This window comes from Acinetobacter sp. 1424608, from assembly GCF_000588255.1.
Taxonomy (GTDB): domain Bacteria; phylum Pseudomonadota; class Gammaproteobacteria; order Pseudomonadales; family Moraxellaceae; genus Acinetobacter; species Acinetobacter nosocomialis.
This window is the reverse complement of record NZ_JFXL01000005.1, coordinates 1-57,671: the sequence shown is the minus strand read 5'-3', so window position 1 is coordinate 57,671 and position 57,671 is coordinate 1. Positions and strand designations below refer to the sequence as shown.

Sequence of the window (57,671 nt, the reverse complement as noted above, 5' to 3'; positions counted from 1 at the left end):
CGGCGTTAGGCCATGTATAAACCACCATTTACATGTAATACCGTACCGGTAATGTAACCTGCTTTATCACTTGCAAGGAAACTCACCGCATTTGCGATATCTTGTGGCTCGCCTAAGCGATTTAAAGCCACTTGATCACTCATTTTTTTGCGAATGTCTTCACTAAGTGCATCTGTCATTTCTGTTGCAATAAAACCTGGTGCCACACTGTTTACAGTGATTTGGCGGCTACCCATCTCTTTTGCAAGACTACGGCTAAATGCTTCAATACCTGCTTTAGCAGCAGAATAGTTCGCTTGGCCTGGGTTTGCAAAGTGAGCTACAACAGAACTGATATTAATAATGCGACCAAAACGTGCTTTCGTCATACCCTTAAGCACACGTTTAGATAAACGATAAACGGCTTTAAGGTGAATATTGAGAATGTCATCCCAATCATCTTCCGACATACGAAGCAACAAATTGTCTTTCGTAATACCTGCATTGTTAACGAGAACAAGTACAGGACCATAGTTCTGTTCAATATGAGACACGACTGCTTCAATCTCATCGAGATTACGCACATCGAGAGCCAAACCTGCACCTTGTTCACCAAAGCTATCAGTTAGCTTTTGTGCACCAGATTCAGAAGTCGCAGTACCTACGACAAAATAACCGTCTTGAATAAGTTGCTGGGCAATTGCAGCGCCAATGCCCCGACTCGCGCCCGTTACTAATGCAACTTTGCGTTCTTGTGTCATGCAATTTTTCCTTCTGCCACTAAAACAGCATTTAGGGCATCTTCCATTTTGCTCTTACTATCAATAGAAAAAGCTTTTTCAATATTTGGTAAACGCTTTGCGAGATTACTCAATACTGTACCTGGACCACACTCAACAATGTACTGAATACCTTGGTCTTGTAGAGACTGCATGGTACGTGTCCATTGTACAGACTGGTACAATTGTGCTGTTAAAGCCTGACGTAATTGAGCAACATCGGTAGCAATTCCCGCGTTGACATTTTGTATTACAGGAATGGTAGGTAGCTCAATGGCAGTTTGTTCCAAAGCTTCTGCAAATTTTTCTGCTGCCGGCTTCATCAATGAACAATGTGATGGAACAGAAACCGGTAAAGCAATTGCTTTAGCAGATTGTTCTTTTGCAAGTGCCATAACTTGCTGTACAGATGCAGTACTACCAGCAATCACAACTTGACCTTGTGAATTATAGTTTGCTGCTTCAACTGAACCTTGACCTGATGCACTCACGCTCTGGCACAATTCAACTACTTTATCATCAGCTAAACCAAGAATAGCAGCCATAGCGCCTTCCCCTTGAGGAACAGCATTTTGCATGAGTTTTCCACGCAAATTAACTAATTTAACTGCATCCGCCAAACTCATTGAACCTGCTGCAACTAAAGCGCTGTATTCACCTAAAGAGTGACCTGCAAGGTATTTAGGGGCTAAACCACCTAAATCTAACCATAAACGCCATAAAGCAATACTGGCAGTTAATAATACAGGTTGGGTATTTTCTGTTTGGTCTAAACCTTCACCACTTTGTGCAATGTGCCAAAGATCAAATCCTAGCGCGTCTGAAGCTTCGGCAAAAGTTTGCCCAACTCCACTAAACTGTTCTGCGAGTTCAGCGAGCATACCAACTTTTTGTGAACCTTGACCTGGAAACACAAATGCAGTTTTTGTGGCTAAAGCTACTTGTTCAAGACGTTTAGCAGACATAAGAAATCCTTTTTGGGTTTTCACTCATTTCTCTGGAGCGGAAATTTAACATTTAATTTGTATATTTATAATTGCGAAAAACAACAAAAAAAGGGAGCTTTCGCTCCCATTTTTTCTATACTTAAGCATCACGCTTAATGCATATCATGCAATTATTCAGCATCAGCTGCTTTAGCGAATAATTGGCGACCACGGTAGAAACCATCTTTAGTCACGTGGTGACGACGATGAGTTTCACCAGTTGCTTGGTCTACTGTTAATGCATTCTCGGTTAAAGCGTCATGTGAACGGCGCATGTCACGGCGAGAGCGACTTTTACGGTTTTGCTGAACGGCCATGATGGCTCCTTACAAAGATCGAAAAAATGGATCAGAACAAATTCAGTTGTCTTATCTCATAATCATAACACAAATTATGAGTTAAGTTTACCCTTCAAACCTGCCAAAACATCAAACGGGTTATCCCGTTTCTCTTCGACAACGTTCTGAATGGTAGGTTGATGTTTATGTTCACAAGCATCATGCTTGGGAGATAAAGGCATCAACAATAACAGTTCATCTTCTAGTAATGCGAGCAAGTTGATCGAAGCAGGTGTATCAAAATCACCTTTTGTCGAAGACTCACTTTCACCTAAAACGATGAAATCAGCATCCTCATCCAAGCGCTCTATCAGTGACTCATCATCTACAAGTGCAATATGAAAGTCAGAAACAATTGGCATTTCAACAGGTTCCAAACAACGTTGGCACTCCATTGGAACTTTTGTTTCCATGTGACCATCTAACCACACAATGCGATGATAGGCATCCATTGATAGCTTACAGTCTATGTTGATCAATTGGTTATCAATTGACCCAACAGCTTCACGAGCAATACGAGCAAGACGAGACAATGGTAGTTGACCTGACCATGTAAAGCCTTGTTCAGCCCATTTAAACGGCTCAATCTGTGCCGGAAAGGTATTTGCTGACATAATTAAGGCGGCAATTCTACAAATTCATCGGTACTCTGTCAAAGATTAAGATACAATTTTGTACTTCTTTAGACAGAACTCGGGGTAAATTAAGCAATGCACCTGTTGCAGCCGCAACCTGAAGTTAACACTTCATTACTCGTTTGCACCCATTCAACTCACCAAAACACTCTTTTACCTGACGTGGTGCAACTCTCACCATGGCCAAGCTCAAAATTAGAGTCTGAGCAAGTTGATTGGCTTATTTTACACTTTAATCACTGGTTTTCCCACCATAATGTGACATTAGTTCGTGGAGAATTTGAACCAGAATATTTCCCAGCAAATGAACATGAGCCAGCTAAAATCCAATTTGCTCATGGTTTTTTCAATAGCGCTTTACATGAAATTAGCCATTGGACAATTGCAGGTGCAAAACGACGTCTGTTGCCCGATTTAGGTTATTGGTATGCGCCAGATGGCCGAACTAAAGAACAGCAGGATTTATTTGAACAAGTAGAAATTAAACCTCAAGCCATTGAATGGTTATTTGCCCAATCTTTTGGCAGAAAATTTAGAGTATCTCTAGATAACCTGACAGGTGATGGCGGAGATGGCAAAAAGTTTAAAGATAATGTTTATATCCAAGTTCAACGTTACTTTTCTGGTGAAGCTAAACTACCTGTTGATGCAGCAAGATTCATTGAATGTATTTGCCAATGTACACGGGCAGGTACAGCGTTACAATTAGATGAATTTAAACGTGAACTCCTTGATTAAATGACAAAAAAACTACGTAAGTTACTTGCTTCCGAAGTTTGAAAAGTCTAATACTATTTTTAATACTGGCGTGATGGAGTCTCTAAAATATGCTGCATTTACATGTACATCCTGAAAATCCACAGCAACGCCTCATTGATCAAGCAGTTGAGCGTATTCGTGCAGGCGATGTTGTGGTCTACCCGACCGATGCTGCCTATGCAATCGGATGTCAGATTGGTAATAAAAATGCGATGGAACGTATTGCCCAGATTCGTGATTTAGGCCCTAAGCATCAATACGCAATTATGTGTTGTGATTTATCAGATATCGCGACTTATGCAAAAGTTGATAATGCGACGTATCGGTTATTAAAAGCAAATACACCTGCCATTACGACTTTCATTTTACCTGCAACAAGTGAAGTTCCACGCAGGTTAATGCATCCTAAAAAGAAAACGATTGGTTTACGCATTCCAAGTAACCCGATTTGTCAGGCTTTATTAAAAGAACTTGGTGAGCCTTTACTTACAAGTACATTAATTTTACCCGGACAAGAAGACCCACTTGATGATCCTTACGATATTGAAAGTCAGTTGTCTAAACGTATTGATGTCTTTATCGATGGTGGTTTTGGTACTTTAACAACAACTAGTATTGTTGATTTATCGGGTGAACATCCGGAAATTATACGTCACGGTGCTGGAGATGTAAGTGCTTTCGAATAAGCACTTATTCTCCTTTTTACCAATAGTTAAAAAAAAAGTATTATCAAGAAAAAAAATACTCTTTATTTAGTTTGGATTTTTTTTACACTTTAGTCGTTAAGCAATTTATTAAAAGCCACAATTCCTTTAGAATGTTTTTCACTATCTGCTGTTCTTCTGCTACAGCTCTTATTGACTTGAAAACAAGTCTCATGCTTTTGAAAATTCGCGTGGCTTATAATCGTAATGAACCAATCACTTCATCAATCCATGGAAGACGTTCCACACATCCGTGTTTTAGATGAGTGGCACGACACAATTCCTGAAGATCTTTATATTCCTCCGGCTGCTTTTGAGATTTTACTCGAACAGTTTGAAGGACCACTCGACTTTTTAATTTATCTGATTCAGAAAAACGGTTTTGATTTAATTCAGCTCGATATTGCACCTATTGCAACTCAATATTTAGCTTATATGGATAGCATGAAATCCTTAAATATTGAGTTGACTGCCGACTATATGGTTATGGCTGCTCTATTGGCTGATTTGAAATCTCGCTTACTCTTACCTAAACCTACAGTAGTGAGTATCGAAAAAGATCCTAAACAGGATCTTATTGATCGACTTGAAACTTATTTACGTATTAAACAAGCTGCTGAGCGTTTAGGTCAAATGCCAGTTCTTGACCGTGATACATTTAGTGCCAATGTAAGCTTAGGTCATATCGCGCCTGTTTATGAAGGTTATGATGTTTCAGCATTACATGACGCTTTGTTTTGCGTATTTAATCGTCCTGAACCCGTAACACACACAATTGCGCAAGAGCCTGTACTGTTAGAAGAACGTATTGCTTATATTGAAGAGAAATTAGAGTCAGGCGACGTGTTAAGTTTTAAAGAATTACTTAATCCCCAACAAGGCCGTATGGGAATGGTTGTAACTTTTATGGCTGTTTTAGAATTGACCCGACAACAAAAGATTAAAATTATTGCTACAGGTATTGAAGCTCCATTGGCTATTCAAGGGTCTGCGGCATGAGTTTTGAACAAAATAATAATGATTTGTCATTAGCTGACATTCATCACGAAGTTTTATTGCAACTTGAAGCGATTATTTTTGCCAGTGAAGCACCTGTTTCGATTGCTCGTTTAAAAGAAGCTTTTAATAATCAATATAACAAACAACAGCTTCGTCAGCTTTTACAACAACTTGCCCTCTTACAACATGGCCGCTCTATTGAGTTGATTGAAACCGCGCAAGGCTTTCGTTTTCAGGTAAGATCCAAATATCGCAATATTATTGCGCAGATTTGGCCAGAGCGACCAACAAAACTGTCGCCATCTTTACTAGAAACCTTGGCTGTCATTGCGTATCATCAACCAGTCACGCGTGCTGATATTGAACAAATTCGTGGTGTATCTAATAATAGTCAGATTCTCAGAACGCTATTTGACTGGAACTGGATTAAAGAAGCCGGTTTTAGAGATTTACCCGGAAGACCTGCGTTGCTAATTACAACGCCTCAATTTCTGAATGCTTTTGGTCTAGCCTCTTTAGGCCAATTGCCTCCCCTACAGAACGCCAAGGAAGCATTTATGGCTCTCGATGCGAATGCACCGAAATCATAAAGAGGTGGACTGTTGATCATTATGTCTAAGGTTGTGCTGTCATGAGTGAAAAATTGCAAAAAGTATTAGCGCGAATCGGATTAGGTTCTCGCCGATATATGGAAGAGGTTATTGCCGCAGGACGCGTGAGTGTAAACGGCCGCGTTGCCCAAGTGGGTGAGCGCATTGAACCAGGCGATGAATTACGCATTGATGGCCGTAAAGTTCAGTTCCAGATCGAAGATGAAATTCGTCGTCGTGTACTGATTTATTATAAACCAGAGGGTGAAATCTGTTCACGTAATGACCCTGAAAAGCGTCCAACCGTATTTGATCATTTGCCACAAATTGCAAATGACCGTTGGGTAATGGTAGGTCGTCTGGATATTAACAGTACAGGTTTATTACTATTTACAAACGATGGTGAGCTTGCTAACCGCTTAATGCATCCATCTAATGAAATTGAACGTGAATACGCTGTACGTGTAATGGGTGAAGTAACACCACAATTACGCCAAAACATGGTCAATGGTGTAGAGCTTGAAGATGGCCCAGCCAAGTTCGAATCTTTCTCTGAAATTGGTGGTGAAGGTATTAACCGCTGGTATCAAGTTGTAGTGAAAGAAGGCCGTAACCGTGAGGTTCGCCGTATTTTCGAATCGCAAGGTCTTAAAGTAAGCCGCTTATTACGTACTCGCTACGGTACTGTTATTTTACCACGCGAATTACGTACTGGTCGTTGGATGGAACTCGATAAAACTGATATCGACAACTTAGCTAAATCTGTTGAGTTGAAACCACGTCAAGGTACAGGTTTATTTGGTATGGCAAAACGTCGTACTGATCGTATGACCGAAAAACCAATGGCAGCACGTCGTGGTGGTTATTTACGTCAACAACGTCGTGATGATGAAAAAGAAGCACCAGCTAACACAGGTAATCAGCGTAAATCGACTGGTTTTAACCGTGGATTTAAAAAGTTCTAAGTAAAATTTTTAAATCAAAAAAACCGCTCACTTTAGAGCGGTTTTTTATTATTTAATTTCAATTAATTCATTTTTGCTAGTTCAATCCATTCAGCTTCTGGAAAATGAATAGCTAAGTAGTTCTTTAAATAATTTGAAGTATCCTGCGAAATTAATGGATCTTTTGATTCATCTTTTAAGTTATAAACCAAAGCTTTTAATTTCAGACCGCGTGACTTAAGTGCTTCGAGACTAAGCAAAGTATGGTTAATACTTCCTAGACGACCAGATGTCACCAAAATAACAGGAAACTGATGCTGAGCAACATAATCAATGGTGAGTAAACTGGTGGTTAAGGGCACCATTAAGCCCCCCGCCCCTTCTAATAATACAATTTCAAAACGCTCAGCTAATGTTTGAGTCGCATTTTCAATTTTTTGAAAATCGATTTCTCGGTTATCAAGTCGCGTTGCTAAATGAGGTGAAGCAGGATAACTAAAAATTTCGGGCATAGTCAGCTTATCGTGATCTTCTTGAAACCAACCTTGCCCCATAATTTCACGATGCTTTTCAATATCTTCAGAAATATCAGCATTACCTGTTTGAATGAGTTTTTGGGTAATTACTTTTTTACCCTGCTCAGTCCATAATTTTGCTAAAAAACCTGTCGCGTAGGTTTTACCAATTTCGGTATCAATCCCACTGACAAAATAGATCTGACCACTCATTTACTTCATTCTCCGGGCAATACAATAAATTGGGTGATATGTTAGGGCATATCCCTCGGCGTGCTTATACCGATCATAATCTTGATAAAACTGCTGTAAAGTTTGCTTGGTCCAACGGTGCTGCGCTGTCGCTGTTACACCAGTCGCTTTTAAATGTTGTAATACAGCTTTAGGCGAATCGAAATAAAGCTGAGTTTCTGACTCAGATAGATACAGAACTTCAAAACCAGCCTGAGTTAAGGCACTGTTCCAACTTTCAAGATTCCAATAACTTAAGCCCTGTCCGGTTAGCTCTTTAATTTCAATTAGGTTCTTAGGGCCAAATGTTGAAAAGCATAGCCAACCACTGTCAGTTAAAACATCATTACAACGCTTAAGCAAGAGCGGCAAATCCTGCATCCATTGCAAGGCAGAACCTGAAACAATCATATCGAGCTGCTGAGGAAGTTCTAAGGTTTCAACATCTCCAATTAACCATTTTAAATGCTCTTCGTGATTGAAGTGCTCCTGCACCTCTGAGTACAGATCATTCAAAATTAAATCTTCAATTTGAAAAGCTTCAACAAGCAGACGAGTTAAATTGCCAGAACCACAACCAATTTCAAAAACACGTCGTATCTTACTTGGGCAAAACTGCTTGAGTAAGCTTGTTAAATTTTGACAAATTTGTTTTTGAACAACCGCATGCTCTGAATAGCTTTGACCTGCTTTAGCAAAACGCTCGGCAACTAAATTTTTATTCAGACTCACAGAAAACTCACCAGTGCTTCAAGCTCGTATTGCTCGACCATTGACGTTAAAGAAATACGTAAACGCGAACTATTTTTAGGTACTGTTGGTGGGCGTACAGGCATGGCATAAAAACCACTTTCCTGAACCTGCTTCGCCTTATCGATAGCAGCCTGACTTTCTCCCACAATCACTGGAATAATATGACTGGTCGATGGGCTCAGATAACCCTTTTGTACCACTGCTTGTTGAAGATATTGGCTAATATTTTTTAAGTGTTCACGCTGAGGTTGAGCCACTAATACTTTTTGAAAAATAAAATTTGCCCAAGCCATAACAATCGGAGGTTGAGCGGTACTAAAAATAAGCGGGCGCATTTTATTAATGAGATAATCTTTAATAATTGGATGGCAAATAATATAACCACCGACTGCTGCTAATGCTTTACCTAAGGTACCAACTAGAAAATCAATTTCCTGAATTACATTATATTGTTCAGCACACCCTAAACCTTGCTGTCCACGTACGCCAATTGAATGTGCCTCATCGACATAAAGCATGGTTTTACCAAAACGTTTTTTAAGCTGGACTAAAGCGGTTAAATCCGTTTCATCACCATCCATACTAAAAATACTTTCTGTGACCACAATGATTCGTTCAATCTGGTCATCATCATGATACTTTTGTAGAAGCTGTTTTAAGTGCTGTAAATCATTATGTCGATACCGCACATACTGGCCACCGGATAAACGGATCCCATCAATCATACTGGCATGAACTAACTTATCTGCCAAAATTAAAGTTTTACTATCAGTAACAGCGGGCAAAATACCAATATTCATATGGTAGCCACTATTGAATAATAGAGCTGCCCGTCCACCAAATGCTTGGCTTAGGCTATTTTCCAACTGTTCATATTCATCAAAATTACCTGTCAATAAACGTGAAGATGAAGAACTAAAATAGCTGCGTTCTAATGGTAAGCTATCTAAAAACTCTTGGCGAAGATTAAGATCAGCCGCCAGTCCAAGATAGTCATTTGAAGCTAAGTTGAGCATTGTTTTATTTTTAATTGTAATAAAACGACCATGCTGCACATTTTGGGTAAATTGTCTGAAATTACCTTGTTGTTTTAACTCATCTAACTCGGTAGCAAAATGATCGAGCAATGACATTTTAATGTGCCCCCTGCATCGTTTTAACTACTTCAACTAACTGTTCAAGCAAGTCACTTAACTCTTGTTGAGTAATAACATAAGGTGGCATCACATAAACCAGTTTGCCAAAAGGACGAATCCAGATTCCACGCTCTACAAATTGTTGCTGTAAAGTTTTCATATCGACATTAAAGGTGAGTTCTACCACACCAATTGCACCGAGCACTCTTACATCAGCAACATAATCAAGCTGGCTTAAAGGTGCTAGATATTGGCTAAGCTGTTGCTCAATTCGCTTAATATTGACCTGCCAATCTTGCTCAATTAATAATTGCGTACTTTTTAAAGCAACGGCACAAGCGAGTGGATTGGCCATAAAAGTTGGGCCGTGCATAAATACCCCAGCCTCACCGCGACTAATGGTTTCAGCAACATGCTTTGTCGTTAAAGTCGCAGACAAAGTCATATAACCGCCCGTTAGCCCTTTACCTAGACACATAATATCTGGCTCGACTTGAGCATGTTCCCAAGCAAAAAGCTTACCTGTACGACCAAAACCGGTAGCAATTTCATCGAAAATTAACAACAGATGATATTTTTCACAAAGCGCTTTAGCCTGACGTAAATATTCAGGATGATAAAAGCGCATGCCCCCTGCACCTTGAACAATCGGCTCAATAATGAGTGCAGCAAGGTTTTCATGATTTTGCTGAATAGCTTGCTCTAGCTCGGCAATATCTTCTTGGTTCCATTCTTCATTAAATTTAGTTTGTGGTGCTGCTACAAAAAGACGATTCGGTAAGCTGGTACCAAAAATCTGATGCATACCTGTCACAGGATCACACACAGACATCGCATTCCATGTATCGCCGTGGTAACCGGACCGTGTGGTAATAAAGTTTGTTTTTTGTGGTTTTCCCTGTGCTGTCCAGAATTGCACAGCCATTTTTAAAGCAACCTCAACAGTGACCGAACCTGAATCTGTATAGAAAATTTTATCGAGACTTGGTGGGGTAATTTTTAAAAGAATTTTACCAAGCTCAATAGCAGGATCGTGAGTCAAACCACCGAACATGATATGTGACATGTTTTGTAGTTGATCGGTCACTGCTTGATTAAGTTCAGGGTGGTTATAACCATGTATTGCACACCACCAAGACGACATACCATCAATTAAAGTTCTACCATCATCAAGTTCAATCGTTGCCCCATAGGCACGCTTCACTTTAAATGTGGGTAAAGGTTGGGTCATTGAAGTATATGGATGCCAAATATGTTCCAAATCAAAATTATCGGTCATCCTCTATACCCTTTTACAGCAATCAAATCTTTCATTTAACACATGTTAAACCTGTTAAGAATGAAAGAAAATTGCGAGATCAACCAAAGCTTATGAACTTTGCTGATGAATTGTTAAAAATTGGCAGATTTCTTCAATTGTTCTTTCAGCCTGCAAGTAAGGAAAAGCGTGCGTAGCGTCTTTTAGCAACTTATAAGTCATGTTTTCTGTAGCGAAATCCTTAAAATTATCGATAATTTTGCAAGGAATGACATTATCTTGTTCAGCAAACAGGTGAAGCTGTAGACCTGGATAATTTTTCAAGTTATCTACCAAGTTTAACTGTTCTAGCATTTTTAAACCGTCTACCAGTATTTCCTGTGCGGGTGGATTTGCAATGTTTTGTACGCTCATCCAATCTTGTTTCGCTTGAGATGAGCCAAGTGTAATCAAATAATAAAAACGCTTTAAAGTGGCTTGTGGGTTCTGTAAAAAAGACCCTTTAAATTGACTAAATACATCAGCAGGCATTGCAGTTTGCCAATTATCATGAGCAACAAAACAAGGATTCGACGCGAGCGTAATTAATATTTTTGTTTGCCCTGTTTGCTTGTAAAAAATATCAACCAGTTGAGTTGCTAACTGCCCACCTAAGGACCAGCCTATTACCACATCAACTTCAGCCACTAAATCAAGCTGTGCTTGAAAGCTACTATCTAAAACATTAAAAATATTAATCAGTTGTGTGTCATAGCCAAATTTATTCAAACCCAATTTTAACGATTGCAGAGGTTCTATACCTACTCCCCACCCTGTAATCAATAAAATTTTATTTTGTAACTTCATGTGCCTATCCACAGTCAACTTTAGGAAGATTATATATGAAGTTCAATTCTAAATATCTTTTAAAATCAACAGAACGCTTGAATTTCAAAAAGTAAAATCAGTCATTTATAGTCAATAAATATTCTGAAATATATTGATATACAAGAGCTAAAATATTTATATGAAATATACAAAACTTTAATTATCTAAACATTGAAGCAAATCAAAAAACAACATAATCCACACTTCCCCCATAAATCCATTGTGCAATGTAATTAATGTTAATACTTATGTTTTTTTATTAAAAAAAATGACTCATCAATTCATTTTAATGTTAGAAGATTAATTAATGATCAAAATAATGGGCGGATTATTATGAATACTCAAAGTGAAATATCTGACGGGAGAGAAAAAGATACATATTTTGTTACACCCAACGATATTATAAATACCTTACCTATAGATAAAAATTATTGTTTATTTCTGGATATTGATGGAACATTAGCTCCATTTCAAATTCATCCTGAGCATAGTTTTATACCTAATACTACATTAGAAGTTATAAAAAAAATTATTGAATTAAATATACCAGTGATTGCTGTAACAGGACGTGATGTTGAAACAGCTAGTAAGCTATTTCAGTCAATTGAAATTCCTATAGCTGGCTTACATGGTTTAGATATTTATTTTGATTCCGACAATTATATTCGTCCAGATTTAAGCAATATTAATTTCAAAAAATTAAAAGAAGATATTATAAAATCTTGTGAAAAATATCCCGATTTATTAATTGAGGATAAAGGACATTCTATTGCTTTACATTATCGAAAAAAACCAGAATTAGAAGATAATGCAATTTATATTATGCAACAAATTAAATATTTCTATCCTCAATTAAAATTAAACAGAGGTAAATTTGTTATTGAGTTATTACCTAAACAGGCAGATAAAGGTAAAGCAATTCAAACAATATTAGACCATCTTAATTTACCATTAATTCACCCAATATTTATTGGAGATGATTTAACGGATGAATCGGGTTTCACTTTTATTAATCAACAACTTGGTACTTCAATTAAAGTAGGTTCTGGTGAAACAGAAGCTCAATATAGATTAAAAGATATTAACAGCGTTTCTAATTTTCTTTTTTTCTTTCTAGAAAAAATAAAAAAGTTATACGTCAAAAATAGTCAAGATCAGAATGGAGAACAAATATGTCTAAATTAATCGTGTTATCGAATCGAATAAGTATGCCATCAGGTAAGGCCTCAGCAGGTGGCCTTGCAGTAGCTGTACAAGACGCATTAAATGACAGTAACGGCATTTGGTTAGGCTGGAACGGTCAGCAAATTACCGATACTGAAGCGCCTGAATTCGATCAGGCATATTCTCATGGAATTGACTACATTACCTGCCCTCTTACACATCAGCAATATGCACAGTACTACTGCGGTTTTGCTAACAAAGTTTTATGGCCTGCCATGCATGATCGAGATGAACTGATCGAATATGGTGCTGAAGAATATAATACTTACCAAAGGGTTAACCGTTTATTTGCTGAAAAATTAAAAGAGATTGCTCAGCCTGATGATCTGATTTGGGTACATGACTATCACTTTTTTAGTGTAGCTCGTCATTGCCGCGAATTAGGAATGCAAAATAAAATCGGTTTCTTTTTGCATATTCCTTTCGCAAGCTTAAACATTTGGCGCAAAATTCCAGTTGCACTGCAGTTGGTACAAGACCTTTGCCAATATGATGTAGTTGGCCTACAAACCCAAGCCGATCAAAACACCTGTATGCAAACGTGTATGGGCTTACTTGAAGCTCAAAAAATACTAAGTGACCGAATCAGCTATAAAAAACGTCAGGTACTCATAAAGTCCTACCCTATTGGCGTGCAACCAGAACTTATTCAGCGCCAAGCACAACAGGCATTTCATACTCCCTATGTATTTAACTTTGAAGATATACCACGTCAAAAAACCATTATTGGCGTTGACCGGATTGATTATTCAAAAGGTCTGCTTGAGCGCTTCAATGCATTTGCGACCTTCTTGGAAACTAACCCTGAATATCATGGACTGGTACGCCACCTTCAAGTTGCAACACCTTCACGTACAGATATTCCGGCTTATCAACGCTTATACCAACGATTTAAAACTAAGTTAGAACTGATTAATGAAGAGTTTGCACACGAAGACTGGCGTCCAATTGATTGTTGCTACGACACTGTTCAACATGACAGTCTCATGCATATTTATCGTCGCTCTGATATTTGCTGGATTAGCTCATTACGGGATGGTATGAACTTGGTCGCAAAAGAGTATATTGCGGCTCAAGATCCAGAGAACCCAGGTGTGCTGATTTTATCTAAATATGCCGGTGCTGCTGAGCAAATGACTCAGGCCTTAATTGTTGACCCATTAGATCGGGCAGCGATGATGGATACTCTAAAAACCGCTCTAGAGATGCCTAAAGCTGAACGTATTAATCGTTATGAACAGTTAATAGAAGGTCTGGCAGCTACTGACCTTAGCGATTGGAGAAATAATTTCTTGAAGGATTTAGAAAATGCTCCGACATTTACGAAGACTAAGTTGTCATTACAAGACAAGTATCAACCCACTTATCATGTTTTGTAATGATTTAAGCTTATAGAACATCGAGAAGTTTTTCTCGATGTTCTATCGGTTGGTAAATTGACTTAAGTTATTTTGCCTTTACAAGAGTAAAGCGATTGAGTATGGCAATCATAGTTAATAAAACCGCTACCCCAGATAACACTGTGGTTAGACTGGTCCACTGGCCAATCAAGCCAATTAAGGCGGGACCACTTAATGAACCTGTATAAGCAATCGTTGACACTAAAGATAGTGCCGCAGCCTTCGGCATATCATTTTGGCGTCCAACACGAGAGAACATGACTGGTACAATATTAGAACAGCCTAAACCCAAAAGTGCATAACCCAATACGACAACTTGCCAAACAGGTGCCATCACAATAGTAACCATAGCAAGGGCTGCAACAATTGCACTATAAGTCACAATGGTTTTCTCACCCCATTGTTTTAACAAGAGATGCCCTGCAAAACGACCACTTGTCATACTAAGCGCAAAGAAAGTATAGGCCAGCCCAGCAAAAGCAGGGTTAAGATGATATTTACTGGTCAAATAAATACCACCCCAGTCCATTGCTGCACCTTCTGACAAGAAAGCAATAAAACACATCATTCCAATCAACAGGATCGCACCATTCAGGCGCGAAGTTTTTTTAGGTGCGTCAGTTATTTCAGCTGCACCTTGTTCATCTTGCTCAAATGTTGTTAAAGCAGATGGAATAGCAACAAAGCTCACGACCATTAAAATCATGACCACAGACAGCGTACTCATGAGTGGTGAAAGGCCAATTGCTAATAGTGCAGTGACAAGCATGGCACCTATTAAACCGCCAAGGCTACACATACCATGAAAACTAGACATGAGCGCACGTAAGCTGTGCTTTTCCACCACAACTGCCTGCAAATTGATAGCAACGCCAAGACTACCTGCTGCCGTACCAAAAATGAATAACGCTACAGCCATCGATACAAGACTATGCCAGATCGTTAAACTTGGTAGTAATACCATCAAGAGTATGGTCGCCACAGCAATTAATGGACGACATCCCCAACGCTTAACTAAAGCCCCTGTCGCAGGCATAGCAATCATTGAACCGATTCCCATACAAAGCAGCAATAAACCAAAATTTGCATGATTTAGGTTTAAACGTTGCTGTGCATACGGAATAAGTGGTGCCCATGCAGATATCGCAAAACCCAAGCTAAAAAAGCTAAGACGAGTTGCTAATCGTTGTGTGCTTAAGAGAGTAGCTGTATCTAAAACAGCAGGTTTGGAAAATAACATATACGCGAAGCTCACCATAAAACCATTGGCGATCCATACCAACCGATTCCCCATAGAAAAACCCTTGCCTCATTAAATTTCTAGGCAAGGGTTTTTGTTGGCGAAATTATATCCAATTCCACAAAAAAAACATGGGGTCTGATACAAATTTTCTGACTTTTTTGTAACTGCCAAAGCCTTATGTATTAAGGCTTTGAATATATTCAATTTGGCAGAATTAACATTTAAACGGTGACTTCATTTTATTAAAATGAGCCAATAAAAAACCCAGCTTAAGCTGGGTTTTTCAAGTCATTAAATTTGAGACTGGATATAATTTTGTAGGCCAATCAGTTCAATTAAACGCAACTGTTTTTAAAGCCAATAAGTATGGTCTTCTTCAGTATCTGATAATTGTTGACGTAACATGTCACGACTGATGTAGTCGCCTTTTTCTTCACAAAGTTTAATACCTGTCGCTAATTTTTCACGCACATGATATTCAAGTGCTAAATCAGCTTTTAAGCAAGATACAACGTCTGTACCAACATTGATATCTTCACGATGCATGTTTGGTTTGGCACCTAAAAATAATACACGACGAATAATCGCATCGGCGTGAGACGCTTCTTCTTGCATCTCATGGTCAATACGTTCATAAATCTTGTTTAAGCCCCAATCTTCATACATACGAGAATGGATTAAATATTGATCACGGGCAGCCAACTCTCCGCCAATGAGCATATTTAAATAGTCTATGACTTCTGGATTGCCACGCATAATAAATCTCCTATCGTATGAGTCTATTATGGGCAAACTTAAAAATGATTGCAAAACAAAAAATAGTTAAGTTTATGATTTTTATCAAATTAAAATGAGAAACATACGCATTTGCAGTTTAAGTTATTTAAATTTCCTTTGCAAAAAGAAATGCTTGTCCGATTTATAAGCTCAGACAAGCGTTCAAATATGGCAGAATCCATCAATTTATAAATTTGTAACTAAAATCAATGGTTCTTATTTCGCTAACCTTTTAGCTCAAAGTTTGCCCATAGCCTGCCATGAGTGACAAGAAATCTGTTTCATTCATGACAGGAATACCTAATTTCGCTGCTTTTTCTAGTTTTGAACCGGCCTTTTCACCCGCAACCACACATTTAGTTTTACTCGATACACTACCACTTACACGCGCACCTAATGCTTGTAGCATTTGAGTCGCCTGATCACGTGTCATTTGCTCTAATGTACCTGTAAGTACCCAACTCTCACCATTTAAGGGCTGGCGTGTTGGTGCAGTTGGCGCATCCCAATGAATACCCGCGGCAATTAAACGATCAAGTACTTCAATGTTATGCGGTGCCAAGAAGAAATCAGCAATCCATTCAGCTGTAATATCACCAACATCTGGAGTTTTCTTCAAAGCTTCAATATCAGCAGCTTTAAGGGCCTCAAGCGTTTGGAAGGTATTTGCTAACATTCTAGCCGTTGTTTCACCTACTCCACGAATACCTAAGGCATAAATAAAACGTGCTAGAGTTGTTTTCTTACTTGCTTCGATCGCATCTATTAAGTTCTGTACTGACTTTTCTCCCATTTTTTCAATGCCCAACAGTGTTTCTCTGTGTTCATGCAAATGGTAAATATCAGCCACATCTTTAAGTAAATCGAGACGTAATAAAGATTCTACCCAACGATCTCCCAAACCTTCGATATCCATCGCTTTACGCGATACAAAGTGGCGAATGGCTTCAATACGCTGTGCAGCACAATATAAACCGCCTGAACAACGTGCGAGAGCCTCACCTTCAGGCATCACTACAGGAGATGCACATACTGGGCAGGACTCTGGTAAATGAACAACTTCTGCTTCAGCAGGACGGAATTCTGGCCAAACTTTTTCTACTTTAGGAATTACGTCACCCGTACGGTAAACACTTACAGTATCTCCAACGCGTACATCTAGACGGTGAATTTCTCCAATATTATGCAAAGTCACGTTAGAGACAGTCACACCACCCACAAAAACAGGGTTCAAGCGTGCTACAGGTGTTAAAGTCCCAGTACGGCCTACTTGCCAGTCAATTTGCTCAACAGTCGTAAGAGCGGCTTGTGCTGGGAATTTATAAGCAGTTGCCCAGCGTGGTTCGCGGCTTAAGAAACCAAGCTGCTGTTGCTGTTTTAGGTCATCGACCTTTACGACCATACCATCAATTTCAACTTGTAGGTTTGGACGTTCTTGCTGAATTTGCTCATAGCGCTGCTGTACTTCTTGAATTGAATTACACAAGTACTGACGCTCAGCAATTTGAAACCCAAGTTCCGTTAACCATTGCAAGCTATCATGCATAGTGGTGAGGCCATGATTTGGTTCACACTGTGCAATCCCATACGCATAAAATGCCAAAGGTCGGCCAGCAGCAATATTTGGATCAAGTTGTCTTAAACTTCCTGCGGCTGCGTTTCGAGGGTTAGCGAAGGTTTTTTCCCCTTTTGCTTCCTGATCGGCATTCAGTTTTTCAAAACCAGACTTAGGCATGAGTACTTCGCCCCGTACTTCAAGTAGACGAGGTATTTCATATTTTTCTGAATGCAGAACTTTAGGTAAGTTACGAATGGTTTTAACGTTTTGAGTAATATCTTCGCCAGTTTCACCATCCCCACGAGTTACACCACGAACCAGTACGCCATTTTCATACCATAGTGAAATCGCAAGGCCATCGAGTTTTAACTCAACTTCATATTGTACTTTCTGGTTTGGTAGTCGCTCTTCTACACGGCGTGCAAATGCAAATAAATCTTCTTGATTAAATACGTTACCTAATGAAAGCATTGGCACCACATGTGTCACACTCTCAAATTTTGAAAGCGCTTGACCACCTACTTTTGTTGTTGGTGAGTCGGCTTGTACAAGTTCCGGATATTGTTCTTCTAAAGCTTTTAACTGATGAAATAAATGATCGTATTCACTGTCCGAGATTGTCGGCTGATCCATGACATAGTAGGCATGGTTATGCTTTGCAATCAGTTGAATAAGCTGACGCATCTGTTCGATCACGGAAGTTATTGCCATTATTTTATTCACCATAAAAAAGGGTGGAAATTTCTCCACCCTGAGCTGCGACTAGATATTTTGCAATTATCGCAACCTATACCAAAAATTTAAACTAGGCTGTTGCCTGTGCTGGACGATAATCAATCACATGATGGCGCCAATGTTCTTTTAACTGTGGCGTAAACTCAAGGTTATTTTCATCATAAACCTTACCATCAATTTCACGAGCAATCAGCCCTGCAATACTGGTCATCATGTCAAAACCTGTCACGGCTTTACTGTTTGGAAGTGCAAGGAAAAATGCCAAGCCTTGAACTTGTTCAGCAGATAAAGTTTCTAAATCGAAACCAGCAGGACCATTATCGGTCATACGAAGTACAGAGAACATGAGTGCACTTGGTTCATCTGTATTTTCATAGCGATGGAAACAAGACATTTCACCGTAACGTAAACCATATTTTAAAAGTACTTTCAGTGCTTTATCGCCCGATAATGCACGGCGCGGATTTGGATAAACATTTAATGCAATAATCTGTTCAGCCATTGCCAACGCACTTTCGTCGTCAAAACGTTGTTGCTCATGTAGATGTACATCCAGAATATTACTTTCACCTTCAAACTCGGCAATTTCAGCCGTTTCAATATTTGGGTTTAAACTTAATTCTGGCTCAGTTTTCGGTTGCTCTTCTGCAACTTTTTGTTCTGATGAGCTAACAACTTCTGGTTCAGTAGAAACGGTATCAACTAACTCAACTGAACTATTTTCACTTACAGTTGGGCTAACAGTATTTTCTTCAGCTTTAACTTCTTCTACTTCTACTGGCGTATTTTCAACGGGTACTTGTGTCTGGACTGTTTGAGCTTGGGAAGCCTGTTCTAGTTCTTTTGTTTCCTTTTCTTTTGGCTGTTCCTGCTCGCTTAAAGTTGGTTCTACGCGTTCAGCAACGGCTGCTGACGTAACAGCAACTTCTGGCTGTTCAAGTTGATCTCGTACATGACGAGGGATAACTGGTTGATTACTTTCAGGATTAATATGTAAATCACTGTCTAGCGAGGGTTCAGCATGGTTCGGCTTTTTTAAAATCATTCTTAAGCCAATTAGCATGATAATAATGGCAACAACGATGCCAATAATCGTATTGATTTCCATTCTATGACTCCGAAACTAACCCGTATTCTTTTGCCTGTTCTAAATTGACAGTGACTAATTTTGATGTACCTGGTTCAGGCATGGTTACACCTAACAAGTCAGTTGCCATGGTCATCGCCAGCTTATTATGTGTAATGTAAATGAATTGTACATGTTCAGAAAGCTCTTTTACCAAATTACAATATCTCTGTACATTCGCATCGTCGAGTGGAGCGTCCACTTCATCGAGTACACAAAACGGTGCCGGATTTAACCTGAAAATAGCAAATACTAATGCTAACGCTGTTAACGCTTTTTCTCCACCGGAAAGTAATGCTAGAGAACTGTTTTTCTTACCCGGTGGTCTCGCCATGAGCTTAACCCCAGATTGCCAATCATCCTCAAGACTTAAGCTGGCTTCACCACCATTAAAAACTTTTGGAAATAGATTTTGTAACTCTTGATTAATCTGATCAAAAGTCGACATAAACAACTTACGGGTTTCTTGGTCAATGCTCTTCATTGCATCTTTTAACTGAGTTACCGTATTTTCCAAGTCTTGAATCTGGTGGCTCAACTCATCAAAACGCTGAGAAACTTCTTCAAACTCTTGTGAAGCAGCTAAGTTAACTGCACCGATTTTTTCAAACTGTTTCTGTACTTTTTCCAGTTTTTGCTGGTGTTCAGTTAAATCTATTTTCAAGCCCGTTTGAAGCTCGGCATTTAACTCTTTGAGCTGTTCTTGATAGTGCTCACGATCAGACTTAGCTGCTTGCCATGCTAAACGCTTGGCTTCAAGCTGCTCTCTAAGCTTTTCATCTTGTTGTTGATATTGATGACGTTGGTCTGTAAGCGTTTGTTGCTTCTCTTGAACACTATTAAGTTCAATCTGCCATTCATTCCATGTCTTTTGCAACTTCTCGGTTTGAGCAAATTGTTGTTGAAACTCCGACTCAAGATTTGGCAACTCTAACTGAATAGGGTCAACAAACTTTTTCGCCTGTTCCATTTGCGCTGCAATTTGTTGATATTGGCTCTGCAAGAACGAAATATCTTTTTCAAGTAGTTCAATCTGTTGAGTTGTCTGCGTACTATTACGGCGTAAAATCTCACGTTCTTGTTGTTGCTGTTGCAAGACTTGTTGCTGTTCTTCAAGCTGCTCTGTTAATTCTTCTACCTGAAATTGCAAAGTTTTATAGTCAGGTAAAATGGTTTCAAGCTTCATTGCTAATGCATGCAAATCAATTTCAAGATCGTCTTTTTGCATTGCATCTTCTTCAAGCTGCATATCTAACTGAGCGAGTTGATCTTTCAATTGTTGTTTTTGCAATAAAAATGCTTGTGCTGCTGTTTGCTGTTTAGCAATTTGAACATCTAGCTGTTGCAAGTCTTTTTGCTTTTGTTTAATGGTTTGTTGTTTCTGCTGTAAGTCAGCTTGTAGCTGTGTAAGTTTTTCTTTTTCCTGAACTACCGTTTCATCTAATGCTTGTAGTTCAGGTTGCTGCTTGTGAAGAACTTGTTCAATTTCGTCTAGACGAATACGATGACTGAGCATACCTTGCGCACTTTGACTTTCGTCATCATACATAAGAGCAATTACCCAATCTTGCCCAACATGATAACCATCTAAAGTCAAAATAGACTGGCCATGTTGCAATTGCTTTTGTTCATTTAAAGCATGAGATAAATCTTGTGCAATCGCCACATTGGAAAATATTGAAAGCTGTGGTGACGCAATCCAATCATTCAAGCAAGTCAGGTTGCCCTTACATTTGCTTGATTGCTCTGAAGGTTTTAACTGGCGAGCAATTCCTTCCTGAAAGGCTTGTTCAGTTTCAACAATATGTGCCTGCAACCATTTTGCTAAAAACTTTTCAATAATCTGTGCATGTGGCTTACCCTGCTCCGTTAACTCTAGAGCCTGCATTAAACGTAGCGTATCTTGGTTTTGCTTTGGACTTTGTTTAGCAACAAGCTGGTTTAAGTTTTTCTGCTCAGATAATAAAACTTGTATTTCAGTTTTCAGTACTTGTTGCTGATTTTTAGTTGCCTGATGCGCTTGTTGAGACTGTTCAATCTGTTGCACATACTTCTCAATATCAGCCTCTAAGGTCGAGATTTCACGACAAAGCTGCTGTTGCAGTTGCTCAAGCTCGCCTTGTTCATCTTCATGTACTTGCGATTGGATCTGGTTGGCTTGATGTTGCAGTGTTTCTTTTTGCTGTTCAATACGCTGAACATTTTTGCCTAATTGCTCGATTTGAGCAGACATTTGCATTTTTTGCTGCTGTTGTTTTTCAACCTGAGCTTTTACTTGCTCAAATTGTTGCTGCGCTTGCCGCTGCTGTGATTGTAAACCGGCAAAATTTTGCTCTGCTTCAGCTGCTGTATGCTCAATTACCGTTAAAGCTTCAGTTTGTTCTTCTAACTGACTATTCAGTGTTTCAAGCTGTAGTTCGGAAAGTTGTAAACGCTCTTTCGTCTGAGCTTTTTGTTGTTCTAATTGAACAAGAGTTGTACTGTTTTGCTGAAATAAACTCTGTTTTTGTTCTAGAGTCATTTTAAGTTCAGACAATTTTTTTTCAGCTTGTTGCCATTCTTGTTGTAGTGGTGAAGATTGCTGAATAAGTCTCTGAAATAAAGCACTGGTAGATTCTAAATCATGTTCAATCGTACTTAGCTCAGAGCGAACTAATTTAAATGTTTCCCCCAGTTCGTTCATTTGAACCGTATATTCTTCTTGTAGGCGTACACTTTTCTCTGCCTGAAAAGACAAAATTTCAATTTTGAGTGTACGAATCTGACTTTCTAAGGTTTTATATTGAACCGCAGCTTCTGACTGACGCTTAAGTGTTTTAAGCTGAGATTTTAACTCAAGCGCAATATCTTCTAAACGTGAAAGGTTTTGTTCAGTATGTTCAAGATGCTGCAAAGTTTCGCGGCGACGCGCCTGATAACGAGACACACCCGCTGCTTCTTCAATGAAAATACGCATTTCTTCAGGCTTGGCATCAACCAAACGATTAATCATGCCCTGTTCAATGACTGCGTAAGAGCGTGGCCCTAAACCCGTTCCCAAGAAAATGTCAGTAATATCACGGCGACGGCAACGTGTACCATTTAAGAAATATTCAGATTTACCTTCTCGAGTCACCTGACGACGAACAGCGAGTTCATTATAAGCGTTATAAGCTCCGCCTAATTTGCCATAGGTATTGTCAAAACGCAGTTCTACACTGGCAACACCCACTGGTTTACGCTTGGATGTTCCGGTAAAAATAACATCTTGCATGCTACCACCACGCAGCTGACGAGCGTTTGACTCACCCATCACCCAGCGGATCGCATCAATAACATTGGATTTGCCACAACCATTTGGACCAACCACTGCTGTGCGATTCGCCTTAAAATTTAAAGTTGTACTATCTGCAAAAGATTTAAAGCCGGAAAGTTTTAAACTGCTTAAACGCATAATGCCCTAACTAGCGGCGTGAGCGTCTCGCCCAAGCCAATTCAATCTGTTTCATTCGTGTCAGCGATTCCAACACAAGGTTACGTAAGTGTCGACAAAAATCTTCCATAAATAAAGCGGCTTGTTGTGATTTTCGGATCAAAATTGCATCAGTCACGAGTTTAAATAATGCAAACGCTTCTTGCAGTTCCCTTTTAGAGGTATTTAGCGTCAAAAAATAACTACGACGTAATGATGGTAATAATTCTTTATAAAATTTCATTAAATAAGGATTACCCACCATATCTTGCTGTTCAGCCAGATATTGGAAAATGGCATCGTAGAATTTTTCAATATCGCCTGCTTTTACATGTTCAAGAAGCTGTTCTAACAAAAGCTGTAATTGATCAGCTTCATGGGCGCGCCATGTTTCACTGATGCGTTGTACAATATGCCCCAATAACATCATATTTGTATCAAACAGTGCTTTCACTTGTTGTGCCGACATTTCTGAAACAATTGCACCCCGACGCGGAAAAATCTCAATAAGATGCGTACGTTCAAGCAATAATAATGCTTCACGAACTGACCCCCTACTTACATCAAGCTCTTTCGCAATACGAAGCTCTTGTATGCGTTCGCCTTCGACCAATTCGCCGCTAATAATCTGTTCGCTAATATATTTGACAATTTGCTCAGAAAGACTCTCTGTCTCTTCGAGATTCATAAATCACCCGCTACTTTTTATATGCATTAATCCATGCTTTTCTTTCGCATCCTTGTTTTTAACTGATCCCATCCATTAAAAACTATGTCATTGTCTGACAATTTTATTGCATTTTAAGCCAACCCACCCAAAATCCATACAGAAATCGGATGAAAAACTCACCTTTAATCTTTTCAAGTCTTCAAATAAAAAAGCTTAAACCGTGAGAGTCTAAGCTTTCTTTTCTATATATTTTTAATAAAACATTTTTAATTCATAAAACCTTTATAAATAAAATAACTGCCGACCACGACTAACAAGCAAGCAAAGCATTTTTTTAGCATTTGTGGTGACAATGCGTGTGCAACCTTGGCCCCAAGTTTAGCAGTGACAAAACTCATGACACTAATACCAATAAAAGCATAGATATGGATATATCCAATCGTATTAGGTACAGAAATGTGCTCTTTAGCACCAAACCACATAAAACCAATTGCACCTGCAATAGCAATAGGTAAACCACAGGCAGCAGAGGTCGCAACTGCTTTTTGCATGACTACGCCATGACGGTTTAAATATGGAACGGTTAAACTTCCTCCTCCAATTCCAAAAATTGCAGAGGCAATACCAATGCCACCCCCTGCCATAAATTGCATAGGTGTTGAAGGAAGCTGACGTGTTGGGTCAACCACAACATGGGCTCCTTTGAACATCCGATAAGCCATCACAACAGCAAAGACACCAATAAGAAGCTGTAAATGCTGGCCAGACAAAAGGTCGGCAATACCTGCACCTAAAAAGGAACCAATCACTAGTCCCGGTGCTAAATTACGGAAAACAGGCCAGAGGACTGCACCTTTTTTATGATGAGCCGAAACTGAACTAAAGGAAGTCACAATAATGGTTGCTAGGGAGGTTCCGACTGCAATATGCATGATTACCGCGGGATCATAGTGCAACTGGGTAAAAACGACATAGAGAATTGGTACAATAATTAGTCCACCACCAACTCCAAACAGTCCGGCAGTAAAACCAGCAATTGCGCCAATGAGTAAATATATGATTAACTCCATAAATGTTTTACCACTCTGCTCATATTCAACATGGATTTAGAGACTCGCCAACTACAACAACTTTTAAGCGCAAAAAACCAGCTTCCAGAAGTGGTTTTATTAAAAGCAACCACAACTTCGACCAATGATGATATTCGTGAAATTGCCCAAAAAGGCATTACAACAGGCTTGGTTTGCAGTGCTCAACAAACTCAAGGGCGAGGTCAACATCAACGGCAATGGATTTCACCTGAAGGAAACATTTATTTAAGCACATTGGTGCAAACTCGAACACCCTTAGATGGTCGCTTAGCACTTGAAGTTGCTCTAAATATTCTGCAAATCCCACAATTGCAACCTTTGAGCTTACAAGTGAAATGGCCAAATGATTTGTACAGTACGAAAGGAAAATGGGGCGGAATTTTGGTTGAGCCCCTTTCCCAACATCAAGCCATTGTAGGTGTAGGGATTAATTTAAAAACACCACCAGTAACTGATAGCGATCAATCGATCACGTCTCTAGAAGATTTAGGTCTAGAACAAATGGGTCGTCTTGAGTTAATTTCAGAACTCTATGTGGCAATTCAAAATGCAGCTCGCTGGTTTGATCATGGTTGCTACAACTTGGCAGGCCGTTTTAACCATCATGCAGCTTGGTTGAATCAGTTAGTTCAGTTCGAACATAGTCAAGGACTGGTATATGGCCGTTTCGTTGGAATCTCTAATGAAGGTGCGGTGATTCTTGAAACTCCGGAACCACAGCAGTTTTATCAAGGTCGTCTAAGACCACAAACAACTCAGTAATCAGGTATTTTTTCCATGAAAAGTTTATGGCTTGATATCGGAAACACCCGTTTAAAATACTGGATTACGGAAAATCAGCAAATTATTGAACATGCAGCTGAGTTACATTTGCAGTCTCCTGCCGATTTATTACTGGGATTAATCCAACACTTTAAACATCAAGGCTTACATCGTATTGGGATTTCTTCGGTTCTCGATACCGAAAATAATCAGCGTATTCAGCAGATTTTAAAATGGCTAGAAATTCCTGTTGTTTTTGCCAAAGTCCATTCGGAATATGCAGGCCTACAATGTGGTTATGAAGTTCCTAGTCAGCTTGGGATTGACCGCTGGCTACAGGTACTTGCTGTTGCTGAGGAAAAAGAAAACTATTGTATTATTGGTTGCGGAACAGCGCTTACTATTGATTTAACCAAGGGCAAACAGCATTTAGGCGGTTATATTCTGCCAAACCTTTATTTGCAGCGCGATGCACTCATTCAAAATACCAAAGGTATTAAAATTCCCGATTCGGCTTTTGATAATCTAAACCCGGGCAATAACACAGTCGATGCAGTACACCACGGTATTTTGTTAGGCCTGATTAGTACAATTGAAAGCATCATGCAGCAATCTCCTAAAAAGCTGCTCCTCACAGGTGGAGATGCTCCTCTTTTTGCTAAATTTCTACAGAAGTACCAGCCAACTGTTGAAAAAGATCTTTTGCTTAAAGGGCTACAACAATATATTGCCTATTATCCTAAAGATTAAAATGTGCAGCAAAATAAAAGGCGCTCTAGGCGCCTTTTATTTTATGGTTTTATTTCTTTTGGTCGTTGTTACCAAACAGTGGGCCCATACCGCCACCACCACCAAATTGTTTTTGCATATTGCCTAATGAACGCATCATTTTGCTCATACCAGATGGATTCGCAAACTTCTTCATCATTTTAGCCATTTGCGCTTGTTGCTTAATGAGCTTATTCACTTCAGCAACATCCATACCACAACCTGCCGCAATACGTTTTTTACGACTTGGGTTCATCAGGTCTGGGTTACGGCGTTCTTTAACAGTCATTGACTGGATAATTGCTTCCATTTTTTTGACTTGTTTTTCAGGATTCGCTTGCTCAATCGCTTGCTGGATTCCTGCACCGCTCATGCCAGGCAACTTGTCTAAGAAGCCCATCATGCCGCCCATTTTTTTCATTTGCTCAAATTGCATCAGCATATCTTCAAAGTTGAAGCTACCGCCTTTTTGCAATTTTTTCGCCATTTTTTCGGCTTTTTCTTTGTCGATTTTACGTTCAACTTCTTCGACTAAAGAAAGTACGTCACCCATACCTAAAATACGTTGAGCAACACGATCCGGATGGAATGGCTCTAAGGCATCAAGCTTTTCGCCCATACCCAAGAACTTGATTGGCTTACCAGTAATAGCACGAACAGAAAGCGCTGCACCACCACGTGCATCACCATCAGTTTTAGTAAGAATCACGCCCGTAAGTGCCAAAGCATCGTTAAATGCTTTAGCAGTATTTGCAGCATCCTGACCTGTCATAGCATCAACCACGAACAGAGTTTCAGTCGGCTTAACTGCTGCATGCAATTCTTTAATTTCGTCCATCATGTCTTCATCGACATGTAAACGACCTGCTGTATCGACAATCAACACATCGGCAAACTGGATCTTTGCCTGTTCAATTGCACGGTTAACGATATCAATAGGCTTTTCAGAAGGATCTGATGGAATAAAGCCTGCACCAACTTCTGCTGATACAGTTTCTAACTGTTTGATCGCTGCCGGACGGTAAACGTCGGCAGAAACGGTCATTACTTTTTTCTTTTGACGTTCTTTTAAAAAACGTGCCAGCTTTGCTGCTGTCGTTGTTTTACCTGCACCTTGTAAACCAGCAAGCAATACGACAACTGGAGGCTTAGCACTTAAATCCAGTGTTTCATTTGCCTCACCCATCATCTTGGTGAGTTCGTCATAGACAATTTTTACAAATGCCTGGCCTGGAGATAACTGGGTCATCACTTCTTGGCCCAATGCCTCTTCCTTAACTTTCGCGATAAATTCACGAGTTACAGGTAACGCGACATCGGCTTCAAGAAGAGCCATACGTACTTCACGTAAGGTATCTTTAATATTGTCTTCGGTCAGCTGCCCTGAGCCAGTAACATTTCTTAAACTCTGCGTGAGTCGTTCTGTTAAGGTATCAAACATTGCAAAATCCGCTTAAAATGGCTAGTTGCAAAAAAATCTTTCTCGAAATAGAAAATTTATGCATAGAATGCTATAGGATACTTTAGTTCGCAGCGAATTTATATCTTATCTAGATGAATTAATCCTGAAAAAGGTTTGACATGATTAGCCTCCCCTTGGTTTACACAATTTTGGCACTCATCGCATATACCACTTCTTTCTGGTATCTGTTCATACGTTTAATGTCAAAACGTGAACCAAACCCATGGTTATTTGCTCTTGTTACGACCTTGGCACTGCTACTGCACGGCACAGTTTTATGTCATGCAATGCTCACGCCTTTAGGAATTAACTATGATGTTTTTAATCTAGTCTCTTTTACATCATGGCTTATGTTGTTGTTAAGTTTAATTTTTAGTACTTTTCGTCCGATTGTACCTTTAAACTTATTAGGCATTCCTGTAGCGGCTATTGGTCTTATTTTAGGTTTTGCATTTAGTAAACCAAATCAGTTTATTGAGCAGCACTCATTAGGCTTAGATACGCATATTATTCTTTCACTTTCGGCCTATGCGGTTCTACTCATGGCAACCATACATGCAATCTTGATATGGTTCCAAAACCGTGAACTCAAAAAGAAACAAAAAAAACGTTTTTGGGTCAACTTACTCCCGCCTATTCAGGCCATGGAGTCCTTGTTATTTGACCTAATCATTACCGGTTTTATTTTATTAACCATTGCTCTGGCATTTGGCTTCTTAACAGTTGATAGTTTCTTTGCTCAGCATCTCGCTCATAAAACCGTATTTAGTATCATTTCATGGATTATTTATGGCTCATTACTCATTGGCCACTATAAACTCGGCTGGCGCGGTCAAAAAGCGATTCGTTTTACTTTAATTGGTTTTGCATTATTAGCAATCGGTTTTATTGGCAGTAAATTTGTGCTTGAGATGATATTGGGCCGATAAAACAATTAAAATTTCAGCACTACTAGACAGCGTTATACATATCCCGTATAACGCTGTTTTTGTTTTGCTCAGGTGACTCAGACTGTGAAACTCATACTCGCTCCAATGGAAGGTTTAACTGACCCGATCATGCGGGATACACTCACATCTGTTGGTCACTTCGACTGGTGTGTAACCGAGTTTATTCGCGTTACAGACAGTATTTTGCCAGACCATATTTACTATAGCTTTTGCCCTGAACTTAAAAATGACGGTAAAACAGCTGCGGGAACACCAGTGCATGTTCAGTTCTTAGGGAACAACCCAGATATACTGGCAGCAAATGCTGCAAAAGTGGTTGAACTAGGTGCTCCTGCAATTGACCTTAATTTTGGTTGCCCTGCAAAAACAGTCAATCGTCATAGAGGTGGATCCGTACTTCTTGATGAACCAGACGTGGTACATATGCTCATTAAAGCAGTCCGTGATGCTGTACCAGCGCATATTCCTGTATCAGCAAAAATGCGTTTGGGTTATCTCGATGAAAACCACACCATGGAAAATGCCCATGCGGTCGAAGATGCTGGCGCAAGCTGGCTAACAGTACATGCGCGAACGAAAGCAGATGGCTATACGCCACCAGCTTATTGGGAAAAAATTCTACCGATTAAAGAAGCTTTAAAAATTAATGTGATTGCTAACGGCGAAATCTGGACCAATGCCGATGCTAAAGCCTGCCAACAACAATCTGGTTGTGAAGATTTAATGATTGGCCGTGGTGCTGTGACGACTCCTGATTTAACGCAGTGCATTCGTAATAATATGGATGAGGCATTATTTAGTTGGGAGCAACTGGTTGACTTACAAATTCGGTTTTTAAATGGTCAAGCAAAAACAGAAATTGGTATGGTTGGTCGTTATAAGCAATGGCTAGGTATGATGACCAAAGCCTACCCTCAAGCCAAAGAACTGTGGGACCAAGTGAAACGTATTAAAGCTTTAGATGAAATTGTTCAAAAGTTAGAACAAACCAGCTCATCACATAGCTAATTACTTAAAATTTATAAAAGAGGGCGGTTGTTTAGACAATCACCCTCTTTTTTGTATTTCAGGTTCAGTGATTATTTTTAAAACCCGCTTACTTTCATTTTAAAGTCGGTTACCGAAGCACCCGTGACTCCAAAACTTCCCATCGACCCATTAGGTAAATTATTAAACGTTGTTGGACTCTGTATTCCCGCATTTCCTAAAGTTATATTGTTAAGTGATGCATCAAATTTACTAGAGACACCTGTATTGCCAAAAGTTAGCCCTGTTGGGTCAACTCCAGCATAAAACCCATCAAGAACAAATCCTGTAGATGTATTTGTTCCCGCAAATTTAAATCCAAAATTCGCACCGGTATTATCAGAAACTAAAGTAATTGGACAACCAGATGCAGCAGAACAAATCGATTGAATAGCTCCACCAAATTTGACCATGACAGACTGGGCAGCATGCCCCAATTGAATGTTTAAACGAGGTTTATTGGTCTGTACAAAGTTAATATCCAAATTTCCGGTAGAGCGAATAAGTTCTTTCACTCCTGTATTTACCGTTGTTCCCGAACTGAAAATTGATTTTGGTGCATAACTAGTCACCGCATAATCCGAAGGACGAGAAACTGATGTATTAGGCGCTAAATAAACTGAAAATGGTGTAAGCCGAATACCATTGACGTCACTTCCCATTGTGACAGCCAAGTTCACAAAAGGCTTACCTGCACCTGCATCGGTATCTATAGCAATATTGAAAGACGGATTGGTCGATACAGCTGCTTTAATAAATTCTATACTTGGAACCGGATTAGTAGAGTTCCCCGCAATGACGAGACCAGCTTTGCTGTTGTAAGACGTAGACGCAATACCATTGGTATCAATCAAGGCGACTTGATTAAATTTAACTTTATCAGCCTGAATGCCTAGCGTTAAACCATTTTGACCCGTCGTCGCTGAAAGACTTTGGTCATCTAAAGGCTGCATCGCAAAAACACTTGAACTACTGGCAAATAATAACCAGCAGGCTATATTTTTATTTTTCATGTTGCTCTAATCCTTAAGAGACAAACGTTTATTATTTGTTCAGATTATCAGAATAATAGATGAGTACAAAACAATTATCCCTATAACCCGACGAATGTAAATCCAATCACATTCAAAAATTAAATTTAAAAAAAGTGGCGATATCGCCACTTTTATTTATTAGTTAAAAGCACCATTTCTCGGCACAATGCTAAAGTTACTATTTAAACGTCCACCAGTAATAGCAAGTTCACCTAAACGTGCGCCCGCCCCTGTTGAAGGTGGATAGAAATTAATATCTTTAACACGTAAAGCACCATCAATGTTCTTATCAGGGTTAAAGTACACTGCGGTATTTACACCCACTTTGCCTAGTCCGCTCGCACTGTCTTTTCCAACAACTAATGCTGTGTTGAACGCAAGCTTTCCAGTCATGTTCTCCAGACCAATTGCAGAGCCATCAATCGGGTCACTAATTTGAACTGAGTTTCCGGTTGCTGTGGCAGGCATTGTAAAATCACCCAAAACAGTGAGCGCACTACCATCGGCAATTGAACTGTTTGGCACTATTGATAAATTAAGATCTCCGCCTAAACGCAGCTTTAAACCAAATAAAACATCGTTATTTCGAGCAAAGTTATCAATTGGTGAGATACAAGATCCTGTTGCTGGACAAGATTTATATTTAGCCCCAGGTAAATAACCCGCTGCAATTTCAGTTGATAAGGCAAGTAACATATCTTTTAAACCGATATTTAAACTGCCATTTTCTAAACCGATAGTGCCATTACCTTTTAAGAACATATCGATATTACGTAAGCCCATATAGTAGTCGGTAGGATTACCCGCATTATTGGCATTTGGAGAACCATCAATTAATAAAATTGAAGTTGTTTTTGTACCGCCTGAGTCACGTCCTGTTGTGCCAACAGCAACACCAAATCCTAAACGCGAAGTCGTTCCCGAGGTACCTACAGCATTCTGAACAGGTCTACCATTAGCATCTTTTGTATAGTAAAAAGCGCTATTCGCAGGTGCATCTACCCCATAAACTGCGGCATTGGCATTTAAGTTATAAAAAGGTAAAGCCAAGCCCCATTGGTTACTTAAGCCATTATCTGCAAATTGATTAGCAGCAGCGACATTGGCACTGGTAGTAAAGCGACCACGTCTAGAAAATGCCTGAAACTCTGCTCCACGCATCGCAAGAATTAGACTAAATGGATTAGTCACCGTATCCCGGTGAATATTATGTTGATAATCGGCAGCGGTTGTTAAAGTGCCAGTTCCTAAACGAATTGCATTTAACGTTGCGTTATTCGGCATTAATAAGGTTTTTGTATCAGCAAGATTTAAATAAATATTTCCGCTATCAAAGTAACCACGTGTAGCTGAGTTCAGCCCAGTTAAATTACCAAACTCAAAACCATAAGCATTCAACCCTGCCCCACCAATTTCTAAAGTCGTGGCTTTGCCATCGGCGCCTAGCATAGAATCGTTATCTTTAGTGAACTCACCTTTCATACGAAAGGCAATTCCAGTATTACCCAAAATACTATTACTTGAGGTGGTGCCTGAAGCAGTATTTGCTGTACCTAAGGTTGTCGTGTCCGAAGAGCCATCCATACCACGGACTTGTAAATAACTATTTACCATACGTCCGCTTGCGCCTACACGAATTAAACCTTTTGAATTTTGCGGTGTATTCGTAGCATCCAGCCCATAAGGATTGGTTTTATCTACATTAGAACTGAGCATTACTTCAATGTTTAGACCTGAATTAGTCACTTTGCCATTGCTATCAACATAGGTCCCTGCCGTTAAACCCGAAGCTGAGTCTGCCACCCGATTAAAGTCGACATAGCCATATGTACTATTTGGTGTTTGTCCTATAGCAGCCACATTTGACCCAGTATTAGTTTGTAAAACTAAGCCACGGATAGGGTCAATAAACATGACACCTTTACCCACAAAATTAAAGTTAAAATTCTTTAAAATTAGTTGGTTGAGTTGACTACGAGCATCTAACTGTCCTAAATAAATATTTGCGTTATTTATACCCAATGTCATATTTGACTGGCTATTTGGAGTAAACAGGCCATCTTGAGTAGTCAATGCTAGATTTAAAGGTGATGTTGTTTGGATAGCCAACTGCCCTAACGTAGGTGAGCATGTAGCAGAACTATTACAAACTTTAACGCTATTTACCGTAATGAGGGATGGACTACTTTGCATAGAAAAATCAACACCAGCTTTACCTGTAGTCGTATTACTCCCCACATCTAAACGGTAGTTCGTTCCTAAAGCTTGTGTAGAGGCATTACTTTTTTGTATTTTTACACCGCTCGCTTGAGCTCTTAAAACCTGATCAGCACTTGTTGGCGTGCCCGCATGATCATCCCAATAAGCATTATCAACATTAATTTCGTTGAAAGTCGTTTGAATTGAGATCCCATCTTGACCATTGACTGCACTCAAATCGGCATCGGTTAAAGCTTCTAAAGCAAAAATTTGTCCACTCACTAACAACATGCTGGCTGTTAATGTATTTAAAATAAACTTTGAGCCGTGACTTTCTTTATTTTTGTTCATCACTTCAGTTCCTTTGAAATCTACATTAACCGTTAACAACGGGGATGGCTACCATCACAGCTAAACACCATGACTTTTCCTTGAATAGCCAAGTTGCCGTTCATCATTAAACCCATAAAACCTGTTTCACGTCCATAGTCATAGGCTGAAGGCGTTGCTGTGGCCACTTGCTGAGTCACACTGTTTGCAGTTGCAGCATACGTTGGTTTTTTGAAATATGCATAATCATACATATTCGTACTCGAACCTTGGGTCGTTGTTGAACTTGTAAAGTTATCTTGCTCAATGGATAAAGCATTAAAACCAAAGTTACGAATTAAAATCGGTTGTGCTGCACTAAAACTAAGTTGAATAGCAGGTTTTATAATTTCAGTATTGGTTTTATCAAGATACTTCAAATCAGCACCATCCAAACCCATTTTTTGGATGTTTAAAGTTCCTTGTACACCTTTAAACACCAACCAAAGCTTATTACCGCTATCACTATTTTCAGCCCAACCACTTGGCTTAGTTGCATCTGCTTGTACAAAACGTTTATTAATTGCTAAACCAATGTGGCAAAACTCTACGTTTTCACAAACGCCGCCACTACCATTATCAAATATACCGTTACTGGTCTGGTTTAAATTAAGCATTAAAGACAAATCAGCACCAGCTTGACCATTAATCGCCTGTAAAGCGTCGTTGTCCAAAGTTTGTAATTCTGCATGAGTCGCAGTTGCCCAAAGAGTAAGGAGTAAAGCAGTTATTTTTTTCATCGCATTATCCTCCTCTTATAGACCTTTTGTGGTGAGTTTTAAATGTTGGATTAAAACACCATCAATGACTGCTGAACCCATATTATTGCTAATTGAAGAGCTAATTTGTGCTCCTGATAATTTATAGGTGTTTAAATCTGCATTTGGTGTAGTCGTATACCAACGTCCATTATTGTAAAGTGCGTCAGGTAAAGGTGTACCATTTGGTACTACAAACTGAGCCCCATTCCCTGCATCGGTAGTGGTATACCCTGTCGTGTTGGTTGTCGGGTTATAATAAGAGGTACTATCAATATTCGCCCAGTTTGCTCCTTGAGAGTCAAATCTTAAGCCTGAGCCAGCATTTCCCGTCCAACCTGATGCTGTACGGTATTGCCATGTATCATAACAAGTTCCTAAGTTTAAAAATCCACAATTATAGCTGCCTCCACGTCGTTCCTGATTTTGTAATTGATAGAAATTTTTAACTTGTGTTACAGCAGCAATCGTTCCTGTTGGTAGTTTCCCAAATGAAATACCAACTGCATCTTGAGTATTGTTCCCTTTAAAGGCTTCTAATGTATTATTTGTCGAGTTATAAACAGTTGAACCGATAGAAATACTACTATGCGTTGCACTAGAACCATGATAAGTTTTTCCACCTAAGGTTACATTGGTACCGCATTGATAAACATTACAGGTAGAACCAAGGTAAGTACTATCTGTTCCAGTGTAATCAGTATAGATTTTCTTATAAATTTCTGGCTTATTCGGAATACGTGCAAGCTCTAAACTAAAGTTTTTACCATCTGAGCTTAAAACGAGTGGTTGATATAAAGAACCTAACACAAGATTAATATTCGGATTATAAAGATATAGACCTTCATTAGCATCGAAGGTTGGTGCAAGCCCACCATTAATAGCAGGAGTAATGAGATTACCTTGCCCAGTGCCAGATTCACGAGTACTCAACCGCAGTACATTATCCATTGCACTATCTGTTGGAGCAGTCCATGATCCAGTTGAAGTAACAGTAGTAGTCTGGCTGCGAATACGATATAACCAATCTGAACTTGGTGAACTATTGCTAGGAGCACCAGTATATTGAGTACTATAACGATTTACCCATGGGCCTACTGTCGTTGTTGGAGTATTTGAAGTAATTGTTGCTCTCAAATTAGAGGCATCACCACTATTTAAACGCACAACACCTGCGAAACCTAGAGTATTATTATAAAATGGACTCAATCCATTTGCAGATGTCGCACCTCCCAAAGTTTGGAAGAGCTGTAGACGACTACCATTTAAACTAAAATTATTCCAGATACCTTGTAAACGTAACCGATTCGCGCGACTTGCATCAGTACTCGTACCAATCAAACCATTTGAGTCGCCATAATTAAACTGATCTGTCGCACCATTAATTTTATTTGGATTGCGAACAAAAATATCTGACCATAAACCTAATTTAAGTTTATATGCATCAAGCCCTGCCGTATCTCTTGTTCCTACCTCGTATAAAGGTGCTTCTAAGGCTAAATACGTTACTTGGCAAGAAGAATCACTCGCGCCACTACATGTAGCAGCACTAAAATTAGGTACAAGGTTCTGAGTAGCTACTTTGAATATCCATGGATTAACAGCAGTACCCCAGCTCGAAATCGCGGCCGCAGTATCGGTAGATGCAAGACGGCTATTAGTATCGTTATCAGATTTAGAAAGAGCTAAACCATAAAGAAAAATATCAGCTTTACCTACTGCACGGTCACCAGAATCAATCGTACCATTTTTATTGGTATCTGCCGCCGTCATACTTAACGGCCCAACAGGTACATAATTGATATAACCTGTATCTTTAGTACGGTCAGTTAAAATTTGACTTGCGGTTTCGTTCGCACCTGCCCCACGAAATACCATATAAGTATTTTGAGGTAAAATAGCGATACCTTCACCAGTAGTTTCACTTAAACCGGCATCAGAAAGTTCTTCAAGAGCGAAACTCGATTGGCTTATGAAAAGACCAATTAAACTTGCCAAAACGGTTTTTTGAAACCTTACCGTATAATTAAGTGTAGTCATCTTGACCTTCCTGTTTTATACGATGCCGTGCACCATATTTATTTTTCTTTAACAATCCTTGATGCTAGGTGAATATATCCTTTTCACCTTAGACCAGAAGGCAAATCTAAATAGATATTGCCAACTTTTCCACATTTCTATTATGCGGAATATTTGCACAAATGCAAAAGAAAGCGCATAAAAAACTCATTTTCCGATGAATGAAAATCAGCTCAAGCTAATTGCTTACAATTAACAAAAGGTTAAATTCGTACCATGACAGTTTGGTTTAAAGTTTTGATTCGTTAACTGTAAATTACTTAAATTTAGTGTAAGTGGGCTATTTTTTAAATCAATCGTACCAATATTTACATCCAGATCCCCTAGTTTTAACAAACCTCCCAAGTCAGAAGTTTGAGCAGGATTAGCTTGTAAATATGCAGAAACAGCAGTTGAAATTTGCGGGAATAATGGTGAAATATCAATTGCATCTTGTGGAATGATGTTACCTACATTAACTGGATTTGCAAAAGACATCCACCAGCCCTTTTGGGCTACGTCATCTGCTTTTGCCCCAGGCCACTGCAACATTTGATTTTGCAGTGCCAGATACATTGGCGAGTTAATTGGTAAATTATGAATAAGACCCAATGACTGGGTTAAATTTAAATTTGCAGTAATATTTGAAATGGTACCATTCATATATACATTCGGGAATTTAGCACCTTTACCCGCAATGACACATGCTAATAAGCTACAGTCTGTTACTGTAGCTTCTACTCTACCGCCTTGAGTGTAAATGCCTGTTGGTTCAGGATAAGCTGGATCATGTGGGCCTGCTGCATTATATTGCACAGTACCATCCACTGGATAAGAACTGCTATGTCCTACATAAATATTAGGGACTTTTACTGGAGCAGATAAAACTTTTGAGGTAACCCGATTACCATTAACTTGAATGGGCGCAATTTCAAAATAGTTATTTTGAATACCCGGAATATTAAATCCACCATCAGAAGTAATAAAACTTACCTCAGCAGCACCACCCAACCCCAAAGCCTGCAATCGGCCTGTTACTGCATTTGCTCCATATAAATTATCTCGAGTAGCCGAAGTTGTAGCATAACCTTTAATCAAACCACTACTGTCAGACTGAACCTTCATATAACCAGAAATGGAGTTGATCCCATTCGGGGTCGTTGTATTTTCAGTCCCTGCCGTTAATAAACCAATAAATTTTTCAGCACTTAGCCTTAAACCAACTACTTCACGTGTTGAAGCTGAAGTTGGGTTCTTAACAGCAAATTCAATGAATGGATTCGTTAATACTGCAGAAGATGAGGCACGATCTTCATTAGACATGGGCAATGGGTTCCCATTGGTATCAAAATTTTGTCCACTTAAACTTAAATTATCAATATCGATATCACAACCACCAGCCCCATTTACACCACCGCAGCCCAACTGAAGTTTTCGAATATTAGTATTGATTTCTAACTGGGCTTCCATTCCTAATTTATAAAAACCAATATTACTGCTGTTATCGCGTAGTTTCTCCAAGTTTGCCGAATCAGTAGGTGCAATATAAGACATACTCATTAACGCTTGGCCACGAGTTGCAGATAGTTCAGCATCAGACATTGGAACTAAGGTAGACGTAGCATAAGCTGAAGAAAAGCATAAACTTCCAAGTGCTAGAATAGCTAAATGAAGAGACTTAAACTGTCGCATGACCGACCTCCGTATCCTTGGGGGCATAATCTAATTTAATTTCTTTTTATTTGGCTTCCCTTTCTTTAATCTAATCTTAAATTGAATAAACAAAGAAATGCCTATAGCTGATTTTTATGATTTAAGTCCATTTAAATTGTGTGATACAACTCAAAGAAACAAATCAATTATTGATCATTTTATATCATTTTTTACAAAAGAAAACGTTCATTTATAAATATTCCGATGAATGCCACTTTCTTTATTTTTCAACAAAAATAGGCCACTTCAAGTGACCCATTTTTTAGAATTTAATCTACGTTAAAACAACTTAGGTTTTAGGAAGTGTAACACCAGTTTGTCCTTGGTATTTACCACCACGATCTTTATAAGATGTTTCACAAACTTCATCGCTTTCAAAGAACAACATTTGTGCAACACCTTCACCAGCATAAATACGTGCAGGTAAGTTCGTAGTATTCGAAAACTCTAAAGTAACGTGACCTTCCCACTCTGGTTCCAAAGGCGTCACGTTTACAATAATTCCGCAACGTGCATAAGTTGATTTACCCAAGCATACAGTTAAAACATTACGTGGAATGCGGAAATATTCAATTGTGCGGGCCAAGGCAAATGAGTTTGGCGGAATAATACAAACGTCAGACTCAATATCGATAAAACTTTTTTCATCGAAATTTTTCGGATCAACAATTGCAGAATGTACGTTGGTGAAAACTTTAAATTCACGTGCACAGCGTACGTCATAACCATAGCTAGAGACCCCGTACGAAATCAATTTTTCGCCATTCTTATCAAAACGGACTTGATTCTCTGCATAAGGTTCAATCATGCCGTGTTTTTCGCTCATTTCGCGAATCCAACGATCAGACTTAATAGCCATGTATTTTCTATCCAAAAGGTAATTTCATTGATTGCGACGTACTTTAACGTAAAAAAGCAATTATGAAAACAATGGTGGCTACTCTTCGTGACAAGAATAGCCCAGCAAGACTTTTAAAGGTTTAATAAAGCAGAATAGCTAATCGGAATTGAGAAGCTGACCAAAACCAGCGAAGCTGTTTTTTGTAAATTCGTCTGATTTAACCAACTTACTTTATTAGCTGCCAAGATTGATCCTAAAAAAATCCAAAATAAAGCAATCGGTGTAATTAAAGCCAAATAAGCCAGCATATGAATGAGATAAATATGAAAATCAGTCCATGCTGTAACAGGAAAAATTGCAGAAGCAAAAAGTAATGCTTTAGGGTTCAATAGAGTTGCACAAAACAATTCACGTGGTCGAATAGTTGGCTGATCTAACTCAAATTGTTGATTTGCTGTATGCCATAACTTAATCGCTAAAAAAATAATGTAACAAGCACTTAGCAATTTAAGTATAGGAGGTAAGAAAGGAAGTGTTGCAGAAACTTTCCCGATTAACATGCCCCAAGCGGAAATCGAAATAATATATCCAAGAACTTCTGCTGGAATTAACTTAGCAGACTTCCTAAAACCAACTTGTACACCAGATGATGCCAGTAAAGTATTGGTTGGGCCTGGGGTAAGTAAAATTGTGGCAACTAAGCCAATAAAAAGCCATGAAATCATTGAATGACCTCACAATGTAGTCATCTCAGATTAATAGATATCTTTTATGAAGGCAAAATCTAATTGTAAGACGATTTTTTAAAACACTAACACGGTAAAAGTAAATATTATTATTAAACAAATGGATACAAAAAATTAAAGAAGCTTAAGCTAAAAAACTTTAGAGTCAGTTGTCGAGCTTTGCGTGCCAAATTGTATTAAGTAATATAAGTATTTTTATTTTAAATCTATTTTTAAGTTGAAAAGATCTATAATGAATTATTACAGCAGTAAGTTTAATTTTTAAGCTTTTAATAAGTTTCAATTAATATATTGTTTTTTTGTGTTTATATGAGTCACCAGACTCTACTATTCTATGATTATGGCAAAGCAATTTTTTCAGTCTTGGCTTCCTTCTCCAGAGAAAGTTTCAAATATGAAATTTTTAAGGATTTTTGGGCAAAAAACCCTTAATCCAGTGCTTTGGTATGTCAACCGTAAATCGATTACAAGAGCGGTTTTTGTAGGAACATTTTTTGGTTTACTGCCTATTCCATTTCATAGCGTTTTTATTGTGATGGCCGTATTGCTGTTTGAGGTGAATTTACCCATCAGCCTAATGCTTGCTTGGCTTAGTAACCCTCTCACATTAGTTCCTATTTTATATGTTGGATTCTGGTTTGGTTCACATATTTATCATGTACATATGATCAATAAAAAGATGCTCCTAGGCGTACTTCATCAGATTTCTAGATGGATTACTCATTTTGGTCATGGTCATATAGATTTCAGCCTCGCTAAAATTTTAATGACCGGGCTTATAGTTGAAGCTTTTGTCTTTGCAATCATACTGTACATAGTGACTGAAGTTTTCTGGCGTTGGATGGTCATCCGAAATTGGAAAAGTAGACCTGGTCATAAAAGACAAGAAGATGCCCTATAAGAACCCATCTTCTTGCCTATAGTTAAATTATTATTTTGGTAGTTTAGATTTCATATATTCTTCTGCTACATTAAGCACATAGTCTTGGCAAGCCTCTCCTGTACCAGGATCATACGCTCCATTATTAGTAATATTATTAGATAAAATCCGAATTCCTAAGAAAGGAACATTAAACTGACTTGCGATTTGTGCAACAGATGCTGCTTCCATTTCCTCAACAGAAGTACCATAACGCTGATGGAAAAATTGAATTCGGTCAAGCTCATTATTCCACACATCTGCCGAGCCAATCGTTCCTTCGACTACCTCACCTTTATCATAACGGACTTTATGCGCCGCCATTAATAGCTCTTGATCACCTTCAAATTTGCGTATTGCGATCGGTTCTGGGTCAGATTCATCTGTTGGCAAAACATCAAAGGCCTCAACCCATGTAAGTGAGTTTGAACCGCCACCTAATGGCTCTTTAGGTGTTCTAAACGCACCAATATTGGTTGCATATTTTCCTAAAACAATGTCATAAACGTGTAGATCTGGGTCATGACCACCTGCCGTCCCCTGATTAATAATTGCAATCGGCTTATAGCGCTCAATGGCCAAAGCTGTTGCAGCAGCAGAGTTACTCATGCCCATGCGTGTTTTAGAAATCACCATTGGGTAACCATTGTAAGTTCCTTTCCAGAATGTCCACCCACCTACTGTTTCAACAGTCACATTCTGTAATTTAGAAGCCATCTGTTTTGACTCTACAGGTAAGGCGCCTTGAATAATAATCGGCTGTAATTTCTGTTTTTGCTCTTCAACTGGCGTTGTTTGGGACACTGTTGAATGATCGTCGTTGCATCCAACCAAAAATAAAGCGCTACATAAACTGATAACGCCAAAAGTATATTTAAATTGCATTTCTCACCTATTTCTTTTTAAAAGCGTAAAGTAGCAATCTATATGCCAATTTCAAGTTCAGCTTTGTTATTTAGATTCAGTAATTTAATTTTTTCTTTTAACCAACCAATAAAAAACCCAGCTTAAAGCTGGGTCAGTGGAATCAAAAGATTCGTTTATCATCACGCGTGCGTTGAGGAATTTTTTCAATTTGTTGCCACACAGCTTTCGCAATATCAATGTAGCTATCAGCTGCGTCATCCATTGCTACAACACTTGGTTTACCCTCATCAGCGTGTTCACGTATTTGAGCATTTAAAGGCAAACGACCTAATAATGGAATATGGTATTGCTCGGAAAGCTTATCACCACCACCAATGCCGAAAATTTGTTCTTCATGTCCACAATTCGAGCAAATATGAGTCGACATATTTTCAACTACACCCAATACAGGTATGCCAACTTTATTAAACAGCTCAATTCCTTTGGTCGCATCCAGTAAAGCAACATTTTGTGGTGTAGTGACAATAATTGATCCTGTAACCGGAATACGCTGTGCAAGCGTAAGTTGAATATCACCGGTACCCGGCGGCATATCAATCATGAGTACATCTAAATCTGGCCAAAGTGTTTGGTTAAACAATTGCATTAAAGCACCGGTTGCTTTTGGTCCACGCCATGCAACAGGAGTATTGTTGTCACCTGTTAAATGTCCAATAGAAAGCACAGCCATACCATATGCTTCCAAAGGTACAAAGTTTTCACTTTCAATAAGAGGTGTTTTGCCTGCATTACCCAGCATAGTTGGAATACTTGGGCCATAAATATCGGCATCTAATACCCCAACCTTAAGCCCCATTTTCTGTAAGGCAAGTGCTAAATTGACAGTAGTTGTTGACTTACCAACTCCACCTTTCCCAGATGAAACTAAAATGACGTTTTTAATCCGAGGATGAAGTGGAACATCTCTTTGTTGTGGAGCAGCTTTTTGAATCGGAGGATTGTTTGGATCAGGTTCAGATTTAGGTGAGGCATCAAGCACAGGAGGTAAGTTCGCACTTTCTTTAGGTGCTTTAGATGAGCAGCCTTGGCCTGAACTTTCTTGAGCAGGACGTTTTTGTTGAACTACATGTAAGTTAAGTTCTTCAATACCACACTTTTGTAAAGCTCCAGCCAAATCATCATGAATTTGTTGCAAATACTCTTTTTCATCTGGAAAGGTATTAATGGTGAGCTGTAAAACTCGGCCTTGTACCTGAAGCTGACTAATGCGCTCTTTTAAGGCATCTTTTGAATGGGGTAGTAAATAGTTTTGGAGTACGGTTTGGATTTCATCTTCTTTCACTTCTTGTGCGGGTGAAAAAACGGACTTTAATGAAGAAAGCCAAGACATATTGTTTACTCCAAAAACAGATCATTACAGCTTGTTGGAGCTAGTGTAACAGTATTGATCCGCACTCGCTCAACTCGAAATGAATAATTGCTAATTTTAAAGCCTCATCATTTGAGTGAGGAGCACGAATTTTTGTTTAAATCAGCTTATTCAGCAGAATCGTGATTTTTCAATTTATTGAGTTTATCTGTTGCCGTTTTCTTCAATTCATCAAACTTTGCAGTTGCTTGAGTTTTTAACTCATCTAATTTTGATGCAGCCTCTTCCTTTAATTCTGCTGCTTTTGCTTTAGCATCATCAAGTTTATGAGCTGCTTCAGTTCGCAGGTGATCAAATTTGTCTTGCAGACTATGCTGAGCATCATCAAGTTTGCTCTTCAAATCACTGGCTTTCTCTTCCACTGCTTCTTTTGTAGCCGCCTGTTTCTCTTTTACATTATCCTTCAAATTATCTAAGGCTTTTTCACCTTGGGCTTTTGCATCTGCTGCTTTTGCCTTTAGTTCATCTACTTTATCTTCAACAGCTTCTTTACCATCGGCCTGTTTCTCTTTTACATTTTCTTTTAAATCTTCCAAGGCTTTTTCACCTTGGGCTTTTGCATCTGCTGCTTTTGCTTTCAATTCATCTACTTTATCTTCAACTGCTTCTTTGCCAGCAGCTTGTTTCTCTTTTATATTTTCTTTTAAATCGTCCAAAGCTTTTTCACCTTGTACTTTTGCATCAGCCGCTTTTGCCTTTAATTCATCTAATTTATTTTCAGTAGTCATCGTTGTTATCCTCATCGTTAATTAAAAAAATTACCTGAATAAGTTATTAGTTATACATCGTTATGGCTTTTTTTCTGACCGTAACTGCAATTTGAAACAAAGACAATACAGGAAGATTCAAATATTTTTTGATTTGTTTATCTGTTCTAAAGAGAAATCCTTTCTGGCTTTAGGCCCATTTCTGTAGCTACCTCTTCTCTTTAGACAAAGATTATTAATCTTTGCTTATCTCCCTGCATCAGTTAAAATCTTCCACCTTATAAATACGAATGAGAGAATGAGATCCGTGCGTAAAATTTTAGTCACCAATGCCCTCCCTTATGCCAATGGTCCAATTCATATGGGTCATTTACTCGGTTATATCCAGGCAGATATCTGGGTTCGTGCCATGCGGGCAATGGGTCATGACGTGACTTATGTATGTGCGGATGATGCTCACGGTACAGCGATTATGCTACGTGCCGAAGCAAATGGTATTAGCCCAGAAGAGCAAATTGCGAATGTTCAAAAAGAGCACATTCGTGATTTTGACGGTTTTGGCGTACATTTCGATCATTATGATTCAACTCATAGTGATGCAAACAAAGCTCGTTCAACAGATATCTATATTAAAAACCGTGAAGCTGGAAATATTGCAGTTCGCCCTGTAACTCAATTATTTGATCCAGAAAAAGGTATGTTCTTGTCTGACCGTTTCATTAAAGGCACATGCCCGAAATGTAAATCAGAAGATCAATACGGCGACTCATGTGAAGTTTGTGGTACAACTTATAACGCAACCGAATTACTTAACCCGCGTTCGACTTTAAGTGGTGCAACACCTGTTGAAAAATCATCAGATCACTATTTCTTTAAGCTTCCAAACTTCTCTGAATATTTACAGAAATGGACGCGTGATGAAGGTCGTCTACCTCTTTCAATTGCCAATAAATTAGACGAATGGTTTGAAGCGGGTTTAGCAGACTGGGACATTTCTCGTGATGCACCATATTTTGGCTTTGAAATTCCAGACGCCCCAAATAAATATTTCTATGTGTGGGTAGACGCCCCAATCGGCTATATGTCTAGTTTTGAAAACTATATCAAAACTAAACGTCCAGACTTAAACTTTGATGATTTCTGGAAAAAAGATAGTCAAAATGAGGTTTACCATTTTATTGGTAAAGATATTGTTTACTTCCATGCTTTATTCTGGCCTGCAATGCTTGAAGGTGCGAACTATCGCACTCCAACAGGCTTGTTCGTAAATGGTTTCTTGACTGTAAATGGACAAAAAATGTCTAAGTCTCGCGGTACTTTCATTAAGGCCGAGACGTATTTACAGCATTTAAACCCAGAGTATTTACGTTACTACTTCGCTTCTAAACTTTCAGATAAAGTTGAAGACTCTGACTTGAACCTTGATGACTTTGTTCAGAAAGTAAATTCAGATCTAGTTGGTAAAGTCGTCAATATTGCAAGTCGCTGTGCGAAGTTCATTAATAGTAGCTTTAACAATACGCTATCAAGTACATGTGCTGAATCTGAGTTAGTACAAAGCTTTATTGATGCTGGTGATTCAATTGCTAAAGCATATGAAGCACGTGAATTCTCTACAGCCATTCGTGAAATTATGGCGCTTGCTGACCGCGCAAACCAATATATTGATGAGAAAAAGCCTTGGGCTCTTGCTAAACAAGAAGGTCAAGAACAACAAGTTCTTGATGTCTGCTCTGTTGGTATCAACTTATTCCGTCAACTCGCAGTGTACTTGGCGCCAGTTCTTCCAACTTTGGCTAAGCAAGTTCAAGATTTCTTAAAACTTGAAAGCTTCGATTTCGAGTCACGCAAACAAATTCTTGTAAGCCATGAAATTGCGCAGTTCCAACCTCTTATGCAGCGTGTTGATCCAAAAGCTGTTGCGGCTATGGTTGATGCTTCGAAAGAGTCTTTAGGTGCTCCTGCTCCACAAGCAACTAAAGCAACAGCAAAAAAAGAGAAATCTGCCGAGAAAAAGGCAGCTCCTACTCCAGCAGTGGGTGAAGCTGAAATTATCGGTATTGAAGATTTCTTGCAAGTTGACTTACGTGTTGCTCAAGTCATTGAAGCAGGTACAGTTGAGGGTTCAGATAAATTGCTACAACTGACGTTAGACGTAGGTGAAGCTGAACCACGTAATGTATTTAGTGGTATTCGTAGCCAATATGCTCCAGAAGACCTAAAAGGCAAATTAGTCGTGATGGTTGCTAATCTCGCACCACGTAAAATGCGTTTTGGTATTTCAAACGGTATGGTACTTGCTGCTGGAAATGGTGAAGGTATTTTCATTATTTCTCCAGATAGTGGTGCAAAACCTGGCGATAAAGTGTCTTAATTTGCCTTCATAAAAAAGCTCCCTAATTTGGGAGCTTTTTTTAACTATAAATTTTCTAGAAACATCTATAAGAAGATTTAAATTATGTCCATGGCCGCCCTTCACAAGGGTTACTAAGTAAAACGTGTATATTCCCCAATTCCTCATTTGTTAAATAACCATTCTTATTTTTATCTAAATAATGAAATAGTTCTGTTTGCTTATTCTCTCCCTGAAAACGCTTATCCGTAGGCCAACGATAAGGATAGAAATCTTGTACCTGTTGAAACTCTTTTAAGCTGTACAAACCATCATGATTTACATCATATTTTTCTTGAAAAAGCTTCCAATCTAAAGATGCAGGCTCACAGGCACTTACTACATTTAAAATGCAGTAAGTGATGCAGCCTATGAGTAACTTAATAGTTAGATTGCTCATGATTGTTGGCTTGTAAATCAGAAATTTTGTAATCTTTTTCATGAACAGGAGTACCAACTATGCTCATAGTCCGCTCATTGGCTGACTGTTGCTTGCTCATTGTTCTCATCTCACATCCTGTCGTTAAGATAAGAAAAGCTACAGAAATGCTCACTATTAATTTTTTCATAGCGTGACCCTCATTTCTTTTTGTTTTATTTATTAAGTTACCACTTTTTAAATGGTTAAGAACTAAAAAAGATATTTCAATTTGTATATATTTTACCCAAAAATAAAGCCAGTCTATAAATATCTGGCTCTGCATTTTTTAGATATTTTAATTAAAGACTTATCATTTGAAGAAAATTAACTTTAAGCCCAATATACTCACAATACTTCCAGCTACCCGGTCAACGCCAGTTTTTGCTTTTAGGTACATTGTTCTTGGCTTCTCTGAAGATAGCAGCATTGCAACACATGAATACCACCCCGCATCGATCATAAAACAAATCACTGGCAATGCAACATAGTAATAATTTGGGATTTCTTTGGGCAATAAAGCAGTAAATACACTCGCCAATACAACAGCAATTTTCGGGTTACTTAACTGTGTAATCAGGCCATATCGATATGCCTGTTTATAGGTCATTTTTGATTTGCCATCATTTTCCATGGCAATTGGTTCTTTGGCATGTTTGATAATTTTAAAAGCAAGCCAAAGTAAATACAGTCCACCACCAATTTTTAAAATTAGATAAGCTGAAGGCACTGCCAACAAAACTGCCTGTAACCCCATGACGGCTAAAAAACCAAAAAGAGCAGCCCCCGTACCTGTACCTAAAGCAGTAAACAAACCATGTTTACGTGATTTAGAAATTGAATTTTGTGCTACATAAATAAAGCTCGGCCCAGGGCTTATTGCTCCAAGCATCAATGCCATCGCAATTGAAAAAAGAGGAATAAGGGACTCAAACATTGTATTGACCTAGCATCATGCAATTTGGCGATATTCTAGCAGCTTTTTATGACACATATAAAAATGGAAAAATATAAATGATAAAAATTGAATTTTCATGTTTTTACAATTTATCTCTTCACAACGGACAAAAATGTCCGTTAAATATATCATCTTTAAATCTCCCCCAATCCATGACATGAGTAAGCGTCAAAAAATTGCAGCCCATAATCGGGATGAATTACTCACTGCTGCCGAAGAATGTTTCCGTATTCATGGCATTAATGTGCCTTTACAAGTTGTCATTGACCATGCAGGTGTAGGTAGAGCAACCTTTTACCGAAACTTTTGTGATCGAAAGGCTTTAATTAGCGCTCTTTTAGAGCGCGCGATTACACAGCTAGAGCAAAAAGCTGCTCATTTTCAACAATTCGAGGATGGATTATTTCGTTTAATTGAAGGACATATTGCACAGCTTCCCAAACTCGCAATTTTGCAAGATTTTTGGAGAGTGATTGATCGACAAGATCCAATTATGTTAAAAATTTATGAAAGGCGAAATAATGCACTTAAACCACTGATTGAAAATGCGATAGAACAAAAATTGTGTCGAGCTGATCTGACTGCTAATGACTATGCAATGGTCACTGCAATGTTAGGTTCTTCATTTCAAGGACATGAGCCAGAAGAACAGACTCGCTTAGCAAAACGAGCAATTGAATTACTATTTAATGGTATTCAAATACAAAAAATTCGAGGGATAGAATGAGTAAAACGCCTCGTTATTTAGAAACACCACCCGACTGGACACCAGAGGAACAACCGACTCTACCTGGTTCACCAGCAGCGATTGCACATTCTGTACCTAAACGTTTTATCTATTTTTTCATTGGGCTATTCGTTGCTCTTTCGGCAAGCTTAAGTAATGGCTTTATCACGGCAAATTTGCCTTTAATTCAAGGTGAGTATGGCCTAACCCCTTCCGAAGCTGCATGGCTGCCTGCTGCATATGTTATGGCAAATGTCAGTTCAAACCTGATTTTGTTTAAGGCCCGTCAACAATATGGTCTGAGAGTATTTTCAGAAATAGGTCTCGTCATTTTTATTGCGGTTCTTGTTTTACATATTTTTGTACATACCTATGAAATGGCGCTGTTCGCACGGGTTGTAGCTGGTTTAGCAGGTGCACCACTAAGCTCCTTAGGTATGTATTACACCATGCAAGCTTTTAAAAAAGCTGACATGGCAAAAGGTATATACATTGCCTTTGGTTTTCAGCAGTTAGGTGTTCCTCTCGCTTGGATTATTTCTCCATTTCTTGTTAGTACAGACAGTTGGTCTGTTCTATATACCTTTGAGCTTGGTTTAGCACTTTGTTGTTTAGCTATGGTTGTTTCATTAAAACTACCACGCAGCTTACGTATTTATGTGTTTGAGAAGCAGGATTTCTTTACCTTTGCTTTACTGGCTCCTGGTTTTGCATGCTTATGTATTGTGCTTACACAAGGACCAATTCTGTGGTGGTTTAATAGCGAATGGCTTGCTTATATATTAATTGCAGGTTTTAGCTTAGTTGTTTTAGGTTTACTTTACGAACACTACCGTGCCAATCCATTAATTATGACACGTTGGTTAGGTACTGCTTCGACACTACGTTTTATTTTTGGTGCTTTTGCGATTCGGCTTCTAATGTCAGAGCAAAGCTATGCTGCTGTTAACTTCTTAAAAGCCATGGGAATGGGACCTGATCAGTTTGTACCTCTTTATGTTGTGATATTTATCGGGATTTTAAGCGGAACATTATTTAGTGCACTGACTTTTTCACGCGAACGAATTATCTTCCACTTACTTTTTGCAGAGTTCTTGATTCTGGTTGCCTGTGGACTAGATTATCACTTAACCAGTGATGTTCGACCTGTGAACTTTTTTGCAAGTCAATTCTTAGTGGGTTTTGCAGGTGGTTTATTTATTGGGCCATTACTGCTTATTGGCTTTGCTCAAACTTTAGCAAAAGGTCCTTCATATGTAGTGACTTTTATTGTGCTGTTCTCTGCAACTCAAACCTTTGGTGGTCTGGTCGGGTCTTCTTTCTTCTCGACCTATCAACAACACCGCACGCAAAACTATCAAGTCGAGATTATTAAAGATTTAGAACAATCCGACCCGTTAGTTTCTCAAAGGCTCTCCACTTATCAGCGTAGTGCAGCCATCACAACAAATGACCCGGCATTACAAACGGCTCAGGCCATGCGCACACTCAATCAAGTGGTCACCCGTGAAGCACAAGTGCGTGCCTACAATGATGTTATTGCGTTAAACGGTATTTTTGCTATCGCATTGCTCTTATGGGGTGGATTTAATATTGCCCGTAGTAAATATCTACAACGCAGAGGAATTAGCCGTCCTTAATGGCTTTCGTTATTGATGAAACAGAAATTGAGATTGATATATGTCAGATGATCAAAATAAACCGGAACAAAGCCCTGCTCAAACATCTAATAATGAGCCAACGCCTGCACCTGCACCTGCACCTGCACCTGCAAGTAAACTGATTCCAACAAAACGCTCAACCCTCTTATGGATGTTAGGTGTTCTTATTATTGGTATTTTAGTAATTTTATGGGCATGGAGAATTGGGCCTTTTGCAACGAGTGTACAGCAAACGGACAATAGTTATGTCAAAGGTAAAACCACTGTTTTATCTTCACAAATTAATGGCTATGTTAAAGATGTATTAGTGAAAGACTTTGACCATGTTAAAAAGGGTCAAGTATTAATGCATATTGATGCCACTACTTACGATCAAAAAGTAGCACAAGCGGCTTCAGGCGTTGAACAGGCTAAAAATACTTTAGCTAATCAAACCCAATCCATCGCACAAAAACAAGCTGATATTGTTGCGGCGCAAGCCAAAGTAGATCAGGTGAAGGCTCAATACGAACTCTCTTTAGCACAGCTTAGACGCTATCAGCAGTTAGGAAATAGTGGTGCAGCCTCTAAATCTGAGCAAGATAAAGCCGCAGCAGATGCCGAAAATAATCTCGCAGCCCTTAAGCAAGCAGAAGCTAATGTATTAGTTGCAAAAGAGGCTTTAAAAACCGCACAGGTCGCAGAAGCAGGTTTAGAAGCACAAGTTTCTAGCGCTAAAGCACAATTAGATCAAGCACAAACCACCAAAGACTATAGCGTTATTGTTGCCCCTATGGATGGTCAACTTGGGGAAGTAAATCCTCGTGTTGGGCAATATGTCGCAGCAGGTTCACAGTTGCTGTACTTAATTCCACAACAAACTTGGGTGATTGCTAACTTTAAAGAAACCCAAATTGCCAATATGCGAATTGGACAAAAAGCATGGTTTACAGTGGATGCGATGAACCACAAAAAATTTACAGGACATGTTGAGCAAATTTCGCCTGCTGCAGGTTCCGAGTTCAGTGTGTTAAAGCCAGACAATGCGACAGGTAACTTTACTAAAGTTGTGCAACGCATAGCTGTACGTATCACTATCGACCCAAATCAGGAAGGAATGGAACACTTACGCCCTGGTATGTCAGTGATTACTTCTGTCGACACAAGCTCTTAATCAGCTTTTTAAAGTTCTCTTTAAAAAGTTACAATGTGATCATTCATTATTTTTCTCAATTTCTAATGTTTGATCACATTGCCCAACCTATTTCTTACCAGCACATTGAACTCCCATCATCTGTTCATCTCGACATTAAACGTTTAGATCTCGTCCATCCTCAAATTTCGGGCAATAAGTTTTTCAAATTAAAATACAATTTACTTGCCGCAAAACAACAAGGACTATTAAATATTTTGACTTTTGGTGGCGCTTATTCAAATCATATTGCCGCAACGGCCTATGCAGCTCATATTTTTGGCTTAAACAGCATTGGAATTATTCGTGGTGAAGAGTTAGCGAATAAGCCGCTTAACCCCACTTTGGAAAAAGCACAAAGTTTAGGAATGCAGCTACATTTTGTCTCACGCAATGAATATCGTTTGAGAGATGATGAAAACTTTCTTCAACAGTTAATTCAACAGTTTCCTGAAACATACATAATCCCTGAAGGCGGCACCAATAAGTTAGCAGTTCAAGGTTGTCAGGAAATTCTTAGTCAGAGTGATTTAGAGAAATATGATGTGATTTGCTGTGCGGTAGGAACTGGCGGAACAATTTCAGGTCTTATTGAAAAAAGTTCAACACATCAAAAAGTCTTAGGATTTTCAGCTTTAAAAGGCGACTTTTTACAACAAGAGATTCGTCGGTGGACTAAAAAACAAAATTGGTCGCTAACAGATGCTTATTGCTGCGGTGGTTATGCCAAAACGTCACCTGAACTATTTGCATTTATTAAAGGTTTTGAAGCGCAATATGCTGTGCCTCTTGAACCAATCTATACGGGAAAAATGATGTTCGGTTTATCCGACCTTATAAAAAATAATTACTTTTCCGAAGGAACTCGTATTCTCGCTATTCATTCTGGTGGTTTACAGGCAGATATAAGAAATAAAACGGACCAATAATTCACTCTTTTTTAGTTAACGTTTTCTCTACCATCATAAATGTCTTTAGCACGAGTAAGGGCTGACATGGTAGTATATGCCCCTTTTTAATTTTCACGATTAATCGAGAATCTCTTATGTCTAACAGTCATGTCGATGTCATTGTCTTAGGTGCAGGCGCTTCTGGACTCATGTTGGCTGCACATGCTGCTAAACGAGGACGCTCGGTTTTAATTTTAGAAAAAGCCAATAAAATTGGTAAAAAGATTTTAATGTCGGGTGGAGGTAAATGTAACTTTACCAACCTGTATGTAGAGCCTGACAACTATATTTCTCATAATCCACACTTTGTCATTTCTGCCCTGTCACGCTATAGCAACTGGGACTTTATTGGTCTGGTGTGTGATTATGGAATTGCCTATGAAGAACGTAAACACGGCCAATTATTTACCCTAAACGGCGCTAAAGAAATTTTAGAGATGTTGGTGAGTGAGTGTAATAAAACCAACAATGTTGAAATCCAGACCGATTGTGAAGTTGGGCAGATTGATCCATTAGAACAAGGCGGTTTTTCTGTACACACCAACCAAGGTCGATTTAGCTGTGAGTCATTAGCCGTTGCTACAGGCGGTTTATCTATTCCGACTTTGGGCGGTTCTGGATTTGGCTATGAACTAGCACAAAAGTTTGGACATACAGTTTTCCCAACCCGCGCTGGTTTAGTTCCATTTACTTTTTCGGATCATATCAAAGAAGTCACCACGCGCTTAAGTGGTAACGCTTTAGATGTCACGTTAAGCAATTCAAAAAATAGCTTTACTGAAGCGTTATTATTTACCCATCGTGGATTAAGTGGGCCAAGTTCTTTACAGCTTTCTAACTACTGGAATACCGGTGAAAGTTTTAAAATTGACTTTTTCCCAAGCCAAGATTTAACGACTTATTTAAAAGATAAAAAGAAAGCACAGCCTAAAGTTTTATTACGTACCCTTCTTAATGAGTTTACTGCAAAAAGTATTGTACAAGAGCTACAACAACTCATATGGCCCGAGCATAGCGAAATGGCAATTGGTAATATGAGTGATGCACAGCTAGAACATATTGCCGAGCAGTTACATGGTTTTTCAGTTAAACCATCAGGCACTGAAGGATATCGTACTGCCGAAGTTACCTTAGGTGGAGTTGATACAACCGAAGTTTCATCTAAAACACTCGAAAGCAAAAAGCAGAAAGGACTGTTCTTTATTGGAGAAGTACTTGATGTGACTGGCCACTTAGGAGGCTATAACTTCCAATGGGCTTGGTCTTCTGCTTATGCAGCAGCACAATATGTTTAACTGTTGAATACGCTAATTTGCTGCTTTCGCATCACTTGATGATTTGTCAGCATCACGTGTATGTGTTGTTGCCTGTTTTGATGAATCAGATTTGCTAAATACAAATTTATAAGCACTTGCTAAAAAACCTACGGTAATCCCAGCAATTACAACAGGTGCTAAAAAACGACCAGGCTTCTTCATCGTATTTTCCTCACTTATTTGTTTTTATAGCTGTCAAAGACAGAACGACCACTCAATATAGAGTGGTCGAACTTATCACAAAAATCAAAGATTTTTTGTACTGTTTATCTGAAAATTAGTTACACCTACTAAATTTCATCATTTTCGCCAGTAGAACCAAACGGTTTATTTACTGGTGGTTGTGATGGATTTACTTGTGCAGAATCAGCTGGTTTTGCATCAGATGAAACTGTTGTTGATGGTGCTGTTGTAGTCGTTGACGGAGTTGAAGCCGAAGACGTACTTGCTGTTGTAGTAGAAGCTGGTTGATATAAAGGATTTGGTTGATTAGCTTCTTTTTTCGCTTTATCAAGCAAGTCAGACAGCAATCTTTCAGCTGGTTGACGACCACCTAAACCAAATGCAAGTGCGAAAGCCACTGCAACTGCACCTAGAGTTAAGCCAAATGCAAGGTTCACAATCGAATCAGCAATACCCATCGCTTTTAAACCAAGCGCAAGGACTAAACCAATAATTAAGACACGAACCAAACTACCTAACCAACGTGAACTATTATATTCACCGCGTTGCACCACATTTGCCACAACATTGGCAAGCCAGAAACCAATAACCAAAATTACAGCGCCCAATAGAATGTTTGCACCGAAATGGATAAACATTGCAATTAGACCACTAATCTGTTCAAAACCAAGACGGTCAGCAGCTTCTGAAACTGCAAACAGCATCGTAAAGAACACGATTAACCAACCCACAGCGCCAGAAACTTTAGTTTGACCTAAAAAGCGTTGTACATCTAATTTTGCAGGGATTTCATCAACACCTGTTCCCGCAATGAGTTCGGCAACCAAACGTCCAACAAAACGAGAAACAATATAAGCAACCAGTAAAATTAATCCGGCAGCAATAATGTTTGGAATCGCTTGCAAGATTTCATTGAGCATTGCTGTCGCTGGCTGAGAAATAGTCTCAATACCTAAAGCTTCAAATGCCACAATTAATGTCGTAATGATAATAATGGCAAAAACAAAAGAACCTAAGAATTTGCCTACATTTGAGTTTTTGAAAAGACCGATTTTTTCAGCTTGTGCTTGAACGCCTAAGCTATTAATTAGGCCCTCAACAATACCGCGTACAATTTTTGCCAAGATATAACCAACAAAAACGATAACGCCAGCAATAAAGATATTTGGTAGGAAGGCGATTGCCTCATTCACCATATTTTGAACAGGAATAAGTAAACCTGTTAACCCTAAGATTGAGAGTACAATAGGAAGGAAAAGTAATAATACAAGCCAGTAAAGAATTTCACCAATATTCTGGCTAATTCCCCCTACCCCTACTTCACTACTTAACTTGTCATCAAGTTGCGTTCTGGATAGCACATTTGTAATTCCTGCCCGCACCAGTCGAGCAACGATCCAGCCAATGAAACCCACCACCACGGCAGCAATGATATTTGGAATATAGACGAGTACCTGATTCACCATATTGCTAAATGGCCCACTCACTCCACTAATGTTGAGCACATTTAAAGCGGCAACAACAGCAAGAATCAGAATAAACCAGAATATGACTTTGGAGACGAGGCCTTCTATGTTGGGAGTACGTCCTGTAGCTGAAGATAATTTGGCATTCGTATTTAATTTTTGCAGAAGTTTTTTCCCCCCTGCCGCAACTAATAAAGCGATTATCCAGCCAACCAGTAAGATGACAATTGCAGCTAAAATAGGATGAAACTGATCCCAGTAATACATCGCATCAAACTGAGCGCCGCGAGGCCCATTAAAAAATTCATTCATATTGTTATGTCCTCAATTGTTATGTTCTTTTCAGTGTTATCAATAAATGAAAAACACCAGTTCGTTGTAAAAAATGACGATAAATGCGGTCTATGTCACCTTATGTTTTGAATATTTTTCAATCAACATTCTTCTGCATAAATACAACAAATTGATGCAAAAGATTGCAAAAAAAGCCTTCACGGCACATCCTAAAGGCTTTCTATAGATATATACTGGTGAGCTTACTATCCTTTGTAAGTTTTCAAATCAGAATTACCCATCATGACATGTGGTGTAGTCTCATGTTGAAAAGCCGCTTCTTGTTTTGGTGATTGGTTATGTTCAGCAACCATATAAACAATAAGCGCAAGAAGAAAAAGCCCTACAATAATTAAAATATAAACTGGCAATCTTCTTTTTTTTGCAGTCTCTTCAGGACTCGTCACATGAGGTGGTTTTGAAAAATCATGCATCTTCTTTCCCCTCTTCTATTATCATTAACTTTATATTCATCATAACAATTTGATTTGTTGCATTGTGTGAAAAAGCATTATGCGAAGGTGACTAGGTTTGCAAAACTCTACTTTAAAAAAAATAATTTTAGTATAAAATTTAGCCACTTTATTTTTGACTATATAAAAAATATTCTGACTTATTCAAATTCTTTTGCGAAGTTGGATTTGTAATACAATATGTTTTAGCGCTTACTTTTTATAAAATAGGCTATAATAAGCCCCCTTGTTTTAAAGCTACTCAATTTTATGATGTATCGTCAGCAAAGCGTAACTCTTGATCTCGACACTGACGTCACACATCAATGTTATTTACATCAGACAAGAGATGACCATCTCATTGGTATTATTGAATTTAATAAGCCAAGCTATGAGCTCAAATGGGGTGATCTTGAGTATTTCCGTCGCCGTACCGAAGAGTTCTCGGTCATGCCATTCCCTGAATGTGTTAATGCGATGATTGTTGATATTCGTAATATCAATGTATTTCTGGACAACGAAGTGCCTATTTTACCATGGCGTTTACTTGAAGAAGACTGCCCTGTTCGTTTGGTTGTTCCTCAAGATCGTCTTGAATATTATGCGGGGCTTTTTGAGCCAACTTGGCTTTCAACAGATGTAGACAGTGCAATTTCAGAAATTCGTGAATTTATGGATATGTTTGTCCATTAATAAACATATCCATAAAAATTCTCTTAAAATATTTTTACTTTCGGTTTTTACCAATAATTCTCTACTGCAATATTTCCCTCACCACGACGATTCATCGTCAAACCGCGGCGTTTTAAAGCCTCTTTCGTATCGTCAACCATTTGTGGGTTTCCGCATAGCATGACATGACTGGTTGCTGAATTAAGTTCCAGACTTGCTGCTTTTTCTAACTCACCATTTTCAATTAATATCGGTAAACGTTCATGCAACGGCGCAGATGGATCTCGGGTAATAATTGGAATAAATTTAAAACCTACATGCCCTTCGCCAAAAGTTTCGGCAATCTCTTGAATACGGTCAACATAAGCCAATTCATCTGCTGTACGTACACTGTAGACCAAATTGATCTTTTGATAATTAGACCAAGTTTCAAAGTCTTGTAGCATCGACAAAAATGGAGCCAAACCAGTACCTGTTGCCAATAACCATAAATCATGCGGTAAAGGTTGCTGATAACGCGCCAAAGTCAGATAGCCATATGGAATTTTTTCTAAATATAGCTCATCACCGACTTTCAAATGCTGCAGATTCGAGGTGAAGGCACCGTCTGGTACAACAATTGAGAAGAACTCTAGCGTTTCATCAAATGGAGAAGACACCACCGAATAAGCACGAACAACCAGTTCCTCCCCCACCTTTAAACCTATACGCGCAAACTGACCTGCGGTAAATTTAAAATGTGAAGGGCGAGTCATGGTAAAGCTGAAAAGTGTTGGGGTCCAACGATGAACAGATAAAACTTTTTCTACGCTAAATTTTTCAATTGACATGATTTCAACGTGGCATGAAATAGTGCGCTCATGTTAGCATGACAGCCGAAATAATGAATACTTTTAAACGTTAAGGCTTTTAAACATGCGGATGACATTACGCCAGTTGGCTGTTTTTGTAGCAGTCGCCCAAGAAGGAACCGTTACTAAAGCCAGTGATGCGGTCAGACTGACGCAAAGTGCAGCAAGTATGGCTTTAGCTGATTTAGAAGACGGCTTAGGTGCTCCTTTGTTTGATCGTTTAGGGAAGCGCTTACAACTAAATGATCTTGGACGTTTTTTACTTCCACAAGCATTAGAGATATTAGGGCGCTGTGAAGCTTTTGAACAAGCTGCAAAAGGTGAGTTACAAAGCATTGACCTTCGTATTGGGGCGACCTTAACTATCAGTGACTATTTAATGCCTGATTTAATGGCTAACTTTTTACAGCGTCATCCGCAAGCACATTTACAACTTCAAGTAGGTAACACACGCCAAATGATTGAAGCTGTGAATCAGTTCCAATTAGATTTAGCTTTAATTGAAGGTTCTTGTCACTTACCTCAACTCCAATGTATTCATTGGCGCGATGATGAATTAGCAGTGTGCTGTTCACCAGATCATCCTTTAACACGTTTAAATCGCCCACTTACGCCTCAAGATTTTCATGACATAGAATGGATATTACGTGAGGAAGGTTCTGGTACTCGAGAAGTCTTTGATAATGCTATTTTGCAAGATCTACCCGATGCCAACATTCGCTTAACGCTTGGTCACAATGAAGCAATCTTAAAAATAGTGGCAGG

Annotated in this window: 54 protein-coding genes; 20 read left to right on the top strand and 34 right to left on the bottom strand. The window is 38.9% G+C overall.

The window, feature by feature from the left end; all coding sequences use genetic code 11:
* Positions 1–5 precede the first annotated feature (5 nt).
* From fabG to J678_RS11000, 4 genes are all read right to left on the bottom strand, one after another.
* Positions 6–740, bottom strand: a complete 735-nt coding sequence (gene fabG, locus J678_RS11015) for a 3-oxoacyl-ACP reductase FabG (RefSeq protein ID WP_000191300.1) — start codon at positions 738–740, stop codon at positions 6–8.
* The gene (gene fabD, locus J678_RS11010; protein ID WP_001274818.1) at positions 737–1,723 is read right to left on the bottom strand and encodes an ACP S-malonyltransferase; all 987 of its coding nucleotides are present in this window, start codon (positions 1,721–1,723) and stop codon (positions 737–739) included. Before fabD ends, fabG begins: the two co-directional genes overlap by 4 nt.
* 152 nt (positions 1,724–1,875) lie before the next feature.
* Positions 1,876–2,061 carry a 50S ribosomal protein L32 gene (gene rpmF / locus J678_RS11005; RefSeq protein WP_000290730.1) on the bottom strand — a complete coding sequence of 62 codons (186 nt, stop codon included), beginning with the start codon at positions 2,059–2,061 and terminating at the stop codon, positions 1,876–1,878.
* A gap of 74 nt (positions 2,062–2,135) precedes the next feature.
* Positions 2,136–2,696 (bottom strand): YceD family protein, encoded by a 561-nt coding sequence (locus J678_RS11000; protein ID WP_002050389.1) that lies wholly within the window; start codon positions 2,694–2,696, stop codon positions 2,136–2,138.
* 96 nt (positions 2,697–2,792) lie between these two features.
* On the opposite strand from J678_RS11000, the gene J678_RS10995 reads away from it, so the two are divergent.
* The 5 genes from J678_RS10995 (at position 2,793) to rluB (ending at position 6,734) form a co-directional block, all read left to right on the top strand.
* On the top strand, positions 2,793–3,455 hold the full coding sequence (locus J678_RS10995) for an elongation factor P hydroxylase (RefSeq protein ID WP_004710311.1): 663 nt from the start codon (positions 2,793–2,795) through the stop codon (positions 3,453–3,455).
* A gap of 89 nt (positions 3,456–3,544) precedes the next feature.
* The gene (locus J678_RS10990; RefSeq protein ID WP_002050309.1) at positions 3,545–4,162 is read left to right on the top strand and encodes an L-threonylcarbamoyladenylate synthase; all 618 of its coding nucleotides are present in this window, start codon (positions 3,545–3,547) and stop codon (positions 4,160–4,162) included.
* Between the two features lie 225 nt (positions 4,163–4,387).
* Complete coding sequence (locus tag J678_RS10985) at positions 4,388–5,179, top strand: segregation and condensation protein A (protein WP_006581110.1); 792 nt, start codon at positions 4,388–4,390, stop codon at positions 5,177–5,179.
* Positions 5,176–5,769 (top strand): SMC-Scp complex subunit ScpB, encoded by a 594-nt coding sequence (gene scpB / locus J678_RS10980; protein WP_002050325.1) that lies wholly within the window; start codon positions 5,176–5,178, stop codon positions 5,767–5,769. The genes J678_RS10985 and scpB overlap by 4 nt, the downstream gene beginning before the upstream one ends.
* Before the next feature lie 41 nt (positions 5,770–5,810).
* A complete protein-coding gene (rluB, locus tag J678_RS10975; RefSeq protein WP_004710314.1) occupies positions 5,811–6,734 on the top strand; it encodes a 23S rRNA pseudouridine(2605) synthase RluB in 924 nt (307 codons plus the stop codon).
* A gap of 62 nt (positions 6,735–6,796) precedes the next feature.
* Here rluB and bioD read toward each other — a convergent pair whose 3' ends face one another.
* The 5 genes from bioD to J678_RS10950 all read right to left on the bottom strand — a co-directional run bounded on the left by bioD (position 6,797) and on the right by J678_RS10950 (position 11,452).
* Positions 6,797–7,441 (bottom strand): dethiobiotin synthase, encoded by a 645-nt coding sequence (bioD, locus tag J678_RS10970; RefSeq protein WP_002050388.1) that lies wholly within the window; start codon positions 7,439–7,441, stop codon positions 6,797–6,799.
* Positions 7,442–8,191 (bottom strand): malonyl-ACP O-methyltransferase BioC, encoded by a 750-nt coding sequence (gene bioC / locus J678_RS10965; RefSeq protein ID WP_017394202.1) that lies wholly within the window; start codon positions 8,189–8,191, stop codon positions 7,442–7,444.
* Complete coding sequence (locus J678_RS10960; protein WP_017394201.1) at positions 8,188–9,345, bottom strand: 8-amino-7-oxononanoate synthase; 1,158 nt, start codon at positions 9,343–9,345, stop codon at positions 8,188–8,190. Before J678_RS10960 ends, bioC begins: the two co-directional genes overlap by 4 nt.
* 1 nt (position 9,346) lies before the next feature.
* Entirely contained in the window at positions 9,347–10,627 is a 1,281-nt protein-coding gene (gene bioA / locus J678_RS10955; protein WP_017394200.1) for an adenosylmethionine--8-amino-7-oxononanoate transaminase, read from the bottom strand.
* A 90-nt stretch (positions 10,628–10,717) separates the two neighbouring features.
* Positions 10,718–11,452: an alpha/beta fold hydrolase gene (locus J678_RS10950; protein ID WP_017394199.1), complete on the bottom strand. Its 735-nt coding sequence runs from the start codon at positions 11,450–11,452 to the stop codon at positions 10,718–10,720.
* A gap of 354 nt (positions 11,453–11,806) precedes the next feature.
* Here J678_RS10950 and otsB point away from each other — a divergent pair, with 354 nt between their 5' ends.
* On the top strand, positions 11,807–12,658 hold the full coding sequence (gene otsB, locus J678_RS10945) for a trehalose-phosphatase (protein ID WP_017394198.1): 852 nt from the start codon (positions 11,807–11,809) through the stop codon (positions 12,656–12,658).
* The gene (locus tag J678_RS10940; protein WP_017394197.1) at positions 12,646–14,076 is read left to right on the top strand and encodes an alpha,alpha-trehalose-phosphate synthase (UDP-forming); all 1,431 of its coding nucleotides are present in this window, start codon (positions 12,646–12,648) and stop codon (positions 14,074–14,076) included. Before otsB ends, J678_RS10940 begins: the two co-directional genes overlap by 13 nt.
* Before the next feature lie 67 nt (positions 14,077–14,143).
* Here the strand turns inward: J678_RS10940 and J678_RS10935 are convergent, their stop codons facing one another.
* The 7 genes from J678_RS10935 to J678_RS10905 all read right to left on the bottom strand — a co-directional run bounded on the left by J678_RS10935 (position 14,144) and on the right by J678_RS10905 (position 24,727).
* Positions 14,144–15,337, bottom strand: coding sequence for an MFS transporter (locus tag J678_RS10935; RefSeq protein WP_079378125.1), 1,194 nt, complete (start codon positions 15,335–15,337; stop codon positions 14,144–14,146).
* Positions 15,338–15,691: 354 nt separating this feature from the next.
* Positions 15,692–16,096: a heteropolymeric bacterioferritin subunit Ftn gene (gene bfr, locus J678_RS10930; RefSeq protein ID WP_032040461.1), complete on the bottom strand. Its 405-nt coding sequence runs from the start codon at positions 16,094–16,096 to the stop codon at positions 15,692–15,694.
* A 253-nt stretch (positions 16,097–16,349) separates the two neighbouring features.
* Positions 16,350–18,386, bottom strand: a complete 2,037-nt coding sequence (gene ligA / locus J678_RS10925) for an NAD-dependent DNA ligase LigA (protein ID WP_017394195.1) — start codon at positions 18,384–18,386, stop codon at positions 16,350–16,352.
* Between the two features lie 94 nt (positions 18,387–18,480).
* Positions 18,481–19,518: a cell division protein ZipA C-terminal FtsZ-binding domain-containing protein gene (locus J678_RS10920; RefSeq protein WP_017394194.1), complete on the bottom strand. Its 1,038-nt coding sequence runs from the start codon at positions 19,516–19,518 to the stop codon at positions 18,481–18,483.
* Position 19,519: 1 nt separating this feature from the next.
* A complete protein-coding gene (smc, locus tag J678_RS10915; protein ID WP_017394193.1) occupies positions 19,520–22,969 on the bottom strand; it encodes a chromosome segregation protein SMC in 3,450 nt (1,149 codons plus the stop codon).
* A gap of 10 nt (positions 22,970–22,979) precedes the next feature.
* Positions 22,980–23,675, bottom strand: coding sequence for a GntR family transcriptional regulator (locus tag J678_RS10910; RefSeq protein ID WP_001047228.1), 696 nt, complete (start codon positions 23,673–23,675; stop codon positions 22,980–22,982).
* Positions 23,676–23,923: 248 nt separating this feature from the next.
* Positions 23,924–24,727, bottom strand: coding sequence for a sulfite exporter TauE/SafE family protein (locus J678_RS10905; RefSeq protein WP_000420176.1), 804 nt, complete (start codon positions 24,725–24,727; stop codon positions 23,924–23,926).
* A gap of 30 nt (positions 24,728–24,757) precedes the next feature.
* Between J678_RS10905 and J678_RS10900 the strand changes: the two genes are divergently transcribed.
* Both J678_RS10900 and J678_RS10895 read left to right on the top strand, forming a co-directional pair.
* A complete protein-coding gene (locus J678_RS10900; RefSeq protein WP_017394192.1) occupies positions 24,758–25,510 on the top strand; it encodes a biotin--[acetyl-CoA-carboxylase] ligase in 753 nt (250 codons plus the stop codon).
* 15 nt (positions 25,511–25,525) lie between these two features.
* Entirely contained in the window at positions 25,526–26,260 is a 735-nt protein-coding gene (locus J678_RS10895; RefSeq protein ID WP_000839419.1) for a pantothenate kinase, read from the top strand.
* 49 nt (positions 26,261–26,309) lie between these two features.
* Here the strand turns inward: J678_RS10895 and ffh are convergent, their stop codons facing one another.
* A complete protein-coding gene (gene ffh, locus J678_RS10890; RefSeq protein WP_000460622.1) occupies positions 26,310–27,719 on the bottom strand; it encodes a signal recognition particle protein in 1,410 nt (469 codons plus the stop codon).
* Positions 27,720–27,859: 140 nt separating this feature from the next.
* On the opposite strand from ffh, the gene J678_RS10885 reads away from it, so the two are divergent.
* The gene (locus J678_RS10885) at positions 27,860–28,669 is read left to right on the top strand and encodes a cytochrome C assembly family protein (protein WP_000624644.1); all 810 of its coding nucleotides are present in this window, start codon (positions 27,860–27,862) and stop codon (positions 28,667–28,669) included.
* An 84-nt stretch (positions 28,670–28,753) separates the two neighbouring features.
* A complete protein-coding gene (locus J678_RS10880) occupies positions 28,754–29,698 on the top strand; it encodes a tRNA dihydrouridine synthase (RefSeq protein WP_025466190.1) in 945 nt (314 codons plus the stop codon).
* 77 nt (positions 29,699–29,775) lie between these two features.
* Here the strand turns inward: J678_RS10880 and J678_RS10875 are convergent, their stop codons facing one another.
* From J678_RS10875 to J678_RS10845, 7 genes are all read right to left on the bottom strand, one after another.
* Positions 29,776–30,729: a DUF6160 family protein gene (locus J678_RS10875; RefSeq protein WP_017394190.1), complete on the bottom strand. Its 954-nt coding sequence runs from the start codon at positions 30,727–30,729 to the stop codon at positions 29,776–29,778.
* Positions 30,730–30,888: 159 nt separating this feature from the next.
* Positions 30,889–33,300, bottom strand: a complete 2,412-nt coding sequence (locus tag J678_RS10870; RefSeq protein ID WP_017394189.1) for a DUF6160 family protein — start codon at positions 33,298–33,300, stop codon at positions 30,889–30,891.
* A 32-nt stretch (positions 33,301–33,332) separates the two neighbouring features.
* The gene (locus J678_RS10865; protein WP_031955852.1) at positions 33,333–34,058 is read right to left on the bottom strand and encodes a DUF6160 family protein; all 726 of its coding nucleotides are present in this window, start codon (positions 34,056–34,058) and stop codon (positions 33,333–33,335) included.
* Between the two features lie 15 nt (positions 34,059–34,073).
* The gene (locus tag J678_RS10860; protein WP_017394187.1) at positions 34,074–36,116 is read right to left on the bottom strand and encodes a hypothetical protein; all 2,043 of its coding nucleotides are present in this window, start codon (positions 36,114–36,116) and stop codon (positions 34,074–34,076) included.
* Positions 36,117–36,347: 231 nt separating this feature from the next.
* Positions 36,348–37,826, bottom strand: coding sequence for a hypothetical protein (locus J678_RS10855; RefSeq protein ID WP_004710349.1), 1,479 nt, complete (start codon positions 37,824–37,826; stop codon positions 36,348–36,350).
* A 310-nt stretch (positions 37,827–38,136) separates the two neighbouring features.
* Positions 38,137–38,706, bottom strand: coding sequence for a dCTP deaminase (gene dcd, locus J678_RS10850; protein WP_000985728.1), 570 nt, complete (start codon positions 38,704–38,706; stop codon positions 38,137–38,139).
* A gap of 113 nt (positions 38,707–38,819) precedes the next feature.
* A complete protein-coding gene (locus J678_RS10845) occupies positions 38,820–39,413 on the bottom strand; it encodes a LysE family translocator (RefSeq protein WP_017394186.1) in 594 nt (197 codons plus the stop codon).
* Between the two features lie 355 nt (positions 39,414–39,768).
* Here J678_RS10845 and J678_RS10840 point away from each other — a divergent pair, with 355 nt between their 5' ends.
* Positions 39,769–40,335, top strand: a complete 567-nt coding sequence (locus J678_RS10840; protein ID WP_001979937.1) for a DUF2062 domain-containing protein — start codon at positions 39,769–39,771, stop codon at positions 40,333–40,335.
* 30 nt (positions 40,336–40,365) lie between these two features.
* Here J678_RS10840 and J678_RS10835 read toward each other — a convergent pair whose 3' ends face one another.
* The 3 genes from J678_RS10835 to J678_RS0104110 form a co-directional block, all read right to left on the bottom strand.
* Positions 40,366–41,238 (bottom strand): 5'-methylthioadenosine/S-adenosylhomocysteine nucleosidase, encoded by an 873-nt coding sequence (locus J678_RS10835; RefSeq protein ID WP_002050438.1) that lies wholly within the window; start codon positions 41,236–41,238, stop codon positions 40,366–40,368.
* Between the two features lie 142 nt (positions 41,239–41,380).
* Positions 41,381–42,610, bottom strand: coding sequence for an iron-sulfur cluster carrier protein ApbC (apbC, locus tag J678_RS10830; RefSeq protein WP_006581131.1), 1,230 nt, complete (start codon positions 42,608–42,610; stop codon positions 41,381–41,383).
* Positions 42,611–42,756: 146 nt separating this feature from the next.
* On the bottom strand, positions 42,757–43,284 hold the full coding sequence (locus J678_RS0104110) for a hypothetical protein (protein ID WP_050456369.1): 528 nt from the start codon (positions 43,282–43,284) through the stop codon (positions 42,757–42,759).
* A gap of 379 nt (positions 43,285–43,663) precedes the next feature.
* On the opposite strand from J678_RS0104110, the gene metG reads away from it, so the two are divergent.
* The gene (metG, locus tag J678_RS10825) at positions 43,664–45,730 is read left to right on the top strand and encodes a methionine--tRNA ligase (protein ID WP_017394184.1); all 2,067 of its coding nucleotides are present in this window, start codon (positions 43,664–43,666) and stop codon (positions 45,728–45,730) included.
* A gap of 82 nt (positions 45,731–45,812) precedes the next feature.
* On the opposite strand, the gene J678_RS10820 is transcribed toward metG, so the two are convergent.
* The 3 genes from J678_RS10820 to J678_RS10815 form a co-directional block, all read right to left on the bottom strand.
* Positions 45,813–46,148: an EF-hand domain protein gene (locus J678_RS10820; RefSeq protein WP_002050345.1), complete on the bottom strand. Its 336-nt coding sequence runs from the start codon at positions 46,146–46,148 to the stop codon at positions 45,813–45,815.
* The gene (locus tag J678_RS23760) at positions 46,129–46,317 is read right to left on the bottom strand and encodes an NF038215 family lipoprotein (RefSeq protein ID WP_025466189.1); all 189 of its coding nucleotides are present in this window, start codon (positions 46,315–46,317) and stop codon (positions 46,129–46,131) included. Before J678_RS23760 ends, J678_RS10820 begins: the two co-directional genes overlap by 20 nt.
* A gap of 162 nt (positions 46,318–46,479) precedes the next feature.
* Complete coding sequence (locus J678_RS10815) at positions 46,480–47,103, bottom strand: LysE family translocator (RefSeq protein WP_002050276.1); 624 nt, start codon at positions 47,101–47,103, stop codon at positions 46,480–46,482.
* 178 nt (positions 47,104–47,281) lie between these two features.
* On the opposite strand from J678_RS10815, the gene J678_RS10810 reads away from it, so the two are divergent.
* The 5 genes from J678_RS10810 to J678_RS10790 all read left to right on the top strand — a co-directional run bounded on the left by J678_RS10810 (position 47,282) and on the right by J678_RS10790 (position 52,928).
* A complete protein-coding gene (locus J678_RS10810; protein WP_022575897.1) occupies positions 47,282–47,851 on the top strand; it encodes a TetR/AcrR family transcriptional regulator in 570 nt (189 codons plus the stop codon).
* Positions 47,848–49,491 carry an MFS transporter gene (locus tag J678_RS10805; RefSeq protein WP_002050275.1) on the top strand — a complete coding sequence of 548 codons (1,644 nt, stop codon included), beginning with the start codon at positions 47,848–47,850 and terminating at the stop codon, positions 49,489–49,491. Before J678_RS10810 ends, J678_RS10805 begins: the two co-directional genes overlap by 4 nt.
* 40 nt (positions 49,492–49,531) lie before the next feature.
* Positions 49,532–50,665 carry an HlyD family secretion protein gene (locus J678_RS10800; RefSeq protein ID WP_004710365.1) on the top strand — a complete coding sequence of 378 codons (1,134 nt, stop codon included), beginning with the start codon at positions 49,532–49,534 and terminating at the stop codon, positions 50,663–50,665.
* Between the two features lie 65 nt (positions 50,666–50,730).
* Positions 50,731–51,612, top strand: coding sequence for a 1-aminocyclopropane-1-carboxylate deaminase/D-cysteine desulfhydrase (locus J678_RS10795; protein ID WP_017394182.1), 882 nt, complete (start codon positions 50,731–50,733; stop codon positions 51,610–51,612).
* Between the two features lie 116 nt (positions 51,613–51,728).
* Positions 51,729–52,928: an NAD(P)/FAD-dependent oxidoreductase gene (locus J678_RS10790; protein WP_017394181.1), complete on the top strand. Its 1,200-nt coding sequence runs from the start codon at positions 51,729–51,731 to the stop codon at positions 52,926–52,928.
* A 12-nt stretch (positions 52,929–52,940) separates the two neighbouring features.
* On the opposite strand, the gene J678_RS22990 is transcribed toward J678_RS10790, so the two are convergent.
* From J678_RS22990 to J678_RS10775, 3 genes are all read right to left on the bottom strand, one after another.
* Complete coding sequence (locus J678_RS22990; RefSeq protein ID WP_000742881.1) at positions 52,941–53,111, bottom strand: hypothetical protein; 171 nt, start codon at positions 53,109–53,111, stop codon at positions 52,941–52,943.
* 128 nt (positions 53,112–53,239) lie between these two features.
* Positions 53,240–54,910, bottom strand: coding sequence for a mechanosensitive ion channel (locus tag J678_RS10780; RefSeq protein ID WP_031982394.1), 1,671 nt, complete (start codon positions 54,908–54,910; stop codon positions 53,240–53,242).
* 227 nt (positions 54,911–55,137) lie between these two features.
* Entirely contained in the window at positions 55,138–55,365 is a 228-nt protein-coding gene (locus J678_RS10775) for a hypothetical protein (protein WP_002050410.1), read from the bottom strand.
* Between the two features lie 291 nt (positions 55,366–55,656).
* On the opposite strand from J678_RS10775, the gene J678_RS10770 reads away from it, so the two are divergent.
* A complete protein-coding gene (locus J678_RS10770; protein ID WP_170318166.1) occupies positions 55,657–56,076 on the top strand; it encodes a hypothetical protein in 420 nt (139 codons plus the stop codon).
* A 47-nt stretch (positions 56,077–56,123) separates the two neighbouring features.
* On the opposite strand, the gene J678_RS10765 is transcribed toward J678_RS10770, so the two are convergent.
* The gene (locus J678_RS10765) at positions 56,124–56,885 is read right to left on the bottom strand and encodes a ferredoxin--NADP reductase (RefSeq protein WP_002050307.1); all 762 of its coding nucleotides are present in this window, start codon (positions 56,883–56,885) and stop codon (positions 56,124–56,126) included.
* Positions 56,886–56,970: 85 nt separating this feature from the next.
* On the opposite strand from J678_RS10765, the gene gigC reads away from it, so the two are divergent.
* The coding region (gene gigC, locus J678_RS10760; RefSeq protein WP_050675883.1) for a LysR family transcriptional regulator GigC at positions 56,971–57,671 on the top strand (701 nt) is incomplete at its 3' end.

Coding starts and splice junctions, on each gene's coding strand:
- fabG (WP_000191300.1), bottom strand. CDS start 740: ATGACACAAGAACGCAAAGTTGCATTAGTAACGGGCGCGAGTCGGGGC.
- fabD (WP_001274818.1), bottom strand. CDS start 1,723: ATGTCTGCTAAACGTCTTGAACAAGTAGCTTTAGCCACAAAAACTGCA.
- rpmF (WP_000290730.1), bottom strand. CDS start 2,061: ATGGCCGTTCAGCAAAACCGTAAAAGTCGCTCTCGCCGTGACATGCGC.
- J678_RS11000 (WP_002050389.1), bottom strand. CDS start 2,696: ATGTCAGCAAATACCTTTCCGGCACAGATTGAGCCGTTTAAATGGGCT.
- J678_RS10995 (WP_004710311.1), top strand. CDS start 2,793: ATGCACCTGTTGCAGCCGCAACCTGAAGTTAACACTTCATTACTCGTT.
- J678_RS10990 (WP_002050309.1), top strand. CDS start 3,545: ATGCTGCATTTACATGTACATCCTGAAAATCCACAGCAACGCCTCATT.
- J678_RS10985 (WP_006581110.1), top strand. CDS start 4,388: ATGAACCAATCACTTCATCAATCCATGGAAGACGTTCCACACATCCGT.
- scpB (WP_002050325.1), top strand. CDS start 5,176: ATGAGTTTTGAACAAAATAATAATGATTTGTCATTAGCTGACATTCAT.
- rluB (WP_004710314.1), top strand. CDS start 5,811: ATGAGTGAAAAATTGCAAAAAGTATTAGCGCGAATCGGATTAGGTTCT.
- bioD (WP_002050388.1), bottom strand. CDS start 7,441: ATGAGTGGTCAGATCTATTTTGTCAGTGGGATTGATACCGAAATTGGT.
- J678_RS10960 (WP_017394201.1), bottom strand. CDS start 9,345: ATGTCATTGCTCGATCATTTTGCTACCGAGTTAGATGAGTTAAAACAA.
- bioA (WP_017394200.1), bottom strand. CDS start 10,627: ATGACCGATAATTTTGATTTGGAACATATTTGGCATCCATATACTTCA.
- J678_RS10950 (WP_017394199.1), bottom strand. CDS start 11,452: ATGAAGTTACAAAATAAAATTTTATTGATTACAGGGTGGGGAGTAGGT.
- otsB (WP_017394198.1), top strand. CDS start 11,807: ATGAATACTCAAAGTGAAATATCTGACGGGAGAGAAAAAGATACATAT.
- J678_RS10940 (WP_017394197.1), top strand. CDS start 12,646: ATGTCTAAATTAATCGTGTTATCGAATCGAATAAGTATGCCATCAGGT.
- J678_RS10935 (WP_079378125.1), bottom strand. CDS start 15,337: ATGTTATTTTCCAAACCTGCTGTTTTAGATACAGCTACTCTCTTAAGC.
- bfr (WP_032040461.1), bottom strand. CDS start 16,096: ATGCGTGGCAATCCAGAAGTCATAGACTATTTAAATATGCTCATTGGC.
- ligA (WP_017394195.1), bottom strand. CDS start 18,386: ATGGCAATAACTTCCGTGATCGAACAGATGCGTCAGCTTATTCAACTG.
- J678_RS10920 (WP_017394194.1), bottom strand. CDS start 19,518: ATGGAAATCAATACGATTATTGGCATCGTTGTTGCCATTATTATCATG.
- smc (WP_017394193.1), bottom strand. CDS start 22,969: ATGCGTTTAAGCAGTTTAAAACTTTCCGGCTTTAAATCTTTTGCAGAT.
- J678_RS10910 (WP_001047228.1), bottom strand. CDS start 23,675: ATGAATCTCGAAGAGACAGAGAGTCTTTCTGAGCAAATTGTCAAATAT.
- J678_RS10905 (WP_000420176.1), bottom strand. CDS start 24,727: ATGGAGTTAATCATATATTTACTCATTGGCGCAATTGCTGGTTTTACT.
- J678_RS10900 (WP_017394192.1), top strand. CDS start 24,758: ATGGATTTAGAGACTCGCCAACTACAACAACTTTTAAGCGCAAAAAAC.
- J678_RS10895 (WP_000839419.1), top strand. CDS start 25,526: ATGAAAAGTTTATGGCTTGATATCGGAAACACCCGTTTAAAATACTGG.
- ffh (WP_000460622.1), bottom strand. CDS start 27,719: ATGTTTGATACCTTAACAGAACGACTCACGCAGAGTTTAAGAAATGTT.
- J678_RS10885 (WP_000624644.1), top strand. CDS start 27,860: ATGATTAGCCTCCCCTTGGTTTACACAATTTTGGCACTCATCGCATAT.
- J678_RS10875 (WP_017394190.1), bottom strand. CDS start 30,729: ATGAAAAATAAAAATATAGCCTGCTGGTTATTATTTGCCAGTAGTTCA.
- J678_RS10870 (WP_017394189.1), bottom strand. CDS start 33,300: ATGAACAAAAATAAAGAAAGTCACGGCTCAAAGTTTATTTTAAATACA.
- J678_RS10865 (WP_031955852.1), bottom strand. CDS start 34,058: ATGAAAAAAATAACTGCTTTACTCCTTACTCTTTGGGCAACTGCGACT.
- J678_RS10860 (WP_017394187.1), bottom strand. CDS start 36,116: ATGACTACACTTAATTATACGGTAAGGTTTCAAAAAACCGTTTTGGCA.
- J678_RS10855 (WP_004710349.1), bottom strand. CDS start 37,826: ATGCGACAGTTTAAGTCTCTTCATTTAGCTATTCTAGCACTTGGAAGT.
- dcd (WP_000985728.1), bottom strand. CDS start 38,706: ATGGCTATTAAGTCTGATCGTTGGATTCGCGAAATGAGCGAAAAACAC.
- J678_RS10845 (WP_017394186.1), bottom strand. CDS start 39,413: ATGATTTCATGGCTTTTTATTGGCTTAGTTGCCACAATTTTACTTACC.
- J678_RS10840 (WP_001979937.1), top strand. CDS start 39,769: ATGATTATGGCAAAGCAATTTTTTCAGTCTTGGCTTCCTTCTCCAGAG.
- J678_RS10835 (WP_002050438.1), bottom strand. CDS start 41,238: ATGCAATTTAAATATACTTTTGGCGTTATCAGTTTATGTAGCGCTTTA.
- apbC (WP_006581131.1), bottom strand. CDS start 42,610: ATGTCTTGGCTTTCTTCATTAAAGTCCGTTTTTTCACCCGCACAAGAA.
- J678_RS10820 (WP_002050345.1), bottom strand. CDS start 46,148: ATGAGCAATCTAACTATTAAGTTACTCATAGGCTGCATCACTTACTGC.
- J678_RS23760 (WP_025466189.1), bottom strand. CDS start 46,317: ATGAAAAAATTAATAGTGAGCATTTCTGTAGCTTTTCTTATCTTAACG.
- J678_RS10815 (WP_002050276.1), bottom strand. CDS start 47,103: ATGTTTGAGTCCCTTATTCCTCTTTTTTCAATTGCGATGGCATTGATG.
- J678_RS10810 (WP_022575897.1), top strand. CDS start 47,282: ATGAGTAAGCGTCAAAAAATTGCAGCCCATAATCGGGATGAATTACTC.
- J678_RS10805 (WP_002050275.1), top strand. CDS start 47,848: ATGAGTAAAACGCCTCGTTATTTAGAAACACCACCCGACTGGACACCA.
- J678_RS10800 (WP_004710365.1), top strand. CDS start 49,532: ATGTCAGATGATCAAAATAAACCGGAACAAAGCCCTGCTCAAACATCT.
- J678_RS10795 (WP_017394182.1), top strand. CDS start 50,731: ATGTTTGATCACATTGCCCAACCTATTTCTTACCAGCACATTGAACTC.
- J678_RS10790 (WP_017394181.1), top strand. CDS start 51,729: ATGTCTAACAGTCATGTCGATGTCATTGTCTTAGGTGCAGGCGCTTCT.
- J678_RS22990 (WP_000742881.1), bottom strand. CDS start 53,111: ATGAAGAAGCCTGGTCGTTTTTTAGCACCTGTTGTAATTGCTGGGATT.
- J678_RS10780 (WP_031982394.1), bottom strand. CDS start 54,910: ATGAATGAATTTTTTAATGGGCCTCGCGGCGCTCAGTTTGATGCGATG.
- J678_RS10775 (WP_002050410.1), bottom strand. CDS start 55,365: ATGCATGATTTTTCAAAACCACCTCATGTGACGAGTCCTGAAGAGACT.
- J678_RS10770 (WP_170318166.1), top strand. CDS start 55,657: ATGTATCGTCAGCAAAGCGTAACTCTTGATCTCGACACTGACGTCACA.
- J678_RS10765 (WP_002050307.1), bottom strand. CDS start 56,885: ATGTCAATTGAAAAATTTAGCGTAGAAAAAGTTTTATCTGTTCATCGT.